We start from the raw sequence: 53808 nt of genomic DNA, 5'->3' as shown, positions 1-53808 counted from the left end.
AGCTTTCTTTCCCTGCTTTTTTCAAATACTCTTTGGTTTGTTCTTCGCCAGCCCTTAAATCGTAAGCGGAAGGCGGACCAAGCATTATTGCCTCGGAAAGATTTGCTAATCCATTTTTCTCTTCAAGCTCTATAGCAAGTTCTTCAAGACTAAACAAATCCTTAGGTACAACTATACCTTTATCAAGAGCCCAGCGAAGTATCTGTGGCCCAGTATCGCAATGCTTTGGATTTAATTTCATATCAAGGGACGGAGTTTCTAAAGGTTTTGCTTTATAGCTTCCATCCAGCGCAGGAAGAAGCCCAATACGGGCATCTGTACCCCATCCAGTTAAGAAATCCTTTTCTTTGAAATGATCATATCGTTGGGAAACCCAAACTTCAGAGTATCTGATATCAACAGAGGCTAATACTGCAAGCAAGCGAGCAGGATCATATATAGTGGCTGCATCAATAATTATTGGATTCATGAATTTCTTCTAGTTTTAAAATGCCTAACGCTTACTAGAATGCAACATGACCGCAAGTCGGAAATCATCTTGCATTCTTTCTGTATTCTGACCCATGTAAAGTTAATACCAAAACACTTCTAAATCAATAGTTTTTTCTAAAATAGAGAATGCAGTTCCTTGGCAAAATCCGGACTATCAGTTCACCAGATACTAGGAGTTTAACTCATTGATTAACTAACAAATGTTTACCAGTGACTTTTGGTGTTTTATTGTAAAGACTAAAAGCAAAACCGATCGGAATTGGTCTGTTATTGATACATAGCAAACTGTCAACCCGGGGTATTATTTACCGGGGGTGTTAAATTCCCGTGAAATAGCGCTAATCCTGACCTCGGCGCTTATACGTGTAATCACAGAAAGTTATTTTTCTTCATTCAGTGCTGAAGGCCGACCAAATCGCTTTCCAGCTGTTTTTGCCCTTGCAATACTTGAGCGCGTGCGCTCAAGCAACAGATCCCGCATAAATTCCACCACAGCAGAAATCACCGACATCATCGTGAGAAGCAACTCAATAATCGGCTCGGGCCGGTATTTTGCATTTTTGGGCTGACGGTTCACAGTAAGTGAGCAGTCAGAGCAAAATCATCACTGACTATTCAGTGTTTAATCTATTGTTTTTAAACAACTAAAATTAAAAATGAACAGTGTGACCAGTTTTTCTATAAATCTTTTTTTCTGAACAACTCCCGATTTTGTTCTATTATGCACTCATAAAAACTAATGGTAGCCTGTCTGATTATCATGCAACAACTAAAGAATGATTAAAAATAGGCTATGCAACTTGTTCAACAATTCAAATATCACAGCATGATGAATATGGAGAGATAAGTGGATAATATTCTGGGACTACAGTTCAAAGATGCTATTATGACAGGTGCTGTCATTTTAGGTCCAATTTTTGCCGTACAAGTTCAAAAATACTTAGAACAATTCAGAGAAAAGAAACAAAGACGATTAAATATTTTCAGAAGTTTAATGTCAACACGCGCCGAACGCCTCAATCGTGAGCATGTTCAAGCTTTAAACATGATTGACATTGAGTTTTATGGCCGTATGTTACCTATTATTAGAATAAGGTATCAAAATAAGTTGGAACAAGCTGTAACTCATGCATGGAAAAGTTATAACAGCCATTTAAACAAGTCAAATGAATATAATGACACTAACATTTGGATAGCAAAAGGCGATGATTTATTTACCGAACTATTATATGCATTAGCTCAAGCGATGAACTATGATTTTGATAAGGTTCAGCTACAAAGGGACTGCTATCGCCCACTAGCTCATGGAAACCTTGAAAGTACACACATGAACATTTTGACCGGTATCGAGAAAATTTTAGCCGGAGATAGCTCACTACCAATGCGTTTTACGAACATCCCGAATACTTCTAGTAAATCGGATGATATTACAGCAGGTGACAATACAGAACCGGCTGATACACCAAGCCCCCGTTAAGATCGACAAACTCCCCGATAGATTGAAACAAACTATTGGCTGCCAGATACAACACATCATTACCAAATAGGGGTCGTTACCAAAATATGTCCAATCGCATGTGCTCACTATCCTGTATTGGTATACGTTTAGCTATACCCAACAACTCTGAGTTAGATTTTTATCAATTATTACAAAAAACTAATTAAGCTATTCAGACTCCGCCAGCCAAATACGTCGCCAGTGAACCAGATAGACCCGGCGATAATAGCGAAAAAGCCCACAACTTCGGTTGCGGGCTTTTTTGTTTTTGTCGTATTCCGAAGGCTCGCCCCACGGCCCGGGCTGTTCCGGGCCAATGCGGGCTAGTGATCCAAATAGAGGTAATGCAGCCAGCTGGTCATGCGCAGCAGCACTTTGCGCATCACGGAGACGTGCTCGAAGTGCCCGGTATAGACCGCCGCCTGAGCGCTCACGCCGTCGGGTAGATGATCCAGATCCGGATTGGCCGCCAGGTCAATCATCACGTACACCCCTTCCCGGCCCGGCGTGGCGCTCAGGCCCTGCAGTGCGCCGCTGGCCTGGTAGCTGCCGTCCGGTATCGCCGGCAATACCCGGCTCACGGTGCCGCCATAAACCTGTCCCGGCAAACCGTTAAACACCACTTCAGCCTGATCCCCCTGCGCCAAGCGCAGGATGGCGTTCTGGCGGAATACCGCCACCACCTGGCGCTTTTGCTGCGGGATAAAGATCATCACCGGTTTGAACGGCAAGCGCACCGCCGCCGTGCCCGGCCGCGCCAGCACCTGCGTGACATAGCCATCGCTCGGCGCACGCACCACCGTTTGTTCCAGGTTGTAACGCGCTTCGGCTATTTGCGATTTCAGGCTGGCTATCGTGGCGTCTTCGCCGTCATAGCGCCCGGACAACCGCGCCTGTTCCTGTTGGAACTGGGCTTTCGCCGCCTGCAGCGCGGCGGATTGCGCCTGATACTGCTGCTGCGCATGGCTGACGTCCTGCTCCGAAAACGGATTGACCGGCATGGCCGCCCCTTTCGCGTAGCGCTGGTAATCTTTACGGGCGCGCTCAAACTCCACGTTCGCCCGCTGCACGTTGGCGGCGGACTCGCTAAGCGCTGCCCGACGCGTTCTGATCTCCGCCTCCACCCCGGCCAGATCCGCTTCCAGCTTGGTGAGCCGCGCGCGGTAGCGACTGTCGTCGAGCCGGAACAGCACCTCGCCTTTGCGCAGCAGCACGTTGGTTTTCTCCGTCACCTCAACGATCATGCCCGAGACCTGCGGCACCATCGGCACCGACACGGCAATTTTCTGCGCCCGATCGCTGTACGGATGGTTGTAGTTCATCGTCAGAATCAAGGCGCCGACGATAAATATTCCGCCAAGCACCGCAGTCGGCACGGTCCATTTGTTGACCGGAATGCGGAACAGTTTAAATACGCCGTAGCTCAGCGCCACGTAGCTGAGAATAATGAGCAAATCCATAGGCTACGCTCAACTTACCGTGGGGCCGGGAACCGCCGTCGGCTTTTCCTGCAGGCGTTGTAATTCCGCTTCGAGCAGTGCGATGCGCGCCTGCAGATCCGTTGAGGGTTCCGAGCTTTCACTCATGCCCCAGCCGCGTTCCGGCCGATAGAGCGTTGCCCAGATCCACAGCAGCGGCCAAATGGCGTGCAGCGTAAACAGGCTGACCCAACCGGCGACGTGAATCGCATCCTGATGCGGATGGCGGCGCTTTTTCGCCAGTAAATAAGGAATGTCATGAATAATAATGACGCCGTAGAATAATATCAGGAATACCGCGATCAGTACGCCTAAAGCAAAATAGTTAAGAAACATGTAAAGTCCTGGTTGAGAATAATGAAAATAAATAATCTCTATAGCGTGTTATATTGTCTGATGTCGTTGGCGATAGTATCGATGGCGTTCTTCACGTCGGTGACTTTCAGCTGTGCTTTCTCATTATTAAGATTTTCTCCCGAAGCCTTACGCACCACTTTAATGACCGGCTGATTGGTCGCGGCATCGATAAACTCGCCTTCCATATAGACCGCGCTCTCCATAGTACGGTGCCCGGTGACGCTTTGCGTCGCGGCGATCAGCAGCGTGATTGGCAAGACTTCATAGACCTGCAGCCCTTTCTTCTGCGTGTCGATCGCCGTGATGGCGCCGCGGAAAATCAGGGTATGCTCGCGCGGCATGTCCACCAGCGTAAAATGGGTGCCCATCGCCTGCTTAAACTGTTGGTTGGTGTAATTCAGGATATTGTCGAGCGCGCGTTGGCTCACCATCTCGCTCGGTTTCGGCCGCGGGAAATAGATCATCGGTTGATACACCAGATATTGATAACGGGAAAAATCGACGTTCTTATTCTTCCAATATAAAACGTCTTTGCCGGACGCGGATTGACCTTTATTGATATCGTTATAATTGGTCAGAAAGGTCGAGTATTTTTCTTTTTCGGTCACGGCGGAAGAGCACGCGGCCAGTAATAACAGCGCAGGTAAAATAACCACTCTTGTCACTTTCATTGACGGGTTTCTCTTTATTTTTGTGGATAGCAAATAATCAAATCGAATGATACCCACCCACCCGTGATAAGTCATATGACAATGCCGCCAAAGGTGTATATCATTTTTGATATACAAACTCATACGAGCCGGCCAGTGAAAGAGAAAGACTTCCGCATTGAAGAACTCAGGATTGTCCGCGTCATTGCCGAAACGGCGAGCGTCAGCAAAGCGGCGCAGCTGTTGGATATGCCGCAGTCTAACGTGTCGCGCGCCCTCACCGCGCTGGAGCGGCGGCTCGGACTGGAGCTGTTCCTGCGCGGCCCGCGCACTCTGTCACTGACCGAGTTCGGCGAACAATTCTTGCGGCGCGCCTCGCAGTTGCTGAACGAGCATAGCGATCTGCTCGATATGGCCGGCACCTATAAGCGCAGCCTGAACGGCATGGTCACGCTCGGCGCGCCGATCGGCATCCACGCTTTCCTGGCCAGCTATTTGCTGCCGCCGCTGCTGCACGCTGCGCCGGCGCTGACTGTCGATCTGGTAACCCGCAACCCCAACGAACGCGAGAAAAAATATGGCGCAGTATTCGACAGCGACTGCGATTTGCTGATCAGCTTTTTCCAGCCGCAAAACGAAAGCCTGATTGCCAGGCCCTTTACCCGTTTTCGCGTCGGGCTGTTCGCCGCGCCGGATTACATCGTCCGCTCGCCGCTGAATGAGCTGGATGAACTGTCGCAGCATCGCTGCATTACCTTGCGCATGCTGGGCGGCATCCGCAATACCTGGAGCGGCTACAGTGCGCAGGGGGAGTTGGTGCAGGTCGAGATCAACGGCGCCAGCGTCTGCGATAACATTCTGCCGGCGATCGAGCTGGCCAAACAGGGCCTGGGCATCGTCTACGCCCCGTATTATTCCGTCGCCGCCGAGCTCGATGCCGGCACGCTGCTGCCCTGCCTGGCGCGCGAGCGCGGCATCGATATGCAGGCCTACCTGATCTACCGCCGGCGCGGCGTGTTGCCGCACCGCGTGCAGGTGACGATGGACAGCATCATGGAAAGCGTCAAACTGCACGCACACCGGCTGATATAGCCAAGAAAAACCCCGCCGCAGCGGGGTTTAACGCATCACATCAGCGCAAAATACCTCACCGCCCCTCTTTTTCCCCCAGGAAGAAATACCACAGCGGAATGGAAAGCAGCAGGGTGAACACCAGCGTATACAGCAGCACCATCAGGCTCTGCATGATCACCATCTGTGCGCTCCAGTCACCGATCGGCAGCTGAAACTGTTCGACGGTGCCACCGAGGATCGCCCGGCCCATCACGCAGCCGACCGCCACCGCCACTGTCGCCACCGCCGCGCGGAACTTGCGCACCTCGGCGCGGCGGGCGGCCGCTTCAGGCGTTTCGTCCCGAAGGCCTTGCCGCTGGCCGCGCCAGCGCCACACGTCCACCAGCAGCAACGCCGCGAGGCTCACGCCCATTACCGGCAGGCAATAACCCAGCACCACTGCTACCAGCAGCGTGACGGCGCGGGCAGGCAGGGAAAGCGCCAGCCAGGCGGCAAACAGGGTCTGCACCGGATGCTGCACCCCCGCCGCCGGGCGGCGCATCCACCACATGCGGTAACCCAGCACGATCGCCAGGCACAGCCCGAGGCCGAACGCCGCCAGCAGTAGCTGATTCGGCAAGCCGAACAGAATGCCCATGTGGGCGTCGATGCCCCAGCGGGTCAGCTTGGCGATGAGCGGGAAGGTGTCGAACCGCACCTGGTCGACGACGGCGAAGCTTTGCGGCGCGATGGCAACCGCGTCCACCTGCGTTGGCCAGCTGCGATCCACTTCGGTCACCGTCCAGGCTTTGCCCTCGCCTTTCGGCTGGCGAAGCTCGACCTTAGCGGCGTCTATTCCGGCGGCGCGCGCGGCATGCAGCGCCCGATCCCAATCGCCGTTCAGCGCATTGCTTTGCGCGGCAGGGCCCATCTTCATGCCCGGCATCATCCCGCGGTGCTCGGCGTGCGGATCGGCCGGCGTCTGCGGCGCATCGGCCTGCAGGCTGGTTTTGACCTGCGGCGTCAGCCAGCCCAGGTTGGCCCGCAGCGCGTCGATGTTGCCGCCGGCCCACTGCGACCAGGTCAACCCGGTAGCCGAGAAGAACAGCAGCCCGGCCAGCAGCGCCACGCCCAGCGTGATATGCCAATGGCGGTTAGCGGCGAAGCCCCCTTTCACCCTTTTCAGCTTGCGCTTCGGCCGCGTCGCCAGCCACAGCGCCACGCCGCCCAGCGCGGCCACCCACAGCCAGGAGGCCGCCAGCTCGCTGTAGTTGCGCCCCAGATCGCCAAGCAGCAGGCTGCTGTGCAGCTTGTCCAGCCAGGTGCGCAGCGGCAGTACGCCGGAGGTGCCGTACACCGTCATATCGCCCTTGATCGCCAGGGTATAGGGATCGACAAACAGCGCACGTGACTCGGAAGCGCCCAGATCGGCACTCGCGAACTGTACGCGCGTGGTGTCCATTGCTCCGGGTGCCGGACGCACGGCGTAAATGCGCGCCTCGTCACCCGCCGCACGGCGGGCGGCGGCGATCTGGTCAGCCAGCGATCTCGCCTGCCCGTGCGGCTCGGTGAAAAGCGCATCGCGATACAGCGCCTCTTCAAGCTGCGGGGTCAGCACATACAGCGTGCCGGTCAGTGCAGCGACCAGAATAAAAGGTGCGACCAGCAGGCCGATATAAAAATGCAGCCGTCTGATCAGGTTCAGCATCGCGCCACGCGGCGATGCGGCAGGTGGATTTTTGGTTATTGAAGACATGGCCTTTCTCGTTTTTCAAACTGTGCGCGCTGGCAAACCGTCCGCAGCGATACGGACGGCGTTACCCATGATCAAGCAATAGGGAAAAACGGCTGGCCGGGCGGCCCGCGCGGGCTCGGCCGCAGAGTAAGGCGCCGAAGGGGCGGAGAAACGATGCGCGGCGCGCAAGGCAGGCGCGCGATGCGCGCCATCAGCCACAGCAGCGGGACGAATGCCCACAGCAGCAGCGGCACGTGGATCAGCAACTCGCAATAGCCGCAGAAAATCATCTCCGCCGGATCCATGCCGTGGTGGCCGGCATGCTCGGCGGCGGGCATCGCCATCCCGTGCATGTCGTGCGGCATGGCGGCGTCCGTTTGCATCATGCCGCCCATCATCTGATGGTGCATCAGCGATTTCGACACCACCGGCGCCACAAACAGCAACAGCACCGCCATAATGGCGATGCAGGCGGTGAAGCGTTGCGGTAGCTGGCGTGGCACTCTCATCGCGGCGGCGAATTAACCCGGTCGGTGGCGAACAAGCGGCCAGTGTAACCCGCGATGCGCGATGAGGTGAAAGAAAAGTCAGATTTGTCTTGCTCGCCCCCGGCGGCGGTGATCACAGCACCCGCGAATAGACCCGCGAGGCCTCGCCCCAGGGGTGATAGCCGAGCCCGTTATAAACGAAGCCATTACGCTCGTAGTACCCTTCCAGATCGGTGCAAAGGTGCAGTTGCGGGAAACCCAGCCGGCGGGTTTCCGCCGCTACATGCTCAATCAGTTTGGCGCCGTAGCCCCTGCCGCGCTGCGTCTCTTCTACGTAGAGCGCGCACAGCCAGGGATACAACTCCCCACGGCTGATAAAGTCGTTGGTGATGAGCCCCGCGCAGCCGAGGATTAGGTTATTTTCCATCAGCAGGTACCACTGCGGCAGCGGGTTGGAAGCGCCGAGGCTGCGGTTGATGGCGTCTTCATACATCATCAGCGTCTCTGCCGTGGCCCAGTGCCGCTGAAAATACGCAATGGCGCGCGGCGCCAGCTCGGGCGCTTGCCGCACCGAAATCATGTCCATCGTCATTCCCGTTATTCATGTTGTCAGCGTAGAATTATGCAGCAATATGCATGGTATGGCAGCGGCATTCCGCCGCCGTCATTCACCCCAAGGAGTCATCATGACGCAAAATATCTATGACAATCAGGCTTTCTTCGACGGCTATGCGCAGCTCAGCCGCTCGCAGCACGGCCTGGACGGCGCGCCGGAATGGCCAGCCATCCGCCGCATCCTGCCGGATTTGCAGGGAAAAAGTGTGGTCGATCTCGGCTGCGGCTACGGCTGGTTCTGCCGCAGCGCGCGCGAACAGGGCGCAGCCAGCGTGCTGGGGCTGGACGTTTCGGAAAAAATGCTGGCCAAGGCGCGGGAGATGACCGCCGACGCGGGTATCGAGTACCGTCGGCAGGATTTGGCGCAGCTGCAGCTGCCGCCGGAAAGTTACGATCTGGTCTACAGCTCGCTGACGCTGCACTACCTCGAGGATCTGGCCGCGCTGTTCGCCACGGTGTACGCCGCGCTGAAACCTGGCGGGCAGTTCATCTTCACCGCCGAGCACCCGATCTACACCGCCCCGGCGCAGCAGGGCTGGCTGACCGACGGCAACGGGCAGAAATCCTGGCCGGTCAACGGTTACCAGCGAGAAGGCCAGCGCGTTTCCAACTGGCTGGCGGAAGGCGTCATCAAGCAGCACCGCACGCTCGGCAGCTATATCAACCCGCTGGCGCAGCAAGGGTTTATCATCCAGCATTTGAACGAATGGGGCCCCAGCGCGCAGCAAATCGCCGCTACCCCGGCGCTGGACGAAGAGCAGGAACGCCCGATGATCTTCATTCTCGCCGCCCGCAAACCCGCCTGATTTATCCGCAGTAAACCGTTCACACCACCACAGTTGGGGAGGCCGCCTCCCCCCAACGGCTATTGTACCGGCAGCGCCGCCCCGTGCGCCGCGAAGTGCGTCAGCGCCTCGCCCTCCATGCGATAACGCACCCACTCGCCCTGCGGCTGCGCGCCGATGCTGAGGTAGAAATCGATAGCCGGCTGATTCCAGTCCAGCACGCTCCACTCCAGGCGGCCGCACTGCCGCTCGCACGCCAGTTGGGCGATGTGCCGCAGCAGCGTTTTACCGGCGCCCGCGCCGCGATGCTTTGGCGCCACGTACAGGTCTTCCAGATAGATGCCGTTTTTACCCAGCCAGGTGGAGTAACTCATAAAGAACACCGCATAACCCGCCGGCTCGCCGTTCACCGTACAAATCAGCGCTTCGGAACAGGCGCCCGGCCCAAACAGGCTGCGTTCGATGTCCTCCTCGCTGGCCCGCACCTGCTCGCGCGCCTTTTCGTACACCGCCAGCTCGATAATCATATCCAGAATCAGTTTGGCGTCGCTTTTTTGCGCCGGGTAAATCTCAATGGTCATGGCAAGTCCCGTGTGAGTTGATGGCCGTGCTTGCCAGCATACAGCGCCTCTCATGCTGCATGAACGGCATTTTCATCAACAGGCAATGAATATCATGCATCTGGATTTGAAACGCCTCGATCTCAACCTGCCGCGGGTGTTCGAAGCGGCGTTATAACGCGGGTTCGCCGATCGGCAGATACCCTTGCCACAGCGGCCGGGCCGGTTCGCCGTGCGGGTTGGCGCGCAGATGAACGTGGTAGCCCTGCAACGCCTGCAGCAGCAGGCAGTCGTCCACCTCAGCCAGATCATCTTTGTGCTGCTGCGCGCTGTCCGTCAGCAGCGCCCGTTTGGCTTTGTCTTTCGCCTCGTCGGCGGAGCGCGCCACGAACAGGCCGAACTGGTGCAGTTCCGCCAGCTCATCGCTGCGGTAACCGCCCACGTTGACGAAAAACAGCCTCTCTTCACCGGCAAACGGCGCAGGCTCCAGACTCACGTCGTAACCGTCCGCCCAGTCGATGCGCGCATAGCCGTCGACATGCACCTTGTGCTTATCGCCGAACCACTTTTCACGTAGCAGCGGATACGCTTCTTCCGGCCGATCCGCCGCCGCGAACTGCACGTCGTGCAACTCAATATTGGCGCCCGGCGCCGTACCGCCCACATAAAACATCAATAATCCCGGCATGTTAGTCTGCTCTCCCTGGTGATAATCGCTGTATAATTTAATACATAACGAAACACCTGCCAACGGCGGCGCCATTCTGTGTTATCAATAGATGAGGTTTAATCTGTTGTGGAGGAACGCATGGCATTCAATATCGGTGATTTTGTACAACGCACCACCGGCGGCCCGAAGATGACCGTGGTGGCGATCGACGGCGAAACCCTGGTTTGCAGCTGGAATGAACTGGGTAAAGAGCAGCGCACGGAAGTGCAGGCCAACGAGGTGGCGCTGTACCACGAAGACGGCGATTTCGGCGTCTGCTGAATGACCGGGGCGCGCCGCGCCCCGTTATCGCCTCAGGCGCGAATGTCCTGATAGGCTGGGGTGGTATCGAACTCATGCTTGGCGAACGGGCACAGCGGAATGATTTTACGCTGCTCCGCGCGCATTTTCTCCACCACCAACGCCACCAGCTTTTTGCCGACGCCCTGCCCCTTCAATGACTCATCCACCCAGGTGTGATCGATAATGGTCAGCTTGTCGCCGCTCGGCACGAAAGAGATCTCGGCGATCAGCTTGCCGTGCTCGTCATTGATATAAAAACGCTTCTCGTCCGCCAGTATTTTATGATCCATATTATTTCTCCCTATATTTCAGTGCGCCGCTGGGGCAAGTATCGATAACGCGTTTCACTTCGGCCGCGTCGGCATTGTCCGGCATAATCCACGGCCGGCGATTCAGGGTAAAAATAGCCGCGTTGCCACGTACACAGTTGGCGGAATGGCGGCATATCGCGCTGTTAAAATAAACGTCAATCTTGTCGCCGGAATAACGGCGGTAACCGGCGGCGGTCAATTCTTCATCCATCATGGCCTCACATTGCCCGTTTTATTGTTTTTGCTCCAGGCTCAAGTATAGGCAATGCCGCTGGCTTCACCACGCCTCTCGTCCGCCGAAAAAAGTGGCGCAACCGCCCGCCGCAGCTAGAAAAAAACGTAAATTGTTCTAATCTTTAATCAGCAAGACAACATAATTCCGACAGTGGCTAAGGAGTTCGAAATGGGTGATAGCTCAAAAGACGGCGTAATTCTGCTGTCCCGCATTCTACTGATGGTTCTGTTTATCATTTTCGGCTGGATGAAACTGGTCAACTTCGGTGCGACCGTCACGGCGATGGAAGGCTATGGCACGCCGATGCCTTATTTGGCGGCGATTGTCGCCGTGGTGGTGGAGTTTATTTTCGGCATCGCGCTTATTCTCGGCCTGTTTACTCGCCCTATCGCGGTCATTTTTGCCCTGTATGTGTTGGGCACCGCGTTTATCGGCCATCCGTTCTGGAAAATGACCGGCATGGAAATGATGGGCAACGAAATCAACTTCTTTAAAAACATCAGCATCATTGGCGGTTTGCTGCTGCTGGCGGTGACTGGCGCCGGCCGTTATTCGCTGGACTATAAAATATTTAATAAATAATTCATCGATGGCCGGCGATATGCGCCGGCCATTTTATTTCGGCTATCCTTTCACCGGCTGCGCTTGGCGTGGCGCTCAAAGTTTTCCGCCCTGGCCTGCGCCGATTTACGCAGCGTGACATAGCAGGCGCCCTCGCCGCCGTCGCGCGGTAAGGCGCGGCAAAACGCCTGCACCTGTTCAAACTGCGCCAGCCATTTGGCGACGTAACTGCGCACGATATTCGGATGGCTTTCGTTCTGCCGCCCGCGGCCGTGCACGATAAGCAGCGAACGCAGGTTTTGCGCCTCCGCCTGCATAATGAAGCGGAACAGCGCCTGCCGGCTGGCTTCAACCGGCTGACGCAGCAAATTCAGCGACGCCTGCGGCGGGTAACGCCCATTGCGCAGCTTGTCCAGCACGCCCTGCTGAATGCCTTCCCCTTTGAACTCCAGCGGCCGATCGCAGGGGATCACCTCGAGGAAATCGGTGCTGAGGAAGTTTTCCTGCCGCAGCCGCTGCGCTTCGCGCCGCGCGCTTTTGTCCACCGCCTCCTGCGGCTTGAGGTACAGAGTCTGCCGCCTGCTCGCCAGCGGCACCACGTCTGCCATCGCCTGTTCAAAAAAGTCTTTTTCCTGCTCGCTCATGTTCCACCTCTCTTGAACGGCAGCCTTTACGGCCGGGGATGGGGACGATTGTAAGACGCCTTGGCGCGGTTGCAAGCCGGGAATTGTCAGCGGCATTTGTCTCAATTGTCGTCAACGGGTGAGCTTGCGAGCAGTTTTCGCTATACTGCTAAGCCATCATTGAGTGCCGCAAAGGATCGAGCCCATGACAATGCGCGAGCTGGAAATCCAGTTTCAAAATGCGATGAATGAGTTGCAGAGCAGCTTCGAACGGCAACACCGCGAATGGCAGCGGAGCTACCAGGCGCTGCAGCAACTGCTGGAAGAAGCCAAACAGCGCGAAGCCGCGCTGCGGGCGCAGAATGAACAACTGGCGCGCAAACTGAGCACCGCCAGTTCGGTGCCGGAGCAGCATGCGCTGGTCAAGCAGATCAAAATGCTCGGCGCCCATCTGGACGCGCTGGCCAAAGACGCGGCCACCTTCAATCACCACCTGCGCCAACAGAGCGCGGTCGGTAATTTCAGCGGCGAACAGCATTGATAGCGGGCGCTGTCGCACAGCGCCTCCCGCCCCTCTTCTGGCGTACTGAGAGTGTAATAAAGCCTAAATGACCTGGATCATCCTCGCCGCCCTGATCGTCGTATTCATCATCGGTTACCGCATTTTGACGTCCGACACCCGTAAAGCCATCGATTCGCTGGCCCATCTGCTAAGGGTCAAACCGATGCTGATCGAATCGATGATCCAGGAAATGGGCGGCCGCCAAAGCCAGACCTTTATCCGCATGCTGAACAACGGCTATACCGAAGAGATGCACCAGGCCGCTTACCTGCTGTTCATCTACCTGACGTTCATCAAACAGGCGGACGACGAGCAGATTGGCCATTGGCGCGACGTGCTGCTGCGCGCCGGGCTGTCGCCGGAGCTGCACGCCGAGCACACCGAAGCGGCGCTGTTTTACTTCGCCGAGTTGGATATCGATGCGTTTGAACTGGCGCAGTTCCGCCGCGCCTACAACGAGCGTTTCAACCGCGAAGCGTTGGCCCACGGCTGATAGCGTCCCCCTGGCGGGGGACCGTTTACAGGAACATGCTGTAGAGGTAACGCGACAGCGCTTCGCGCGAGCTGAAGCCGTGTGCGATGCCGTAACGCTGATTCGGCGCGTCGCTGCTTAAATCCAGGGGAAATTCCAGATATTGCTCGCTGGTGCGCACCGGCGAGGTCGGCGTGGCGAAATGCACGCTTTTCTCTTTCAACGCCGGGTGGATCACCAACGCGGTCCTGCCCATCCGCGCTTCGCGATTCACATACACGTAGTGTGCACCCTTGCGGTAACCATAGGCCTGATCGGTGACATAATCACGCTCAAAGCCGGTATTCTCCAACACTTTAGCCACTTCATCCGGCCGTAAATACATCGATTCCTCCTCTCATTCTGGACCGCTGAGCGACCTTACCGTAATCATTCACCGAAACAATGATTTTCTGGGGAGGAATCCGGGTTTCGGACTATTCCTGAATCAGACCCGGCTGCGCTGCAGCAGGCGCAGAGTGAGCAACACCCCGAGCGCCACCAGCAGCGCCGCCGCCAGATAAATCGACGGCACGCCCGCCTGCCCGATCAGCAGCCCGGCCAGCGGGCCGGTGATGCCCAACGCCAGGTCGAGGAACGCCGAATAAGTACCGAGCGCCGTGCCCTGATTCTGCGGCGGCACCTGTTTCACCGCCTCAACGCCCAGCGCCGGGAACACCAGCGAAAAACCGGCGCCGGCCAGCAATGCGCCGGTTTGCACCATCCAGGGCTCGCCGGCCTGCCAAATCAACAGCAGCCCGACGATCTCAACCAGAAACGACGCCAGCGTCACCTTCAACCCGCCATGGCGGTTGATGACATTGCTGAAGATCAGGCGAATGCCGACGAAGGCGCAGCTGAACAGCGTCAGCGAAAACGCCGCGCCGCTCCAGCCTTTGTCGGCGTAGTAAAGGGTGATGAACGTGGCGATCACGCCGAAGCCGACGGTGCCCATCGCCAGCCCGAGACCATAGGCCCAAATGCGGCCGAACACCGCGCGAAAGGCGATGCGTTGCCCGGCGGCGATCGAGACGTCCGGCTTGCCGCTCGCCAACAGCAGCGCCACTGCGACCGCCAGCACGATCAGCGCCGCCACCCCGGCCAAGCCCCACTGCTGATTCAGATACACGCCGAGCGGCGCGCCGGCCGCCATCGCGCCGTAGGTAGCAACTCCGTTCCAGGAGATCACCCGCGCGGTGTGCATCGCCCCAACCCGGCCGATGCCCCACAGCGTGGAACCGGTGCTGGCGAAGCTTTCGCCGACGCCGAGAAACACCCGCCCCACGCACAGCAGCAGCAGGCTGAGCCACGGCCAACCGTCAACGCCGAACGCCAGCGCGTAAAACAGGCCACTGGCGCCGCAGCAGGCCAGGCCGAACAGCACCACCTTCTTCGGCCCCAACTGATCGGCGTAACGCCCGGCATGCGGGCGGCTGAACAGCGTGGCGAAGTACTGCGCGCTGATGATAAGGCCCGCCAGCACCGAGTTGTAGCCCAGGTGGTCATGCACAAACCCCGGCAACACCGCCAGCGGCAGGCCGATGGTCAGGTAGCAGACGAAGGTGAACATCACCACGGACAAAATACGTCGGTTCAGCTGGCGGTTATTTTCTGCGGTCATCGAAAGTGGCTCGCATCGGACGGGGTAGACGAAGCCCTCCAGCATACCCCGACGAGATTTGATGATAAATGAGAGAGTGATAACGAATTATTATTTCGCTAACGGTTTGCCGCCACCCGCGCACGCAGAAAATCGATAAACGCCCGCACTTTCTCCGACACATGGCGGGTGTTCGGGTAGAGCGCATAGATGCTCTGCTCGGGGAAACGGTGATCCGGCAGCAACCGTTGCAGCCTGCCGGCGTCGATGTCGGGCTGCGCCAGCCACGCCGGCAGCAGCGCCACCCCGGCGCCATGCAGGGCGAACGCCAGCAATGCGGCGGCGCTGTCGCCGGTGAGCGTCGCCGCATCCGCGACCTTGAACAGCACCGCTTCGCGCTGCGGCGTGACCACCTGCCAGCTGAGGGGCGAACTGAGCCGGCTGTGGGCGATCCACTGCGCCTGCGCCAGATCCGTCAGCGAATGAATCGGCCGCTCGGCCAGATAATTCGGCGCCGCCACCGGAAAGATGGCGAAGCTGTCGATCAGCGCCGCGCGGTGGCTGGAATCCGCCAGCTGGCCCAGGCGGATCGCCACGTCGAAGCGCTCAGAAATCAGATCGGCATGATAAGAGGAAGACACATGCTGGATGCGCAGCCGCGGATGCTGCCGCGAAAACGCCGCCAGCGCCGGCACCACCACCTGCGCACCATACTCAGGCGTGCTGGTGATACGCAGCACGCCGCTCAGCCCGTGATGATCGCGTCGCACGTCGTCGAGCACGTTCTCGGCCTCCTGCAACAGCTGCAGGCTGCGCTGGTAGAAGCGTTCGCCGGCATCGGTCAGCGACAATCGGCGGGTGCTGCGCGCCAGCAGTGACACCCCCAGTTCGTTCTCCAGCTGCTTGACGTTAAAGCTCACCACCGCCTTGGTTTGCCCCAGCGCCGCCGCCGCCGCGGTAAAGCTGCCCGCTTCCACCACCGCCGCGAAGATCGCCAGACGCTGCAAATTCAGCATTTCATCGCCCTTATTGTCAAAATTATTTTGACAGTGTAATCGCCCGCCGCCGATTTATCCGCACTTTTCCCCCCGATACACTGCTCGCCTTCAACCGGAGGCACCATGTCTTATCGCAGCAAAGTGGCAATCGTCTATCTGCTCGGCTTTTTCGTCGATCTGATCAATATGTTTATCGCCAACGTCGCCTACCCCGCCATCGGCCAGGCGATGGGGGCATCGGTCAGCCAACTGGCGTGGGTCAGCAACGGCTATATTCTCGGCCTGACGCTGGTGATCCCGCTCAGCGCCTGGCTGGCGCAGCGCATCGGCGGGCGGCGGGTGTTTCTGCTCTCGCTGGCGCTGTTCATGCTGGCCACCCTCGGCGCGGGCAACGCCGACAGCATCGGCGCGCTGATCGGCTGGCGCACCCTGCAGGGCATGGGCGGCGGTTTGCTGATCCCCATCGGCCAGACGCTGACCTATCAGCTGTACCGCAGCCATGAACGCGCCGGGCTGTCGGCCGCCATCATGTTGGTGGGGCTGCTGGCGCCGGCGCTGTCACCGGCGCTGGGCGGCTGGCTCGTCGATAGCCTGGACTGGCGCTGGGTGTTTTTCGCCAACCTGCCGCTGGCGGCCCTGGCCCTGGCGCTGGCGGCGCTGTGGCTACGTGCGGAAACGCCGACGGCGGCGTGCAAACCGCTCGACGCGACAGGATTACTGAGCGCCTGCGCGGCGCTGACGCTGCTGCTGCTCGGCCTGACCCGGCTGAGCGAAGCCGGTCATCAGGTTTCCGGCGCGGCGCTGCTGGCCGCCGGGCTGCTGGTGCTGGCCTATTATCTGCGCCATAGCCTGCGCACCCCGCAGCCGCTGCTGAACCTGCGGCTGGTCGGCGATCCGCTGCTGCGCAACGCCATGGCGGTTTATTTGTGCATTCCCGGCCTGTTCATCGGCGTCAGCCTGGTGGCGATGCTGTATTTGCAAAACCAGCTGGGGATGCCCGCCGCGCAGGTCGGCGGCCTGATGCTGCCCTGGGCGCTGGCGTCGTTCCTGGCCATCACGTTGACCGGCAAAAGCTTTAATCGCCTCGGCCCGCGGCCGCTGCTGATCGCCGGCTGCCTGTTGCAAGGCGCCGGCATGCTGACGTTGGCCCAGATCGATCAGGCCGGGCAGCACGCGTTGCAGATCGCCGCCTTCGCCCTGATGGGGTTCGGCGGCAGTCTGTGCAGCAGCACCGCGCAGAGCAGCGCGTTTCTGCAGATCCCCGACGGCCAATTGGCGGACGCCAGCGCACTGTGGAATATCAACCGCCAGCTCAGTTTTTGCCTCGGCGTGGCGCTGCTCAGCCTGCTGCTGAATCTGCTGCTGACCGTGTTGCCGCCCGCGGCGGCTTACCGAACCTGCTTCATTCTGGCGGGCGCCAGCGCACTTATCCCGCTGTTGCTGTGTCTGCGCCTCGCCAACCGCGCCATCGTGCGCCAACTCAATGCTCAACAGGATGCTTTATGAACCCGTATTTTACCGAAGTGATCGACGCCCACATCGCCATTGAACGCTGGCTGGGCAAAGGCGCCGGAGAGGAGCAAGCGCTGCTGGCGCGCTTTACGCCGGATTTCAGCATGATCGCGCTGAACGGCGCCCCGCTGGATTTCACCGCGCTGTGCGCTTTTTTCCGCGCGCATCGCGCCGCCAAACCGGGACTGGAAATCGAGATAGAAGAGATGAAGCTGGTGGCCGAATGGCCGACTGGCGCGGTAGTCAGCTACCGGGAAAAACAGAGCCTGCCGGGGCAAAGCGCCACGCTGCGCTACTCCACGGTGGTGTTTGAACGCCTGCCCGACGCGCTCGGCTGGCGGCATTTGCACGAAACCGCCGCGGCGCAATAATTACAGGAAGCTGCCGGCCAGAAACAGTTCCCAACCGACGATCACCCCGCACAGGGTTACCGCGCTGAAAATGACTTCAAACAGATAGCGATGGATCATCGTGAGTAGCCTCAAAAGAAGACACCCGGAAAGACCGGGTGTCTGGAATACGGGCTGTAGAGTGCGGAACCTTGTCGGTTCCGCAAACATCACTTAATTAAGCTTTTTTACCGGCTTTTTTGTGGTGTTTTTTAGCGGCCTGAGCTTTCTGCACTGGCGCTTTTTTGTGGTGTTTTTTAGCAGCCTGGGCTTTCTGAGCTGGCGCTTTTTTGTGGTGCTTTTTAGCGGCCTGAGCTTTCTGGGCTGGCGCTTTTTTGTGGTGCTTGGCTTTCTTGTGGTGCGTTGCTTTAGCTGGCGCTTTTTCAGCAGCAGCCGCTGGCGCAGCGGTAGTGGTGGTCGCAGCTGGCGCGGTGGTGGTAGCCGGAGCAGTAGCTGCAGTATCAGCAGCGAAAGCAACAGAAGACAGACCCATAGTGGCAGCAACGATCAGCGCTAATACTTTTTTCATCTTTAAATCCTCAGAGTGTTGTTTCGGTAAGCTCCGGTGGAGCCGTTGAAACAGATACTAGTGGAATCAAACGGCCGTTTCCGTGAGTGATTGGTTTCGCCGAGTAACCAAATGTACAAAGCCCAGGTGCCGGCAAACACCTGCGTGACGGCGGTTTTTTTCCGTGATCGGCCACACAAATCTCGGCATGGTCTACACTTAAAAGACATGTGTCGAAATGGAGAGCTGAATGTTTAAGAAAGCGGAAAGAACAGAACGCGATATCGATCAGGATGTGACTCTGTTGGCCGATACGCTGGATGAAGTGTTGCGCGAGTCCGGTGACAAGACCAAAGAGGAACTGAAAGAGCTGCACAGCAAGGCGAAAGGCGTGCTGCGCGACGCGCGAGCGCGATTCAACGGCTCCACCAGTCTGACACAACATGCGCGCGACGCGGTCGATCAAGCCGACAGCTATGTGCGTGACAAACCTTGGCAGGGCGTAGGGATCGGTGCCGCCGTCGGCATCGTGCTCGGCGTGCTGCTAGCCCGGCGTTAACACCCCTGCAGTCATAAAGATAAAACAGATGTGCGTCTGGCCCGCGGAAATCGCGGGCCGTTTAATTTTAGCGAAACAGCTGCGCCAGCCCCTGTACCGCCCGCTCCGCCTCCTCTCGCCGGCTGAAATTGGCGAACCCCAGCAGTAACCCTTGCCCCGCCGGATGGTCGATTCGCCAGTCAGACAACGCCTGCACCGCCAGCCCCTGTCGCCAGGCTTGCGCCGCCAACGGCGCATCCGCCAAGCCGTCGCGCAGCCGGGCCAACAGCTGAATGCCGCCCTGTTGCGGCACCGTCGTCAGCCACGCCCCCAGCTGCCGCTCCAACGCCAGCGTCAGCCACTCGCGCCGCTGGCGGTACAACGGCCGCATGCGTTTCAGGTGGCGATAGAAATGCCCTTGCCGGATAAAATCCGCCACGCCGGCCTGCAGCAGCGGCGGGCAACCGCAGCCGCGCAGCCGACTGCTGCGCGCAAAGGCCTCCGTGAGGCCGACGGGCACCACTAAATAAGCCATGCGCAGCGCCGGGAACAGCGTTTTGCTGAAGGTGCCGGCGTACAGCACCCGCCCCTGAACATCGAGGCTCTTCAGCGGCGGCAGCGGCCGCCCGTGATAGCGAAACTCGCTGTCGTAGTCATCCTCGAGGATCCAGGCCCCGCGCTGCTGCGCCCAGTCGAGCAGCGCCACCCGCCGCGCCAGACTGAGCGAGACGCCGAGCGGGCTTTGATGGGTCGGCGTCACCACCGCCAGCCGCGCCTCAGGCTCCGTCAGCATACCGGCGGCCACGTCCATGCCCTGTTCATCCACCGGCACGGCGACCGGTCTGACGCCGGCGGCCCGCAGCAGCGGGCGCGTGACCGGATAGCCGGGATCTTCTATCCATACCGCGTCGCCGGCGTGCAACAGCGTCTCCGTCACCCAGTCCAGCAACGCCGGATAACCGGCGCAGAGGAAAATTTGCTCCGGCCGGCAGCTGATGCCGCGCGACAAATGCAGATAATGGGCGATCGCCTCACGCAGTTCAGGCAGGCCGCCGGCCGGCGGCAGCGCCAGGGAAGCCGCCGTGGAACCGCGCAGCTGGCGGGCGACAATGCGCTGCCACAGCGCGCGGGGAAACGCATCCAGCGCCGGCACGCCCAGTTGGAAAGGCTGCAGCATGCCCTGCGGCTGCAGCGGATCGGGCGCTATCGTCGCCAACGGCGGCATAGCGGGCATTGCGCCCGGCGGCATGTGCGGCAACTGCGGCGAGACATAGGTGCCCGCCTGCCCCCGGCTCTGCAAGAAACCTTCGGCAATAAGTTGCGCGTAGGCGCTTTCCACCGTGGCACGCGCCACGCCCAGATCGCTCGCCAACCCGCGCACCGAAGGCAGCCGGCTGCCCGCCGCCAGGCTGCCCTGGGCAATGGCGTCTTTAATCCGCTGGTAAATCTGCCGGTACAGCGGCTCGGCGAGCCGGCTGTCCAGCCGCAATGAAGTCAGGAACGGTGGCATCATGGCCCGGTTAAATAATCATTTTATGGCCCTATAGCATAGACCATAAGGCCGCTAAAGTAGCGCCATGATTTCGTTACTATCGATTGAGGTTGACCATGATTAAGCAACGTTTGAACTATGCCGAGCTGGCGCCCGCCCCGTACAAAAATATGGTGAGCGCGCTGATGGCGCTGGAGAAAGGCGCCCTGGACAAAGCGACCATCGAGTTGATGTTTATGCGCGTTTCGCAAATCAACGGCTGCGCCTACTGCCTGGACATGCACGGCAAAGCGCTGCGCGAAAGCGGCTTCAGCCATGCCAAGCTGGATACGTTGGCGGGCTGGCGCGTCAGCCATGAATTCAGCGAGCGTGAACGCGCGGCGCTGGAGTGGGCCGAGTCGGTTACGCTGATCGCCGCCACCGGCGCGCCGGACAGCGCTTTCGAGGCGCTGAAGGCGCACTTCAGCGACGCCGAGATCGCCGATCTGACCTTCGCCATCAGCATCATGAACGCCTTTAACCGGCTGGCCGTCAGCATGCGTCAGTAATGCGCTCGCCTCCCCCTCTTGACTCTGAGGGGGAATTTCACACCCGCAAAAATTTTTCCCCTCGCCTTTTCCAGCCCCGGCGCGGCCTGCGCGCAAAACCCGACAAAGCACCATATATAGCGTGGTTGATAAAACAAACATCAACATATAGTATTTCATGGGTCAGCCGCAGGGAATGTTGTTCGGCTGATAACGCCGTCAGAAACGCCAGGAACAATGCTCCGTTCTCTGACTTTTCCGCCTTTCCTTCAGCCTAAAGGTAAATGCGAATCATGAGCATTATTATTTACAGTAAGCCTGACTGTGTCCAGTGCAACGCCACCTATCGCGCATTTGATAAACAGGGGATTGATTATCAGGTGATCGACCTCACCCAGGATCCGCAGGCGCTGGACCACGTTAAATCCTTAGGTTATCAGCAAGTTCCGGTGATTATCGCCGGTGACGATCACTGGGCCGGTTTCCGGCCGGACAAAATCGGCGCGCTGGCGCTCACCTGCTGAGGCCCGACGATGAATCCGCTGGTCTATTTCTCCAGCAGCTCGGAGAACACCCACCGATTCGTTGAGAAACTGGGCCTGCCGGCGATCCGCATTCCGATCGCCGGCGCCCGCAGCAAATTGCTGATGGAACAGCCCTATATCTTGATCGTGCCCAGCTATGGCGGCGGCAGCGCCGTCGGCGCGGTGCCGATCCAGGTGATCCGCTTTCTCAACGTTCCGCAAAACCGTTCATACCTGCGCGGCGTCATCGCCGCCGGGAACACCAACTTCGGCGCAGCATACGGCATCGCCGGCGACATCATCGCCAAAAAATGCCAGGTGCCTTTCTTGTACCGCTTCGAGCTGCTCGGCACTACGCAAGACGTTGAAAACGTTAGACAGGGAGTAACCGCATTTTGGCAACGACAGAACTGACCAGGCCCGAGACGGGCGCGCTGGATTACCATTCGCTCAACGCGATGCTCAATCTTTACGATGCGGAAGGCCGGATCCAGTTCGATAAAGATCGGCTGGCGGCGCGGCACTACTTCCTGCAGCACGTCAACCAAAACACCGTGTTCTTCCATAACCTGGAGGAAAAGCTGCGCTATCTGGTGGAAGAAGGCTACTACGAGCCGCAGGTGCTGGCGCAGTACGAATTCCCGTTTATCAAGCAGCTGTTCCAGCAGGCCTACGCCAAAAAATTCCGCTTCGAGACTTTCCTCGGAGCCTTCAAGTACTACACCAGCTATACACTCAAAACCTTCGACGGCAAGCGCTATCTGGAGCGTTACGAAGATCGGGTGTGCATGGTGGCGCTGACGCTGGCGGCGGGCGACACCGCACTGGCGCAGGATCTGGTGGAAGAGATGATTTCGGGCCGCTTCCAGCCGGCCACGCCGACCTTCCTCAACTGCGGCAAACGCCAGCGCGGTGAGCTGGTCTCCTGCTTCCTGCTGCGCATCGAAGACAATATGGAATCGATCGGCCGGGCGGTGAACTCCGCGCTGCAGCTGTCGAAACGCGGCGGCGGCGTGGCCTTCATGCTGAGCAATATTCGTGAGGTGGGCGCGCCGATCAAGCGCATCGAGAACCAGTCCTCCGGCGTCATTCCGATCATGAAAATGCTCGAAGACGCCTTCTCCTACGCCAACCAGCTCGGCGCGCGCCAGGGGGCCGGCGCGGTGTATCTCAACGCCCACCACCCGGATATCCTGCGTTTTCTCGACACCAAGCGGGAAAACGCCGACGAGAAGATCCGCATCAAAACGCTGTCGCTGGGGGTAGTGATCCCGGACATCACCTTCGAGCTGGCGAAGAACAACGAAGAAATGTACCTGTTCTCGCCCTACGACGTCGAACGGGTGTATGGCACGCCGCTGTCTGAAATCAGCGTCAGTGAAAAATACCGCGAGATGGTGGACGACAAGCGCATTCGCAAGTCGCGCATCAACGCGCGCGAATTCTTCCAGGTGCTGGCGGAGATCCAGTTCGAATCCGGCTACCCCTACGTCATGTTCGAGGACACGGTCAACCGAGAGAATCCGATCGCCGGGCGCATCAACATGAGCAACCTGTGTTCGGAGATCCTGCAGGTCAACCGCGCCAGCACCTATCACGAGGATCTGAGCTACGATCGCATCGGCAAGGATATCTCCTGCAACCTCGGCTCGCTGAACATCGCCAAAACCATGGACGCGCCGGACTTCGGCAAGGCGATCGAGACCGCGATCCGCGCGCTGACCGCGGTGGCCGACATGAGCGATATCCGCTCGGTGCCGTCGATCGCCGAAGGCAACCGCAGCGCCCGCGCCATCGGTCTGGGCCAGATGAACCTGCACGGTTACCTGGCGCGCGAGCGCATCTTCTACGGCTCGGAAGAAGGCATCGACTTCACCAATCTCTATTTCTATACCGTGGCCTATCACGCCATCCGTGCCTCGAACCGGCTGGCGATCGAACGCGGCGGCACGTTCGACGGCTTTGAGCACTCGCGCTATGCCAGCGGCGAGTACTTCGACAAGTACACCGAACGCGACTGGCTGCCGCAAACCGAGCGGGTGCGCGAGCTGTTCGCCGCCGCCGGCATCGCTATTCCGGGCCGCGACGAGTGGCGCGCGCTGCGCCAGTCGGTGATGATGCACGGGCTGTACAATCAGAATCTGCAGGCGGTGCCGCCGACCGGCTCCATCTCGTACATCAACAACGCCACCTCCAGCATCCATCCGATCGTCTCGCGCATCGAGATCCGCAAGGAAGGCAAGATCGGCCGCGTTTACTACCCGGCACCGTACATGACCAACGACAACCTGGCGTATTACCAGGATGCCTACGAGATTGGCCCGGAAAAAATCATCGATACCTATGCCGCCGCGACGCAGCACGTCGATCAGGGGCTGTCGCTGACGTTGTTCTTCCGCGATACCGCCACCACCCGCGACATCAACCGCGCGCAGATCTACGCCTGGCGCAAAGGCATCAAGACCATTTACTACATCCGCCTGCGCCAGATGGCGCTGGAAGGCACCGAGGTGCAGGGCTGCGTGTCCTGCGCGCTGTGAGGCAACTTATGACGACCGTAACATCGGCGCCGCTGGTGCGCGCCATCAACTGGAACATCATCGAAGACGACAAGGATCTGGAGGTGTGGAACCGCCTGACCTCCAACTTCTGGCTACCGGAGAAGGTGCCGCTGTCCAACGATATCCCCTCCTGGGCCACGCTGACGCCGAAGGAGCAGCAGTTGACCATTCGGGTGTTCACCGGGCTGACGCTGCTGGACACCATCCAGAACACCGTCGGCGCGCCGGCCCTGATCGCCGATGCGCTGACGCCGCACGAAGAGGCGGTGTACTCCAACATCAGCTTTATGGAGGCGGTGCACGCCCGCTCTTACAGCTCAATCTTCTCTACCCTGTGCCAAACGCCGGACGTGGATGACGCCTATCGCTGGAGCGAGGAAAACCGCGCGCTGCAGAAGAAAGCCGGCATCATTCTGGCGCACTACCGCAGCGACGATCCGCTGCTGAAAAAGGTCGCCAGCGTGTTCCTCGAGTCGTTCCTGTTCTATTCGGGCTTTTACCTGCCGATGTACTGGTCCAGCCGCGCCAAGCTGACCAACACCGCCGATCTGATCCGCCTGATCATTCGCGACGAGGCGGTGCACGGCTACTATATCGGCTATAAGTTCCAGAAAGGGCTGGAGAAAGTGGACGCCGCACGGCGCCAACAGGTGAAAAATTTCGCCTTCGATCTGATGCAGGATCTGTACGACAACGAGGTACGCTACACCGAGGAGCTGTACGACGGCGTCGGCTGGACGGAAGACGTGAAGACCTTCCTGCACTACAACGCCAACAAGGCGCTGATGAACCTGGGATATGAAGCGCTGTTCCCACCGGCGATGGCGGAGGTCAACCCGGCGATCCTGTCGGCGCTGTCGCCGAACGCCGACGAAAACCACGACTTCTTCTCCGGTTCAGGGTCGTCCTACGTCATCGGCAAGGCGGTCAACACCGAGGATGAGGACTGGGACTTCTGAGGACATGACAGCGATACCGGTCTTTCAGGCCGGTATCGTGCATTCAATACCTTTGTTCTTTCTGACTGCGGATCGCCAGAACAAACGCCGTATCGATATCAGGAATGTATTTGTAGAGCGCCAAATAACCGCGAGCTTGCTGCCCAATAATCAATTCACGCAGCCCTGCACCAAGGGACCGTCCGATCAATGGATTATGTTCCAATACCGCAATTGCCTGGATGATTTCCTGAATGCGCCGCCCTGAATCCGCAGCGCCATACTGAGCCAAATGAGCGAGAATACGTTCGATATCATCCCTGACCTCTGGCGCCAACTCGACGTTTGCCATCAGCGCCCCAATTTTTTAACCGGGGGTTTAACAGCGTCAGTGTTACCCGCTGCGTAATTTTCCAAATAACCGCGCATCTCTTTCCAAGAGACCGTCTCTCCCGTCGCAATTATCTTGGCATAGCGTTTTTCCGCTTCATTCTCAAAGTCGCGGCGCAACTCTTCCTGCTGCGTTTTCTCCGCTATTGCCTGCAAAATAAAGCTGTGAGACGTTACGCCAACCTGCTCGGCGACGGCAGCGACTCGGGCTTTAAGCTCATCTGGAATACGAATGGTCGTCGTCGACATAATCGCTCCTAACGTCGGTCAATCACATGTAGCTCAATTGTGCTACATGCAGTCTGGCAGCGCAATAATGCAGAGGATTATTTCACCGATTGACGCGGCTCTAGCCGCCGCCAGATAGCGCGTTTCTCCGCATCGCTGGCGGTCGGCCAGGCGGCGATCTCCGCCCGCGTGCGCCGGCATCCGCGGCACTGCTGGGTTTCGTCGTCAATCCGGCACAGGCTGACGCAGGGCGACCTGACGCCGGGATGAAACTGCTGATTGTCGCCCGTCATACGCTGCCCTTGATGTGATGAGTTCCGCCACAGGATACCCGATCCTGCGGCGGCGCGTCGTCAATCAGATGATGCCGCCGTTGGCGCGCAGGGTTTGGCCGTTGATCCAACCGCCGTCGGCCCCCGCGAGGAAGGCCACCGCCGCAGCGATATCGTCCGGCGTGCCCAGGCGCTCCAGCGGCGCCATCTTCGCCAGCCGCTCGATAAGCTCCGGGGTTTTGCCGTCGAGGAACAAACCGGTGGCGGTCGGTCCCGGCGCGACGGCGTTCACCGTGATATTGCGGCCGCGCAGCTCTTTCGCCAGCACGCTGGTCAGCGCTTCGATCGCCGCCTTACTGGCGGCATACATGCCGTACCCCGGCTGCAGCAACCCCACCACGCTGGAGGAGAAGTTGATGATGCGGCCATTGTCGCGCAGGCGCTTCGCCGCCTCGCGCATCGCATTGAAGCTGCCTTTCAGATTGATGTCGAGCAGGCGATCCACGTCTTCGTCACGCATGTCCGCCACCGGCGCCAGCGCGATCACCCCGGCGTTATTGACCAGCACGTCGACGCCGCCAAACGCCTGTTCGGCGCTGTCGAACAGGCGGGCGACCGCAGATGCATCGCTGACGTCGGCTTTGACGCTCAAGGCGCGGCCGCCGCCCTGTTCAATCTTGCGCACCAGCTCATCGGCCGGCGCCGGGTTGCCCGAATAGTTGATGATGACGGTGAAGCCATCGGCGGCCAGACGCTCGGCGATGGCCGCGCCGATACCGCGCGATGCGCCGGTGACGATGGCGACGGAGGGAGTTTTCTGATTCATCGGGAGATCCTTAAAGAAAACGACGAGGGTAACGTTAATCATGCACTCTTTATCACGGCGAATAAGCCCCGATTCTCTGGCATCATCATCCCAAATTATCGAACAATGTCCCCAAGGCGCTTACGATGGCCGCCCGTTGGGCGGCCATCTCCATTACAGCGCGCCGTAGTTCAATGGCACCCAAGTGTAACCGTCGCCCTGGCGGTTCAAATACCCCAACCCCGGGAACGACAGGTGTGCGCCCCCCACCAGCTCGCTCTGCCGCGCGCTGTCACCAAATATCCGCAGCCGCTGAGCGACCGCCGCCTTGGCGTCATTATCAAAGCTGATAGCCACCTTCGGATGCGGCATCTGCACCGCCGCCACGTGGATCAGATCCCCCAGCAGCAACAGCTTCTGGCCCTGGCTGGTCACCTGATACACGCTATGCCCCGGCGTATGGCCGTGGGCGGCAAAGGCGGCAATGCCCGGGGAAAGCTCACCGTCGCCGCTGAACGGCTTAAAGTGGCCGGCCGCCTGATACGGCTTGATCACTGCCTGAGCCCTTTCGAAGTTGCTTTTACTGCCCGCGCTAGCCTGTTTCAGTTTGTCCGCGCTTAGCCAGAAGTCCGCGTCCTGGCTGGCGGCGCGCACCACCGCATTGGGGAATACCGCCTTGCCGTCGTGCGTCAGCCCGCCGAGGTGGTCCGGGTGCATGTGGGTCAGGTAGATCTCATCCACCTGCTCCGGCTGGTAGCCCGCCGCACGCAGGTTATCCACCAGCTTGCCCAGGCCGTCGCCCAGCAGTTGGCCGGCGCCGCTGTCGATCATCACCAGCTTGTCGCCGGTATTGATCAGATAAGCATTGACCGACGTGACCACCGGCAGGCTTTGATGCTGCTCGGCTACCCCGGCGGCGATCTGCTGCGGCGTACGGCCCAGTAACAGCTTATCCGCCGGCAGGCGAATAATGCCGTCGGACAACGCGGTCACTTCAAAGCTGCCCAGCATGATGCGGTAAAATCCCGGCGTCGGGGTTTTGGCCTGCGGCGCGGCGGCGCCGGCCTGTAACGACATAACGGCCAGCGCCGCGCCCAACAGACAACGTTTCCAGAACATGATGACTCCTTGTGAGAATTGAACAGCGCTAAGTATTGACGCAAAAAGTCCGATGCGCCTGTTTAATAAATGCCTTTGATAAATATATAAATAATATATTCATTATGAATAATTTTGTTTGCCAAGCCACACAACCCCAATCCATATTTTCTCGTGCGCCGCTTCGTTATTTTTCTTACTCCCTAAACCACGAGTAAGGAAATATGATGAGCTATCAATTCGAAAACCTGGTCTTTGAAGGCGGCGGCGTAAAAGGCATCGCCTATGGCGGCGCACTGGAATTGCTGGAGGCCAAAGGCATCATGCCGCAGATCAAGCAAACTTCCGGCGCCTCAGCGGGCGCCATCGCCGCGCTGCTGGTCGGGCTGGGCTGCAGCTCGGCCGACGTGACCAAGATTCTGTCGGCGATGGATTTTAAAAAATTCCTCGATTATAACGGCGGTTTTTTCGGCACGCTCCAGGACGCCTATCGCCTGTTCAATCAATACGGCATCGCGCCCGGCGATTATTTCTATCAATGGTCACGCGATATTATCAAACAATATACCGGCAACCCGGATATTACCTTCGAACAGTTCGAAGCGATGAAGGCGGCGAAAGGGTTCAAGTCGATTTACTTTATCGGCGCCAACCTCAACAGCGGCCAGCGCGAAGTCTATTCGCATCGCACCACGCCGCGCATGAAAGTGGCGGATGGCCTGCGCATTTCGATGTCGTTCCCGTTCGCCTTCGTGGCGAAGAAAAATGCCCTGGGCGACCTGTGCATCGACGGCGGCATGATCGACAACTACCCGGTGCGGCTGTTCGACTATGACTTCTCCGCCACGCCGCCTTACATCGACAGCACCAGCCAGCGCATCAACACCCGTACGCTGGGCATTCGCCTGGACTCCGCCAGTGAAATCGCTCAGGCCGCCGGTCAGGCCGGCCCGCGCACGCCGGTCAACAACCTGTTTGATTTCACCCTGGCGGTGGCCAACGTGATGCTGGACATCCAAACCAAGGTGCATCTGGACAGCGATGACTGGAAGCGCACCGTGTATGTCGACACGCTCGACGTCGGCACGCTGGAGTTCGGCATCAGCGAGGAGAAGAAACGCGCGCTGATCGAATCCGGCCGTCGCGGCGTAGAGCGCTACTTCGCGTGGTATGACGCCGCGATGAAGCAAGCGGCGTAACCGGCAGTTCCCCGCCCGCGCGTCAGGCCGGCGCGCGGGCAAAAAAAATCCCCGCGGGGGCGGGGAAAGGCAAAGTAACGCTAAGGATTTATAGGAGTTATACGAAGAACTTGGCCAACACCAGCAGCGACAGCGAAACGTTGATAGCGCCGCCGATACGGGTTGCGATCTGGGCGAATGGCATCAACGACATGCGGTTGCCGGCGGTGAGGATCGCGACGTCGCCGGTCCCGCCCTGCCCGCTCTGGCAGCAGGAGACGATCGCCACGTCGATAGGATGCATGCCGATTTTCTTGCCGACGAAGAAACCGGTCGCTACCAGCGCGCTGACGGTGGTGACGATCACGATCAGATTCTGTACGGTGAACGCGTCCACCAGTTCCTGCCACGGCGTGATGGCTACCCCGACGGCGAACAGGATGGGATAGGTCACGGCGGTGCGGAAGAATTTGTACACCACCTGCGAGCCTTCCTGAATGCGCGGCGACACCCCGTGCGCCAACTTCACCGCCACGGCGGCGAACAGCATGCCCACCGGCGCCGGCAGGCCGATCAGACGGTGCAGCAGCATGCCCACCATATACAGCAGAATGGCCAACAGCGCGCCGCAGGCGATGGTGCTGACGTCCACCTTGCCGCTGATTTTTTCCACCGCGCTCATGTCGCTTTCACCCTGCTTGCTCGGCATCAGGCTGCCTTCGCCGGTCAGGTGCGGATAACGCTTGCCCAGCTGGTTGAGCAGGCCGGCGATGACGATAGCGGTCAGGCTGCCGAGCATCACGATAGGCAGAATGCGCCCCAGCGCCACGCCCTGCTCCATGTGCAGGATCGCGGCATAGCCCATCGACAGCGGGATCGCCCCTTCACCTACGCCGCCGGCCATGATCGGCAGGATCAGGAAGAAGAAGATCTGGAACGGTTCCAGGCCCAGCGCCATGCCGACGCCCATCCCCACCAGCATGCCGACGATCTCGCCGCACAGCATGGGGATGAAGATGCGCAGGAAGCCCTGGATCAGCACCTGGCGGTTCATGCTCATGATGCTGCCGACGATGATGCAGCAGATGTAGAGGTAAAGAATGTTGGTCGATTTGTAGAACGTGGTGGTCGACTCCACCACCACGTCCGGCAGCAGGCCATAGTGCACCAGCGCGGAAGGAATGAAGGTGGCGCAGATCGCCGCCGCGCCCATTTTGCCGATCAGCGGCAGGCGCTTGCCGAATTCGCCGCAGGCGAAACCGAAGAACGCCAGGGTGGCGACCATCACCACGATATCGCTCGGCAATTTGCCTTCCAGGCAGTCGAGCAGAATCAACACGCCGGCCAGAATAAAGAACGGTAACGGAATAATCCCTACTTTATAATTATCCAGTATCCGCCACCATTTCTCACGCAGAGGAATATCAGCGGCCTTGTCTTTGGCTACGAGGTAAGAATCATCTGTTGTGCTCATAATCTGGCCTCTTATTAGTTTGTTCAGCCATCATAGAGAAGCGCACGGATTATCTGCTGTGATTATGTTCAAAATTAAAAAGGGTTTTTAATGGTGGTTATGGTTTCTATGGGGTTAATTAAGATTATGTAAAAATCAGCGTGGTTTTAATGGTGTTAATGCCGTTTTTATTTTAAAGCTTATCAACTTTATCGCAGACGAACAATTCTCGTCCGGTTCACTCTAATCCCGTGTGAGGGATCACAAGTTGATCGGGCGCAATATTACACACCCCGTATCTCGTGATAGGGTAAGGCTTCAGGATCTCTTTACGGTGAAGCTCCGCCATGCGCCTTAAACTCTCATTTCAAATCAAGCTGTTTCTGTGCCTGGTGGCCTTCTCCTGCCTGCTGCTGAGCTGCATCGGCGCCTACACCTATTACCAGCTGGATGCGCAGCTGCACCGCGATCTCGGCGCCCGCGCCCAGGTGCAGGCGCGTGAAATCGCCCTTATCCCTTCGTTGGTGGATGCCGTAGAAAAAAACGACGCCGCCAAGATCGCTGCGTTGATGAAAAAAATCCGCGCCAGCAGCGACGCCAGCTATATCGTCATCGGTGATAATCATGCCCGTCATCTCTATCATTCAGAATATGAGGGCCGCCTGGGCACGCCGATGATCGGCGGCGATAATAAAGAAGTATTGGAAGGAAAAAGCATTATTTCCATTCGCAAGGGCGGCATCGGCGTTTCATTACGCAGCAAGGCGCCGATTCTGGATGAAAATAATCACGTCATCGGCATCGTTTCCGTCGGCTATTTGAAATCGCATATCGATAATTTAAATGCCAGGACATTAACGCAAATTATCGGTTCCATCGTGCTGCTGCTGATCGCCCTGTTCGTTTTTTCCTGGCTGCTGTCGAAAAATCTCAAACGCCAAATGTTCTGGCTGGAGCCGAAAGAGATCGCGCTGCTGGTGCGCCAGCAAAAAGCGCTGCTGGAAGCCATCTATGAGGGCGTGATCGCCATCGATCCGCAGCTGCGGATCATCACCATCAACCATGCGGCGCGTGAGCTGTTGGATCTGCATCAGCCCGCCACCGGCCTGCTGGGCCGGCCGATCGGCGACGTGATCCAGGCCCAGCCGGACTTTTTCGCCGTCGCGCACTTGGAGCACGACACCCATGACGAGGTGTGCCGCTTCAACCACGTGCGGGTGATCGCCAGCCGGGTGCGCATCATGCAGGAGCAGGAGCTGCAAGGCTGGGTGATCAGCTTCCGCGACAAGAACGATATCAATACCCTGAGCAGCCAGCTCAGCCAGGTGAAACGCTATGCCGACAACCTGCGCATCATGCGCCACGAGCAGCTGAACTGGACCGCCACGCTGGCCGGGCTGCTGCATATGCAGCGCTACGACGAGGCCATCCGCTATGTGGAAGCCCAGTCGGAGGGGGCGCAGGAGATCCTCGATTTCATCTCGCAGCGCTTCAGTTCGGCGGCGCTGTGCGGGCTGTTGCTGGGCAAATACTCCAGCGCCAGAGAGAAAGGCATCGAACTGCGTTTCGATCCGGCCTGCCAGCTGCGGCAGATCCCGGCGGCGCTGAATGAGACCGAACTGATGTCGATCGTCGGCAACCTGCTGGATAATGCGGTGGAGGCGACGCTGCACTGCCCGGCTCCGCACGACGCGATCGAACTCTATATCAGCGACGGCAGCGACGAGCTGGTGATCGAGGTGGCGGATCGCGGCACCGGCATCGCCGAGGAGATTCGTGATACGCTGTTTGAACAGGGCGTGACCACCAAAGCGGATAAAAGCGACCACGGCATCGGCCTGCATCTGGTCGCCAGCCACGTGGCGCAGGCGCACGGCAGCATAGAAGTGTCGGACAACGAGCCGCACGGCGCGATATTCTCTATATTTATCCCTAAATAAAACCCATAACCCGATTTTTTTGAGCACCCGATTATGTCACACCAAACACTGGACGTTCTGATCGTGGAAGATGAGCCGCAACTGGCGACGCTGCACGCAGAGTTCATCGAGAAAAATTTCAACCTGCGGGTGGTGGCCTACGCCGCCACGCTGGCCGAAGCGCGGGCCAAAGCCAACGAGCATCAGCCGCGGCTGATCCTGCTGGACAACTTTCTGCCGGACGGCCAGGGCATTGAGCTGATGGAAGAACCGGCGGTAAAGAATCCCGCCTGTTCGGTGATTTTCATCACCGCCGCCAGCGACATGCATACCTGCAGCCAGGCGATCCGCAACGGCGCCTTCGACTACATCATCAAGCCGGTGTCTTACAAACGGCTGCGCAACTCGCTCGAGCGCTTCATGCAGTTCGTGCAGACCCAGCGCACCTTCAAAATCATCGATCAGGACAATGTCGATGCGCTGTACAACCTGCAGTCGAAGCAGTTCTCCAGCGAACCGAGCGCCAAAGGCATAGAAACCAACACGCTGGAGCTGGTGCAGGCGCTGTTTATCGCCCAGCCGGCGGTGGCGCATGCGGTGGAAGACGTGGTCGAACAGGTCGGCATCAGCAAAACCACCGCTCGCCGTTATCTGGAATATTGCGTCGCCACCCAGTTCGTGCGGGTGGAGATGCTGTACGGCAATATCGGCCATCCGCGCAGGCTGTATCGCAAGGCCTAAGGCTGCCATCTGGCTGTCATACTAAGGCGATAACATGACGCTCGACGATATCCCCCTCGATATCGGCACCTGTCGTTAAAACTGATGAAATACTGATGACTTTTGCCCGGCCTCTGGTCGGGTTTTTTATTATCCGAACGGCAGGCGCGGCGCCCAAATATTTCTCTGCGCCACACCGTATTATTTCCCCAAAAACCAAACCATTATGGCGAATAATGGCCGTCAATTTTGAGTCACGGGCCAAATTACCATAACTAATTAAAACCTTGATGTAAACCACTAATATCCCATTTAAATGACATTGAGGGTTGTTTCAGATATTCACTGTGTTAGGGTAAAAAGCTCTTTTATTTTGCTAAGGACAGCCCATAACGCTTTAATTAAACCAGAGGAAACAGCAAATTGCATGGCAATTAAACTCGAAGTAAAGAACCTGTATAAGATATTTGGCGAGCACCCGGAACGCGCATTCAAACTGCTGGATAAAGGTCTGACAAAAGATCGGCTGTTTGAAAAAACCGGCTTATCGCTCGGCGTAAAAGACGCCACTCTGGCCATTGAAGAAGGCGAGATATTTGTCATCATGGGGCTCTCCGGTTCCGGCAAGTCCACCCTGGTACGCCTTCTCAATCGTCTGATAGAACCCACCCGCGGTCAGGTGCTGATCGACGGTGAGGACATCGCCAAAATATCCGACACCGCGCTGCGCACCGTGCGGCGAAATAAGATCAGCATGGTATTTCAGTCATTCGCGCTAATGCCGCACATGAATGTTCTGAATAATACCGCCTTTGGCATGGAATTAGCCGGAATGCCGCTGCAGGAACGCCAGGAAAAAGCGCTAGACGCCCTGCGTCAGGTCGGGCTGGAAAATTATTCGCTGTCTTATCCGGATGAATTATCCGGCGGCATGCGTCAGCGCGTGGGATTAGCCCGCGCGATGGCCAATAACCCGGATATATTATTGATGGACGAAGCCTTCTCGGCGCTCGATCCGTTAATTCGCACCGAAATGCAGGATGAGCTGGTGAAATTACAGGCTCAGCATCAGCGCACCATCGTGTTTATTTCCCACGATTTGGACGAAGCGATGCGCATTGGCGATCGCATCGCCATCATGCAGGGCGGCGAGGTGATCCAGGTCGGCACGCCGGACGAGATCCTCAATAATCCGGCCAACGACTACGTGCGCACCTTCTTCCGCGGCGTGGACATCAGTCATGTGTTCAGCGCCAAGGATATCGCCCAGCGGCGTCCGGTGACGCTGATCCGCAAAACCCCCGGTTTTGGCCCCCGCTCGGCGCTGCAGCTGCTGCGCGATGAGGACCGTGATTATGGTTATGTTGTTGAACGCGGGAAGAAATTTATCGGCGTGGTGTCGATAGAGTCGCTGAAAAAGGCGCTGTCCGCCAATCAAACGCTGGACGATGCCCTGCTTGAGGCCCCCGCCGCCGTGCCGGCCGACACGCCGCTCAGCGATCTGATCTCCCTGGTCGCCCAGGCGCCGTGCGCGGTGCCGGTGGTGGGCGAAGAACATAACTATCTCGGCATCATCTCCAAGGCCATGCTGCTGCAGGCGTTGGACAAGGAGGGCTCAGCCAATGAGTGATACCACGCAAACCCAAGATCCCTGGGCTACCGCACCGGCCGATGCCGGCGCGGCCCCCGCTCACGATGCCGCCGCCAACGCCGGCGACGCCTGGTCCAGCGCGCCGCCACCGGCCGCTCATGACGCCGCCGGGCAAGGCGCCGATTGGCTCAGCAGCGCCCCGGCGCAGCCTGAGCACTTCAGCCTGCTTGATCCGTTCCACAAAGCCTGGGTGCCGTTTGATTCCTGGGTCACGCAAGGTATCGACTGGCTGGTGCTGCACTTCCGCCCGCTGTTCCAGGGCATCCGCGTGCCGGTAGACGTGATCCTGAGCGGCTTCCAGCAATTGCTGTTGGGCATGCCGGCGCCGATCGCCATTCTGGTGTTCTCGCTGGTCGCCTGGCAGATCGCGGGCCTCGGCATGGGCGCCGCGACGCTGCTCTCTCTGGTCGCCATCGGCGCCATCGGCGCCTGGTCGCAGGCGATGGTTACGCTGGCGCTGGTGCTGACCGCGCTGTTCTTCTGCATCCTTATCGGCCTGCCGCTCGGCATCTGGCTGGCGCGCAGCAAGCATGCCGCCAAAGTGATTAGGCCGCTGCTCGACGCCATGCAAACCACCCCGGCCTTCGTCTATCTGGTGCCGATCGTCATGCTGTTCGGCATCGGCAACGTGCCGGGCGTGGTGGTGACCATTATCTTCGCGCTGCCGCCGATCGTGCGTCTGACCATTCTTGGCATCAAGCAGGTGCCGGAGGATCTGATCGAGGCCGCCGAATCCTTCGGTGCCAGCCCGCGCCAGCTGCTGTTCAAGGTGCAGCTGCCGCTGGCGATGCCGACCATCATGGCCGGCGTGAACCAGACGCTGATGTTGGCGCTGTCGATGGTCGTCATCGCCTCGATGATCGCCGTCGGCGGTCTGGGCCAGATGGTGCTGCGCGGCATCGGCCGGCTGGATATGGGCCTGGCCGCCATCGGCGGGGTCGGCATCGTGATCCTGGCGATCATTCTCGATCGCCTCACCCAATCGCTGGGGCGCGATCGCCGCAGCAAGGGCATCGGCCGCTGGTACCGTCGCGGCCCCATCGGGCTGTTTACCCGTCCATTTATCAAACAAGCCTGACGCTTTTCCCGCCGGCGGCTGCGGCCCCGGCGGGCCAGGGCACCACCACATCAAAAGAGGGGAAACACTATGCGCACCACGGGCATCTGGGCTCTCGCCCTGACGACACTGATTGGCTCACAGAGCGCCATCGCGGCGGATTTACCCGGCAAGGGAATAGCGGTACAGCCGGTGCAAAGCACCATTTCCGAAGAGACGTTCCAGACGCTGCTGGTCAGCAAGGCGCTGGAAAAACTGGGTTACGACGTGAAGGAACCGCGCGAAGTGGATTACAACGTCGCCTACACCTCCATCGCCTCCGGCGACGCCACCTTTATCGCGGTCAATTGGGATCCGCTGCACGCCGATCAGTACAAGGCCGCCGGCGGCGACGCCAAGTTCTACCGCGAAGGCGTCTACGTCAACGGCGCCGCGCAGGGCTACCTGATCGACAAGAAAACCGCCGAGCAGTACCACATCACCAACGTCGAACAGCTCAAGGATCCCAAGATCGCCAAGCTGTTCGACACCAACGGCGACGGCAAGGCCGATCTGACCGGCTGCACCCCGGGCTGGGGCTGCGAGGCGGTGATCAACCACCACATCAAGGCCTATGGCCTGAGCAATACCGTCGAACACAACCAGGGCAACTACGCGGCGATGATCGCCGACACCATCACCCGCTACAAAGAGGGCAAACCGGTACTGTATTACACCTGGACGCCGTACTGGGTCAGCGATGTGATGGTGCCGGGCCGCGACGTGGTCTGGCTGCAGGTACCGTTCTCTTCCTTGCCGGGCGAGCAGAAGAACGTCGATACCAAGCTGCCTAACGGCGCCAACTACGGCTTCCCGGTCAACACCATGCGCATCGCCGCCAACAAGCAGTGGGCCGAAGCCAACCCGGCGGCCGCCAAGCTGTTCGCCATCATGAAGCTGCCGATCGCCGACATCAACGCGCAAAACCTGCGCATGCATGAAGGCCAGGCTTCGGAAGCCGATATCCAAAACCACGTCAACGGTTGGATCAAGGCGCATCAGGCGACCTTCGACGGCTGGGTGAAAACCGCCGCCGAGGCGGCGAAACCGTAACCGATCGGGGGCGCCTCTGCCGCGCCCCTACCCCGCCAGATCGATGCCGCTGAACTGTAAAAAACGGGCGGCGGCGTTCGACAAGGGCTGCGGCCAGATGCAATACACCTGGCGCCGCGGCCCGTCTTCAATCGGAATCGACACCAGCGCGCTTAAGCGTTGCGCGGTCGAGATCGGTACGATGCCCGCCGCCAACCCGCGCCGCACCAGATTCTCCAGCCATTCGATATGATCGATTTCAAAACTGACGTGCCGGCGGATGCCCGCCGCCTGAAAGGCGCGGTCGGTTTGGCGCCGCGCGCCGGTGCCGCTGTAGAAATCCACCAGCGGCACTTCCGCCAGCGCCTGCAGGTTCACCCGCTCGCGGTTGGCCAGCGGGTGCTGCGGCGCCACCAGCGCCACCAGCGGCTCATCGGTCAACTGCCGGTGCGACATCGGCAGCAGATCGACATCGCCGGGCCAGATGCCGACGAACGCCATATCGCACTTCTGCAGACGCACATCCTCCAGCAGGACTTCGCTCATGCCAACGTACAGGCGGATGTTCACCGCCGGATAGTGGCGATGAAACTTGTCGAGCTTTTCGGTCAGATCAATCGCGTTTATGGTTGAAATCGTGCCGATGGTCAGGGTGCCGGACACCGCATCGCCGGCGGCGGTCACCTCTTCCACCAGCGCCTGCTGCGCCGCCAACAGGCGCTGCGCCGACGGAATGAAAGCCTGGCCGGCAGGGGTCAACCGCACCCGGCGCGAAGTGCGCTCAAACAGCGTACAGCCCAGCTCTTCTTCCAGTTTGGCGATCTGGTGGCTGAGCGCGGACTGCACCGTATGGCAGCGCTGCGCCGCCCGGGTGAAACTCTGTTCTTCCGCCACCGCCAGCGCATAGCGGATCTGTTTCAGGTTCATGGCATCTATCTTGAAATGAGATAAATCAAATGAAAATTATACATTGGTTTCCTCAGACGCGTTGCCGGATACTGCGCGCTATCTTCTTCCCGTGATGAAAAAAACATGAACCAACAAAACGCCCATCCGGGCCTCAGTCCGGCGCTGACCGTGCTGATTGCCATCGCAACCGGTCTGGCGGTCGCCAGCAACTATTACGCGCAACCGCTGCTGGAAACCATCGCCACCGGTTTCAACCTGTCGGTCAACCAGGCCGGCTTTATCGTCACCGCCGCGCAGCTCGGTTACGCCACCGGCCTGCTGCTGCTGGTGCCGCTCGGCGACATGTTCGAACGCCGCGGCCTGATCGTGTTCATGACGCTGCTGGCCGCCGGGGGCATGCTGATCACCGCCACTTCAGCCACGCTGCCGATGATGATCCTCGGCACCGCGCTCACCGGGCTGTTCTCGGTGGTGGCGCAGATCCTGGTGCCGCTGGCCGCCACGCTGGCCCACCCGGAAAAGCGCGGCAAGACCGTCGGCATCATCATGAGCGGTCTGCTGCTCGGCATCCTGCTGGCGCGCACCGTCGCGGGCGCCTTGGCGTCGTTCGGCGGCTGGCGCACCATCTACTGGATCGCCAGCGTGCTGATGATCCTGATGGCGCTGATCCTGTGGCGCGCGCTGCCGCGCTATAAGCAACACTCCGGGCTGAACTACCCGCAGCTGCTGGCCTCGATCTTCAGCCTGTTCTGCCGCACGCCGCTGCTGCGCACCCGCGCCATCCTCGGTGCCCTGTCGTTCGCCAACTTCAGCGTGCTCTGGACCTCAATGGCCTTTCTGCTCGCCGCGCCGCCGTTCAACTATTCCGAAGGGGTGATCGGACTGTTCGGTCTGGTGGGCGCCGCCGGAGCGCTGGCCGCTTCGCGCGCCGGGCATCTGGCGGACAAAGGCAAGGCCGGGTTGACCACCACCGTCGGCCTGGTATTGCTGCTGCTGTCCTGGATACCTATCGCGCTGGCTAAACAATCGCTGTGGGCGCTGATCGCCGGCATCCTGATCCTCGATCTGGCGGTGCAGGCGGTACACGTCACCAACCAGAGCGTGATGTATCGCATCATGCCGGAGGCGCGCAACCGCCTGACCGCCGGCTACATGACCAGCTACTTTATCGGCGGCGCCCTCGGTTCGCTGCTCTCCGCGTCCGCCTATCAGCATGCCGGCTGGTACGGCGTGGCCGCCGTCGGAGGGGTGTTATGCCTGCTCAACCTGCTGACCTGGTGGCTCGGCAAGCATCACGATCCGCAGGGGCCGGCGGCAATCTGATTATCGTGCAAATAGTCACTAAAGAAATTTATTAGCGGTGCAGGGTATAAACATTACTTACTCTCTGGTAATGTTCTGGGCATAAACTATTGACGACCTATCTACCCTGCGACCCACAACCATGCAAAGCCAAGCTGCAGACAGCCTTACTCCGCCCGCCGTCAGCGCCACCTTCGCCAACGGCGTCGTCGACAGTTTGCCGATCGTCATCGGGTACGTGCCGGTGGCGTTCGCTTTCGGCCTCAGCGCCGTCAAACTGGGCTTTTCCCCGCTGGAAAGCATTTTCTTCTCCTGCATCATCTACGCCGGCGCCAGCCAGTTCGTGATCACCGCCCTGCTGAGCGCCGGCATGTCGCTGTGGGTCTCCGCATTGACGGTGATGGCGATGGACGTGCGCCACCTGTTGTATGGCCCGGCGCTGCGTCACCGCATCGTCTCGCGCCTGTCGCCCGGCAAAACGGCGCTGTGGGCCTTTGGCCTGACCGATGAGGTCTTCGCCGCCGCCACCGCCAGGCTGATGCGCAATAACCGCAGCTGGAGCGAAAACTGGATGCTGGGCATCGCGCTCTGTTCCTGGCTCTCCTGGGTGGCCGGCACCGCGCTCGGCGCGCTGTTCGGCAACGGCCCGCTGGAACAGTTCCCAGTGATCGAGGCCTCGCTCGCCTTCATGCTGCCGGCGCTGTTTCTCAGTTTCCTGCTGGCCGCCTTCCGGCGTCCGCAGAGCCTGACCATCGCCGCCGCGCTGGCCGGCGCGCTGCTCGGCGTGGTGCTGTTCTCCATTCCGGTCGCCATTTTGGCCGGCATCGGCGCCGGCTGCGCCGCCGCCCTGTTCCAACCCCCGCACGCGGAGGCCAGCCATGAACACTGATGTGCTGGTGATCGGCCTGGTGGTGGGCTGCGCCAACTACCTGTTCCGTTATCTACCGCTGCGGCTGGCGCCGGCGCGCGCTCAGCCCGGCATCAAACGCGGCAAAGCCGCCCTGCTGCTCGACAGCATCGGCATCGCCTCCATCTGCGCCCTGCTGGTGGTCTCCAGCACGCCGGTGGTGATGCGCGAACCGGACAAGCTGCTGCCGACGTTAGCGGGGTTCGCCGCGCTGGCGCTGTGCTTCTACCGCAGTAAAAGCATCATTCTGTCGACGCTGCTCGGCGCGACGGCCTTTGGCGTCACATTAAAATTGTTAATGTTTTTCGGCCCTGGCTGACGCCGCCTCCGACCGTTTGGCTTCACACTGGCGTTTTCAGGCGTCACATCTTTACAAACACTGACAAATGACACGAATTGCTAAATTATCCGCACGGCTGAACATTTACATTATTTGTCACCGTCGTTACTATCTCGAACGAAATTAATGAGGCCCTAAATTATGGAAAGCTCGTTTGCCCCCATAGAACAAATGCTGAATTTCCGCGCCACGCGGCAGAAAGATTTCCCTTATCAGGAAATCCTGCTGACCCGTCTGTGCATGCACATGCAAGGCAAACTGCTGGAAAATCGCAATAAGATGCTGAAAGCGCAGGGGATTAACGAAACACTGTTTATGGCGCTGATTACCCTGGATGCGCAGGAAAGCCACAGCATCCAACCTTCTGAGCTAAGCTCTGCCCTGGGCTCCTCGCGCACCAATGCGACCCGCATCGCCGACGAGCTGGAGAAGCGCGGCTGGATCGAGCGCCGGGAAAGCGACAACGATCGCCGCTGCCTGCATCTGCATCTGACGCCGCAGGGGGAAGAATTTCTCAGTCAACTGCTGCCGCCGCAGCACCAATGTCTGCATTTCCTGTGGTCCACGCTGACCGACGATGAGCAAAAACAGCTGGAACAGCTGACGCGCAAATTGCTGGCACGTCTGGATCAAATGGAAATCACAGAACAGTTACCCTAATTCACAATTTCTGTTCAGGTACCTACTTATGCGATCCCCATTTCACTGGAGATTCACCCCGCTGTTCGCCGTGTTGCTGCTGGCCGGGTGTGCTTCTACCGATAATATTGCCCCGCAATCCACGCTGATGGATCCGCAGAGCCTGCAGTTGGCTCAGCCGAAAGTCAGTTCGCTGGCCGTCAGCCCGCAGTGGTGGCGCGCCCTCAAGGATCCGCAGCTGGACGCCTTGATGACGCAAACACTGCAAAGTTCGCCGACCCTGCGTCAGGCCGCCGCCCGCGTGCGCGAAGCGCAGAGCGTGGTAGGCGAAGCCAACGCCGCCAACGGGCCGAACCTGGATCTGAACGCCAGCACCCAGCGTCAGCGCGTGCCGCAGAACGTCAATATGGGGCTGGGGTATCCGCATAAGCCGATCTATTCAAGCTCCAACTCGCTGGGGTTGAACCTGGCGTACGAGTTCGACTGGTGGGGCAAATACCGCAACCAGGTGAACGCCGCCAAGGCGCAAGTGAACGCAGCGCGCGCCGAGCAGGAACAGGCGGCTCTGACGCTGACCAGCTCGGTGGCGTCCGCCTACTATCAGCTGCAGAGCAATCTCGCGCTCGAGAAGCTGCTGCAGCAGGAAGTGAACAACAACGAGCGCCTGACCGCGCTGCGCCAACAGCGCTATCAGGCCGGCCTGACCGGCGTCGACGTGCCGCAACAAACCCAGGCGCAGTCCGACGTCGCCAAACAGCAGATTCTGCAGCTGCAGTCGCAAATCGAACAGCTCAGACACCAGCTCGCCGCGCTGGCGGGCCAGGGGCCGAACGCCATGCAGCACCTGCGTCAAGTGCCGCTGCCTGCAGACAACCTGATGGCGCCGCAGGGCGAACTGACGGCGGATCTGCTGGGCAAACGCCCGGACATCGCCGCGCAACGCCAGCTGGTGGAGTCTTACAGCCAGCGCGTCAGCGCCGCGCGTAAAGAGTTTTACCCCAGCCTGACCATTTCAGCCTTCGCCGGCCTGATGACCACCAATACCAGTGGCACCAGCCCGAATCTGTTTGAAGCGGCCAGCCAGGCCTGGAACGTGATGCCGGCGATCTCGCTGCCGATCTTCCACGCCGGGGCCCTGCGCAGCAAGCTGGGCGAGGAATCCGCGCTGTATGACGAAGCGGTGGAATCCTACAACCAAACCATCCTGAATGCGGTACAGGAAACCGCCGACGCCATCACCATCCAGCAGAGCTCTGCACAACAGCAGCTGCAGGCGGCGTCCGCGGCCCAGTCGATGCAACAGGTGTATCAGGTCGCCAACGCCCGTTACCAGGCAGGGATTATCGGGCGCGACGATCTGTTGACCAGCCAGACGCAGCTATTGCAGCAGCAACAGGCGGAGTTGAATGCCAGCAGCAATTTACTGCAGGCGAAGATAGGACTGATCCGCGCGTTGGGCGGTGGCTATCAGGCCCCGGCCGCAGCGGATTCGAAAGCATAATAATATAAGGCTTGGAGAACACCATGAGCGCAAGCGCGGAAACCCAAAACCCGCAGCAGCCGAGCGGCAAAAAGAAGCAGCGCAAATTTTGGCTGCTGTTGCTGACGGTTATTTTCATTGTTATAGGGGTGGCTTATTTAGTGTATTGGTTCCTGGTGCTGCGTCATCACCAGGAAACCGACGACGCCTACGTTTCCGGCAACCAGGTGCAGATCATGGCCCAGGTGTCCGGCAGCGTGAACAGCGTCAACTTCGACAACACCGACTACGTCAAGCAGGGCGACGTGCTGCTGACGCTCGATCCGACCGATGCCGAGCAGGCGTTTGAACGCGCCAAAACCGGCCTGGCCAACAGCGTGCGTCAGACCCACCAGCTGATCATCAACAGTAAGCAGTATCAGGCCAACATCGCCTTGCGCAAGACCGATCTGAGCAAGGCCGAGAACGATCTGAAACGTCGCGTGGTGCTGGGCAGCGTTGACGCCATCGGCCGCGAAGAGCTGCAACACGCTCGCGATGCGGTCGACAGCGCCAAAGCCGCGCTGGAAGTGGCGGTGCAGCAATACAACGCCAACCAGGCGATGGTGCTGAACACCCCGCTGGAACAGCAGCCGGCGATCCAGCAAGCCGCCGCGCAGATGCGCGACGCCTGGCTGGCGCTGCAGCGTACCAAAGTGATCAGCCCGATTACCGGCTATGTCTCGCGCCGCAGCGTGCAGGTCGGCGCGCAGATCGCCGCCGGTTCGCCGCTGATGGCGGTAGTGCCGGCCGATCACATCTGGGTTGACGCCAACTTCAAGGAAACGCAAATCGCCAATATGCGCATCGGCCAGCCGGCGACGGTGGTCAGCGACGTCTACGGCGACGACGTGGTGTATCAAGGCAAAGTGGTCGGTATCGACATGGGCACCGGCAGCGCCTTCTCGCTGCTGCCGGCCCAGAACGCCACCGGCAACTGGATCAAGGTGGTGCAACGTCTGCCGGTGCGTATTGAGCTCGACGCCAAGCAGGTGGCCGATCATCCGCTGCGCATCGGTCTTTCGACGCTGGTGACCGTCGACACCGCCAACCTGGACGGCCGCGTGCTGTCTGACGTGGTGCGCGACAAACCGCTGTATCAGAGCGACGCGCTGGCGTTGAATCTGGCGCCGGTTAACCAGCTGATCGCCGACGTGATCCATGCGAACGCCGGCTAAGCGCGCGGGAGGCCATCTTGCCACAGAAACCGCTTGAAGGCGCCCAGCTTGCCTGGATGACGGTCGCGCTCGCCATGGCGACCTTCATGCAGGTGCTGGACTCCACCATCGCCAACGTGGCGATCCCCACCATTGCCGGTAACCTCGGGTCTTCCAACTCGCAGGGCACCTGGGTGATCACCTCGTTCGGCGTGGCGAACGCCATCTCGATCCCGATCACCGGCTGGCTGGCGAAGCGCATCGGCGAAGTGCGGCTGTTCCTCTGGTCCACCGCGCTGTTCGTTCTCGCCTCCTGGCTGTGCGGCATCTCCAACAGCCTCGGCATGCTGATCTTCTTCCGCGTGATCCAGGGCGTGGTGGCCGGGCCGCTGATCCCGCTGTCGCAGAGCCTGTTGCTGAACAACTACCCGCCCGCCAAGCGAGCGATGGCCCTGGCGCTCTGGTCGATGACCGTGATCGTCGCGCCGATCTTCGGGCCAATTCTCGGCGGTTACATCAGCGACAACTACCACTGGGGTTGGATCTTCTTCATCAACATCCCGATCGGCGCCTTCGTTATCCTGGCGGCGATGGCGACGCTGAAGGGGCGAGAAACCAAAACCGAGATCAAGCCGATCGACACCGTCGGCCTGGTGCTGCTGATCGTCGGCATCGGTTCGCTGCAGGTGATGCTCGATCAGGGCAAGGAGCTGGACTGGTTCAACTCGACCGAGATCATCACCCTGACCGTCGTGGCGGTCGTGGCGCTGCTGTTCCTGGTAGTCTGGGAACTGACGGACGATCATCCGGTGGTGGATTTATCGCTGTTCAAGTCGCGCAACTTTACCATCGGCTGTCTGTGCATCAGCCTGGCGTACATGCTGTATTTCGGCGCCATCGTTCTGCTGCCGCAGCTGCTGCAAGAGGTGTACGGCTATACCGCTACCTGGGCGGGGCTGGCGTCGGCGCCGGTCGGGCTGATCCCGGTGCTGCTGTCGCCGATCATCGGTAAGTTCGGCAACCGGCTCGACATGCGCAAGCTGGTGACTTTCAGCTTCATCATGTATGCCGTGTGCTTCTACTGGCGCGCCTATACGTTTGAACCGGGCATGGACTTCGGCGCTTCGGCCTGGCCGCAGTTCGTTCAAGGTTTCGCCATCGCCTGCTTCTTCATGCCGTTGACCACCATCACGCTGTCCGGCCTGCCGCCGGAACGCATGGCGGCGGCATCGAGCCTGTCGAACTTTACGCGAACCCTGGCGGGGTCGATCGGCACCTCGATCACCACCACCCTGTGGACGCAGCGCGAATCGCAGCATCACGCGCAGCTGACGGAGTTCGTCAACCCGTACAATCCGCAGTCGCAGGAGATGTACCGGCAGCTCGAGCAGCTCGGCATGAGCAAGCAGCAGGCGTCGGCCTACATCGCCAACGAGATCACGGCACAGGGGCTGATCATCTCCGCCAACGAGATTTTCTGGCTGTCGGCCGGGGTATTCCTGGTGCTGCTGGCGCTGGTGTGGGTAGCGAAACCGCCATTCAGCTCCGGCGGCGGCGGGGGCGGCGGCGCTCACTAAGCTTCAATAAACGAAACGGGCGCCCTGAGGCGCCCGTTTTTTTATTCGACGTAATGAAAATCACGCCTGATTCTGACGCCACCAGTCCGCCAGCAGAATGCCGGTCGCCACGGAAACGTTCAGGCTTTCTACCTTGCCGGTGCCGCCGATAGACACGTTCATATCGCCCTGCTGCCAGGCGCTGTCGCTGAGGCCGTCGCGCTCCTGGCCCAGCACCAGCACCATCTTGGCCGGCAGCTTGGCCTGCGCCAGCGCGGTACCTTTGTGGCTGGAGGTGGTGACGATGGTGTAACCCGCCTTGCGGAAGGTATCCAGCACCGACAGGAAATCATCGGCGTTGATCGCCTTGATGTGCTCCGCGCCGCCTTCTGCGGTACGCACCGCCGCGCCGGATTCCAGCAACGCCGGATCCTGCAGCAACACGCCGTTGACGCCGAAGTGGGCGCACGAACGGACGATGGCGCCCAGGTTATGCGGGTTGCCGACTTCTTCCAGCGCCAATACGCAGTCGGTCGCCGGCGCAGTTTTCAGGTAGGTCTGCGCATCCAGGCCCTGACGCTTTTTGATCAGGAAGCAGACGCCGCCGTGGTGCTCGGTGCCGGAAGCCTTGGCCAGCTCTTCCTCATCCACCACGTGGTAGGCTTTGCGGTTAGCCGCCATCCAGCGCAGCGCTTCACGAAAGCGCGGCGTGACCGACTGCACGAACCAGGCGCGCACGATCGCTTCCGGGCGGCTGGCGAACAGCGCCTGACAGGCATTTTCACCGTAAACGCGGGTTTCTTCCGCGCGCTGGCGGCGCAGCTGTTCCGGATCGATGAAGCTTTTGCCGCTGATGCCGCCGTGATCGAACGCCGGCTCTTCACTCGGCGCGCGCGACACGGTTCTCCACGGCGACTCGTTGCCGCCGCGATCTTCAGAGCGCGCCGGACGGCGAGGACGATCGCTTTCACTGCGGCGGGAATCGGCTCCGCGACGGTCATTGCCGCCGCGCGCCTTGTCTTGACCGGTGCGGCCCGAGCGCGCACCGTCAGCCGGACGGCCTTTGCCGGCCGGACGTTTATTCTTGTTGCGGTCGTCGCCGTTGTCGTCGTCGCTGCGGACGTACATCACTTTGACCTTACCGTTCTTGCCACTAAATGAATCGTTCATTGTCTTCTCCACCAACGCGCAGGGCGCGAAGATTACCTGATGTTGGTGCATGAAGCCACCAACTTGCGCTAAAAGCTCCCAACTATCACATCCATTGAACAAACCTCATTGTTCATGCGCCGGGTTTTGCCGATAATCGTCAGCATTAAAGAAACATCTCCGCAACCGCGTTGCGGGGACCCGGCTTTCTCAGTACCCGAGGTCAACATGAATACAGTTTGTGCAGCTTGCAATGCCACCAACCGTGTGCCGGAAGAACGTCTGGCGGACAACGCGAAATGCGGCCGCTGCGGCCATGAGCTCTTCGACGGTGAAGTGATCAACGCCACCGCCGCCACGCTGGACCAGTTGCTGCAGGACGATCTGCCGGTCGTGGTCGATTTCTGGGCGCCGTGGTGCGGCCCGTGCCGCAGCTTTGCGCCGATCTTTGAAGACGTGGCCGAAGAGCGCGCCGGCAAAGTGCGCTTCGTGAAAGTGAACACCGAAGCCGAGCCGGAACTGAGCGCCCGTTTCCGCATCCGCAGCATCCCGACCATCATGGTGTTCCGTCAGGGCAAGATGGTCGACATGCTCAACGGCGCGATGCCGAAGGCGCCGTTTGACAACTGGCTCAACGAGTTAGTGTGATTCGGCAAGTATAGGCCGTATCCCGCCATCGCGCGCGAACGCGCCCCGATCGAGCCCGCCCCTCCCGGCGGGCTTTTTTCTGCGTTACAATAGCGGTTTTTCCCCAGGATCGTTATGACCGACAACGCCGTACTTCGCCTGCGCCAATTCCGTTTAGACCGCGCCACCCGCCCCTTTCTGGCGCGCGGTTGCCGGGTGGCGCGTTGTCAGGGGTGCCTGCTGCCGCATAAGAACTGCCTGTGCGACACCATTCGCCCGCAGCAGGCCGGCAGCCGTTTCTGCCTGATCATGTTCGGCGCCGAGCCGCTCAAGCCCAGCAACACCGGGCGCCTGATCGCCGATATCCTGCCGGACACCCAGGCGTTCCTCTGGTCGCGTACCGAGGTCGATCCCGCCCTGCTGGCGGCCATCAACGATCCGACACGGCAGCCTTACGTGGTGTTCCCCGCGTCCTACGCCGACGCCGAGCGGCCGGTGTTCAGCGAACTGCCCGTCGGCGGCAAACCGCCGCTGTTCATCATGCTGGACGGCACCTGGGCGGAAGCGCGCAAAATGTTCCGTAAAAGCCCGTATCTCAATCAATTCCCGGTGTTTTCACTCAACGTCGACGCCGCATCGGCCTACCAGCTGCGCGAAGCCAGCCGCGCCGAGCAACACTGCACGGCGGAAGTGGCCGCCGCCCTGCTGCAACAGGCGGGCGATATGCCGGCCGCCGACGGATTGAATCAGCATTTCCGCTATTTCCGTCAACAGTATCTGGCGGGAAAACCGACCCGACCGGAGGCACCGGTCACAGCAATGTAGCCATAAAGCGCCTAAAATCAGGCGTAACGTTGCCAAAAGGAGCCGTGCATGAGCCAGCGAGGGTTAGAAGCGCTACTACGTCCCAAATCGATCGCCGTGCTGGGCGCTTCGCAGCAGCCGGGCCGCGCCGGCAACCTGATGATGAGCAACCTGCTGGCCGGCGGTTTCGGCGGGCCCATCTTGCCGGTGACGCCGCGCTACAAGGCGGTATGCGGCGTCATGGCCTATCCCGACGTCGCCAGCCTGCCGCTGACGCCGGATCTGGCGATCATCTGCACCCACGCCAGCCGTAATCTGGCGCTGATTGAAGCGCTGGGCCAACGTGGCTGCAAAACCGCCATCGTGCTCTCTTCGCCGCCGGAACAGTTCGCCGAGCTCAAAGCCTGCGCGCAGCGTTACGCCATGCGGCTGCTGGGCCCCAACAGTCTGGGGCTGCTGGCGCCGTGGCAAGGCATCAACGCCAGCTTCTCGCCGGTGCCGATCCAAAAGGGCAAGCTGGCGTTTATCTCGCAGTCCGCCGCCGTCGCCAACACCATTCTCGACTGGGCGCAGCAGCGCGAAGTTGGCTTCTCCTATTTCATCGCGCTGGGCGACAGCCTGGATATCGACGTCGACGACCTGCTCGACTTTTTGGCGCGCGACAGCAAGACCAGCGCCATCCTGCTGTATCTGGAAAACATCAGCGACGCACGGCGCTTTCTCTCCGCCTCGCGCAGCGCCTCGCGCAACAAGCCTATTCTGGTGATCAAAAGCGGCCGCAGCCAACAGGCGCAATTACTGCTCAACAGCCAACTGGGGCTGGACGCCGCCTATGACGCCGCCATCCAACGCGCCGGCCTGCTGCGCGTCCAGGATACCCATGAGCTGTTCTCGGCGGTGGAAACCCTCAGCCATATGCATCCGCTGCGCGGCGAAAGGCTGATGATCGTCAGCAACGGGGCGGCGCCGGCGGCGATGGCCTTGGACGAACTGCTCGGCCGCAACGGCAAGCTGGCGACGCTGAGCGAGGAGAGCCTGGCGACGCTGAGCGACGCGCTGCCGGACTTCATTCGCGCCGGCAACCCGCTCGACCTGCGCGACGACGCCACGCCGCAGCGTTATCTGGCGGCTCTCGAAGCGCTGCTCGACAGCCACGACTATGACGCGCTGCTGCTGATCCACGCGCCGAGCGCCGCTGCGCCCGGCACCGCCACGGCGCAGCGGCTGATCGACGCGCTGCATCGCCATGCGCGCGGCAAGCGCATCACGCTGCTGACCAACTGGTGCGGCGAATACTCTTCGCAAGAGGCACGCCGGCTGTTTACCGAGGCCGCCATTCCGACTTACCGCACGCCGGAAGGCGCTGTGACCGCTTTTATGCATATGGTGGAATACCGCCGCAACCAGAAGCAGCTGAAGGAGACGCCGGCGCTGCCGGTCGGCCTGACCGCCAATACCGCCGACGCTCACCGCCTGATCCATCAGGCGCTGGCCGAAGGCGCCACCCAGTTGGATACCCACGAGGTGCAATCCATTCTGCAGGCTTATGACCTGAGCACCCTGCCGACCTGGATCGCCGAAGACAGCGCCGAAGCGGTGCACATCGCCGAGCAGATCGGCTACCCGGTAGCGCTGAAGCTGCGCTCGCCGGATATCCCGCACAAGTCGGAAGTTCAGGGCGTGATGCTCTACCTGCGCACCGCGACCGAAGTGCAGCGCGCGGCGGAGGCGATCCTCGACCGCGTGAAGCGTACCTATCCTCAGGCGCGCATCCACGGCCTGTTGGTGCAGAGCATGGCCAACCGCGCCGGCGCCCAGGAGCTGCGCATCGCCGTGGAGCAGGATGCCATTTTCGGCCCGTTGATCATGCTGGGTGAAGGCGGCGTAGAGTGGCGCCAGGAAAATCAGGTCGCGGTCGCGCTGCCGCCGTTGAATATGGCGCTGGCGCGTTATCTGGTGCTGCAGGCGGTGAAAGGCGGCAAGATCCGCGGGCGCAGCGCACTGCGGCCTTTAGATATCCCCGGGCTGAGCCGCTTGCTGGTGCAGGTTTCCAACCTGATCCTTGACTGCCCTGAGATCGCCCGGCTGGATATTCACCCGGTGCTGGCTTCCGGCAGCGAGTTCACCCTGCTGGACGTTTCGATGCAGCTCGCACCGTTCAGCGGCGATCCGCAGGCGCGGCTGGCGATTCGGCCTTATCCGCATGAGCTGGAAGAGACCATCGCGCTGAAAGACGGCAGCCAATGCCTGTTCCGCCCTATCCTGCCGGAAGACGAGCCGGCGCTGAAGCATTTCATCGACCGGGTGACCAAGGAAGACCTCTATTATCGCTACTTCAGCGAGATCAACGAGTTTACCCATGACGATTTGGCCAACATGACGCAGATCGACTACGATCGGGAAATGGCCTTTGTGGCGGTGCGGGCAGACGAGATTATCGGCGTGACCCGCGCGCTGTCCGATCCGGACAACACCGACGCCGAATTCGCCGTGCTGGTACGTTCCGACCTAAAAGGCGTGGGGCTCGGCCGCCAGCTGCTGGAGAAAATGATCGCCTATGCGCGCGCGCATGGCCTGACCCGCCTGAGCGGTATCACCATGCCGAATAACCGCGGCATGATCGCGCTGGCGCAGCGGTTGGGCTTTGGCATCGAGGTGCAGCTTGAGGACGGCATCGTCAATCTGACGCTGCCGCTGCAGGCCGACGACGCGCAGTGACCTGCGTCGCAATGCGCTACGAATCCACCACTTAACGCCAAAACATACGCACAATCGAGGCAACTAATGGTATTATCGCCCGATTATTCGGTTTATTGTTTTTAAGTCTGTGGCGTTCCGGCCATCAATCATGAGAGAAGAAGCGCACTGTGATGTTGTCAAAATTTAAACGTAGCAAACATCAACAACACCTTGCACAACTGCCCAAACTCCCCCAGACGGTTGCTGATGTTCGTACTCTGTACGCGCCGTCCGACTTTCGCGCCACGCTGCTGGATTCCATCGCCAACGCCACCCAACGTATCTATCTGGTGGCTCTGTATCTGGAGCATGACGACGCCGGGCGTGAGATCCTCAACGCGCTGTATCAAGCCAAACAGCGGCGGCCCGAGCTGGAAATCTGCGTGCTGGTCGACTGGCACCGCGCACAGCGCGGGCGCATCGGCGCCGCCGCCGCCAATACCAACGCCGACTGGTACTGCGCCATGGCCAGCCAGCATCCGGAACAATCGGTGCCGATCTACGGCGTACCGGTCAATACTCGCGAAGCGCTGGGCGTATTGCATTTAAAAGGTTTTGTGGTCGACGATACCGTTATCTACAGCGGCGCCAGCATCAACGACGTCTATCTGCATCAGCATGAGAAATACCGTTACGATCGCTACCAGTTGATCACCAACGGCGTGCTGGCCGATACTCTGATCGATTACATCAAGCAGCATCTGCTCACCGCCGGCGCCGTACAACGCCTGGATCGCAGCGATCGGCCGAAAAGCCCGGAGATCAAAAACGAAACCCGTCTGTTCCGTTTCGCCCTACGCCGCGCCGGTTACCACTTCCGCGGCAAAGCCGGCAACGATGAGCTGGCGGTGACGCCGATGGTTGGGCTAGGCAAACAAAGCGTGCTGAATAAAACCATTCATCACCTGATGTCATGCACCGACCAGAAACTGACGCTGTGCACCCCCTATTTCAACCTGCCGGCGCTGCTGGTGCGCAACATCATTTACCTGCTGCGACAAGGCAAGCAGGTGGAAATCATCGTCGGCGATAAAACCGCCAACGATTTCTATATTCCGGAAGACCAGCCGTTCAAAATCATCGGCGCGCTGCCCTACCTGTATGAGATCAACCTGCGCCGCTTCCTGAGCCGGTTGCAGCGTTACATCGACACCGGCCAACTGATCGTGCGTTTGTGGAAGGATGGCGATAACAGCTATCACCTGAAAGGCATGTGGGTAGACGAAGAGTGGCAGCTGATTACCGGCAATAACCTCAACCCGCGCGCCTGGCGGCTGGATCTGGAAAACGCCATTCTGATCCACGATCCCAAGCAAGAGCTGCGCGAGCAACGGCAGAAAGAGCTGGAATGCATCCGTACTCATACCACTGTAGTCGGCCATTATCAGGAACTGCAAAGCATCCAGCAGTATCCGATCAAGGTGCGTAAGCTGATTCGGCGTCTGCGCCGTATCCGCATCGATCGGCTGATCAGCCGTATCCTGTAAGCGGTATGCTGACCCCGGCCAAGGCCGGGGTTTTTATTACAGCTGTATCTCCTTGCCTTTGCGATGCAACCGGAGCGAGACCAGCAGCGCCAGCAGGCACATGCCGGAGACATACCAGAAGAAAGCGTTCTCCACGCCAAACGATTTAAGCGACAGCGCGACATATTCCGCCGAGCCGCCGAACATGGCGTTCGCCACCGCATAAGACAAACCCACCCCTAAAGCACGTACCTCCGGCGGGAACATTTCGGCTTTAAGCAGCCCGCTGATCGCGGTGTAAAAACTGATGATGAACAGCGCCAGCACGATCAGGCCAAACGCCATATAAGGATTACTCACCTCTTTCAGAGCGAACAGGATCGGCACCGTCAACACCGTGGCAAAGGCCGAGAAGATCAACATCGAGCTGCGACGGCCGATTTTGTCCGAAAACGCGCCTACCGCAGGCTGCAGCAGCATAAAGACGAACAGCGCGACGGTCATGATGGCGCTGGCCAGCTTGGCGTCCATACCGGCGGTATTCACCAGATATTTCTGCATGTAGGTGGTGAAGGTGTAGAAGGTCAGCGAACCGGCGGCGGTAAAGCCCAGCACCATCAGGAACGCCTTGCGATTTTTCCACAGCCCCGTCAGCGAACCGGCATCTTTGTGGTTACGCGTCTTCGCATCGGAGGTTTCATTCAGCGAGCGGCGCAGGTACAGCGCGACTACCGCCAACACGGCCCCCAGGGCAAACGGAATGCGCCATCCCCAGGCTTTCAGCTCTTCGGCGGGCAATATCTGCTGCAGGATCACCAGGACCAGCAACGCCAACAGTTGCCCGCCGATCAGCGTCACGTACTGGAACGAGGCGTAAAAGCCGCGTCGCCCCTTGATCGCCACCTCGCTCATATAGGTCGCGCTGGTGCCGTATTCCCCCCCTACCGACAGCCCCTGGAACAGGCGGGCGATCAGCAGCAACGCCGGCGCCCAGCTGCCGATCGATTCATACGTCGGCAGGCAGGCGATCACCAGCGATCCGGCGCACATCATACAGACCGAAAGCAGCATGGAATTTTTTCGACCATGCTTGTCGGCAATATAACCGAATAGCCAACCGCCAATCGGCCGCATAAAGAAGCCGGCGGCGAATACCCCGGCGGTTTGCAGCAGCTGCGTGGTGCTGTTGCCCGCAGGGAAGAACGAGGCGGCAAAGTAAATGGAACAAAAGGAGTAAACGTAAAAATCAAACCACTCCACTAGATTGCCTGATGAAGCCCCGACGATAGCGAAAATGCGTTTCTTGTTATCCAGCGCCCCCTGTTCGACGCCGTGCTCATCCCCAAGAGCCGATGTTGTTTCTGTCATGATGTATTCTCCGAGCCATAACAATGATGAAATTTGGCTTCCTGCCGCCCTGGTTGTTACTTTATTGTTATTTATAAGTTAACAGCCAAACTTAATAGCGGACGAAGAATATCTGACATTCAGAGAAACAATGCGTTGGTTTTGTGATGAATATTAAACAGTACGATGAAAGCTGAAGCGGATTACAACGGGGATTTTCCATTTTACGCATAGCAAAAAGCCCTGAACGTCAGTTCAGGGCTTTTTGCTTTGTTTGATGCCTGGCAGTGTCCTACTCTCGCATGGGGAGACCCCACACTACCATCGGCGCTACGGCGTTTCACTTCTGAGTTCGGCATGGGGTCAGGTGGGACCACCGCGCTATTGCCGCC

At 59.5% G+C, this 53808-nt stretch carries 59 protein-coding genes, 1 rRNA gene and 1 pseudogene (1 of these 61 only partly in view); 32 read left to right on the top strand and 29 right to left on the bottom strand.

The window, feature by feature from the left end; genetic code table 11:
- Positions 1-469, bottom strand: partial view of a hypothetical protein gene (locus ACJ8M3_RS18335; RefSeq protein WP_145957734.1) — the 5' end (the start) only. Its footprint begins 506 nt before the window's first position; the window shows 469 of its 975 coding nt (coding positions 1-469); it begins with the start codon at positions 467-469; its stop codon lies off the left edge, out of view.
- Between the two features lie 324 nt (positions 470-793).
- Positions 794-1006 (bottom strand): annotated as a pseudogene (locus ACJ8M3_RS18330) (recombinase family protein); the annotation flags it as partial.
- Positions 1007-1339: 333 nt separating this feature from the next.
- On the opposite strand from ACJ8M3_RS18330, the gene ACJ8M3_RS18325 reads away from it, so the two are divergent.
- Positions 1340-1969 carry a DUF6680 family protein gene (locus ACJ8M3_RS18325; RefSeq protein ID WP_145957735.1) on the top strand — a complete coding sequence of 210 codons (630 nt, stop codon included), beginning with the start codon at positions 1340-1342 and terminating at the stop codon, positions 1967-1969.
- 344 nt (positions 1970-2313) lie between these two features.
- Here ACJ8M3_RS18325 and ACJ8M3_RS18320 read toward each other — a convergent pair whose 3' ends face one another.
- The 3 genes from ACJ8M3_RS18320 to ACJ8M3_RS18310 are packed head-to-tail and all read right to left on the bottom strand — an operon-like array spanning position 2314 to position 4496.
- Positions 2314-3450: an HlyD family secretion protein gene (locus ACJ8M3_RS18320; RefSeq protein ID WP_089195096.1), complete on the bottom strand. Its 1137-nt coding sequence runs from the start codon at positions 3448-3450 to the stop codon at positions 2314-2316.
- A 9-nt stretch (positions 3451-3459) separates the two neighbouring features.
- Complete coding sequence (locus ACJ8M3_RS18315) at positions 3460-3804, bottom strand: DUF3302 domain-containing protein (protein ID WP_089197360.1); 345 nt, start codon at positions 3802-3804, stop codon at positions 3460-3462.
- Positions 3805-3842: 38 nt separating this feature from the next.
- Positions 3843-4496 carry a DUF3313 domain-containing protein gene (locus ACJ8M3_RS18310; RefSeq protein WP_089197361.1) on the bottom strand — a complete coding sequence of 218 codons (654 nt, stop codon included), beginning with the start codon at positions 4494-4496 and terminating at the stop codon, positions 3843-3845.
- Positions 4497-4631: 135 nt separating this feature from the next.
- On the opposite strand from ACJ8M3_RS18310, the gene ACJ8M3_RS18305 reads away from it, so the two are divergent.
- Positions 4632-5567 (top strand): LysR family transcriptional regulator, encoded by a 936-nt coding sequence (locus tag ACJ8M3_RS18305; protein ID WP_089197711.1) that lies wholly within the window; start codon positions 4632-4634, stop codon positions 5565-5567.
- Positions 5568-5622: 55 nt separating this feature from the next.
- Here ACJ8M3_RS18305 and ACJ8M3_RS18300 read toward each other — a convergent pair whose 3' ends face one another.
- From ACJ8M3_RS18300 to ACJ8M3_RS18290, 3 genes are all read right to left on the bottom strand, one after another.
- Positions 5623-7284, bottom strand: a complete 1662-nt coding sequence (locus ACJ8M3_RS18300) for a DUF2534 family protein (RefSeq protein WP_199560471.1) — start codon at positions 7282-7284, stop codon at positions 5623-5625.
- A gap of 71 nt (positions 7285-7355) precedes the next feature.
- On the bottom strand, positions 7356-7772 hold the full coding sequence (locus ACJ8M3_RS18295) for a DUF2946 domain-containing protein (RefSeq protein ID WP_233503932.1): 417 nt from the start codon (positions 7770-7772) through the stop codon (positions 7356-7358).
- A gap of 112 nt (positions 7773-7884) precedes the next feature.
- Positions 7885-8337, bottom strand: a complete 453-nt coding sequence (locus ACJ8M3_RS18290) for a GNAT family N-acetyltransferase (RefSeq protein ID WP_089197712.1) — start codon at positions 8335-8337, stop codon at positions 7885-7887.
- Positions 8338-8437: 100 nt separating this feature from the next.
- On the opposite strand from ACJ8M3_RS18290, the gene ACJ8M3_RS18285 reads away from it, so the two are divergent.
- Positions 8438-9172 (top strand): class I SAM-dependent methyltransferase, encoded by a 735-nt coding sequence (locus ACJ8M3_RS18285; protein WP_004928990.1) that lies wholly within the window; start codon positions 8438-8440, stop codon positions 9170-9172.
- Between the two features lie 59 nt (positions 9173-9231).
- Here the strand turns inward: ACJ8M3_RS18285 and ACJ8M3_RS18280 are convergent, their stop codons facing one another.
- Complete coding sequence (locus ACJ8M3_RS18280) at positions 9232-9732, bottom strand: GNAT family N-acetyltransferase (protein WP_047573952.1); 501 nt, start codon at positions 9730-9732, stop codon at positions 9232-9234.
- Between the two features lie 151 nt (positions 9733-9883).
- The gene (locus ACJ8M3_RS18275) at positions 9884-10399 is read right to left on the bottom strand and encodes a DUF1543 domain-containing protein (RefSeq protein ID WP_033651603.1); all 516 of its coding nucleotides are present in this window, start codon (positions 10397-10399) and stop codon (positions 9884-9886) included.
- 120 nt (positions 10400-10519) lie between these two features.
- On the opposite strand from ACJ8M3_RS18275, the gene ACJ8M3_RS18270 reads away from it, so the two are divergent.
- Positions 10520-10702 carry a YodC family protein gene (locus ACJ8M3_RS18270; protein WP_016929823.1) on the top strand — a complete coding sequence of 61 codons (183 nt, stop codon included), beginning with the start codon at positions 10520-10522 and terminating at the stop codon, positions 10700-10702.
- Positions 10703-10734: 32 nt separating this feature from the next.
- Here ACJ8M3_RS18270 and ACJ8M3_RS18265 read toward each other — a convergent pair whose 3' ends face one another.
- Both ACJ8M3_RS18265 and ACJ8M3_RS18260 read right to left on the bottom strand, forming a co-directional pair.
- The gene (locus tag ACJ8M3_RS18265; protein ID WP_033644139.1) at positions 10735-11013 is read right to left on the bottom strand and encodes a GNAT family N-acetyltransferase; all 279 of its coding nucleotides are present in this window, start codon (positions 11011-11013) and stop codon (positions 10735-10737) included.
- Between the two features lies 1 nt (position 11014).
- A complete protein-coding gene (locus tag ACJ8M3_RS18260; RefSeq protein WP_016929825.1) occupies positions 11015-11245 on the bottom strand; it encodes a (4Fe-4S)-binding protein in 231 nt (76 codons plus the stop codon).
- 192 nt (positions 11246-11437) lie between these two features.
- On the opposite strand from ACJ8M3_RS18260, the gene ACJ8M3_RS18255 reads away from it, so the two are divergent.
- Complete coding sequence (locus ACJ8M3_RS18255; RefSeq protein WP_016929826.1) at positions 11438-11851, top strand: DoxX family protein; 414 nt, start codon at positions 11438-11440, stop codon at positions 11849-11851.
- 50 nt (positions 11852-11901) lie between these two features.
- Here ACJ8M3_RS18255 and smrA read toward each other — a convergent pair whose 3' ends face one another.
- Positions 11902-12474 carry a DNA endonuclease SmrA gene (gene smrA, locus ACJ8M3_RS18250; RefSeq protein WP_033651604.1) on the bottom strand — a complete coding sequence of 191 codons (573 nt, stop codon included), beginning with the start codon at positions 12472-12474 and terminating at the stop codon, positions 11902-11904.
- 184 nt (positions 12475-12658) lie between these two features.
- Here smrA and ACJ8M3_RS18245 point away from each other — a divergent pair, with 184 nt between their 5' ends.
- Positions 12659-12994 (top strand): MbeD/MobD family mobilization/exclusion protein, encoded by a 336-nt coding sequence (locus ACJ8M3_RS18245; RefSeq protein WP_033644141.1) that lies wholly within the window; start codon positions 12659-12661, stop codon positions 12992-12994.
- 67 nt (positions 12995-13061) lie between these two features.
- Positions 13062-13508 carry a DUF1198 family protein gene (locus ACJ8M3_RS18240; protein ID WP_033644142.1) on the top strand — a complete coding sequence of 149 codons (447 nt, stop codon included), beginning with the start codon at positions 13062-13064 and terminating at the stop codon, positions 13506-13508.
- A 25-nt stretch (positions 13509-13533) separates the two neighbouring features.
- Here ACJ8M3_RS18240 and ACJ8M3_RS18235 read toward each other — a convergent pair whose 3' ends face one another.
- From ACJ8M3_RS18235 to ACJ8M3_RS18225, 3 genes are all read right to left on the bottom strand, one after another.
- The gene (locus tag ACJ8M3_RS18235; protein ID WP_033644143.1) at positions 13534-13872 is read right to left on the bottom strand and encodes a DUF2002 family protein; all 339 of its coding nucleotides are present in this window, start codon (positions 13870-13872) and stop codon (positions 13534-13536) included.
- A gap of 102 nt (positions 13873-13974) precedes the next feature.
- On the bottom strand, positions 13975-15147 hold the full coding sequence (locus ACJ8M3_RS18230; protein WP_074446864.1) for an MFS transporter: 1173 nt from the start codon (positions 15145-15147) through the stop codon (positions 13975-13977).
- 98 nt (positions 15148-15245) lie between these two features.
- On the bottom strand, positions 15246-16142 hold the full coding sequence (locus tag ACJ8M3_RS18225) for a LysR family transcriptional regulator (RefSeq protein ID WP_047573942.1): 897 nt from the start codon (positions 16140-16142) through the stop codon (positions 15246-15248).
- Between the two features lie 105 nt (positions 16143-16247).
- On the opposite strand from ACJ8M3_RS18225, the gene ACJ8M3_RS18220 reads away from it, so the two are divergent.
- Positions 16248-17630 carry an MFS transporter gene (locus ACJ8M3_RS18220; protein ID WP_046687699.1) on the top strand — a complete coding sequence of 461 codons (1383 nt, stop codon included), beginning with the start codon at positions 16248-16250 and terminating at the stop codon, positions 17628-17630.
- On the top strand, positions 17627-18007 hold the full coding sequence (locus ACJ8M3_RS18215; RefSeq protein WP_004928958.1) for a DUF4440 domain-containing protein: 381 nt from the start codon (positions 17627-17629) through the stop codon (positions 18005-18007). Before ACJ8M3_RS18220 ends, ACJ8M3_RS18215 begins: the two co-directional genes overlap by 4 nt.
- A 196-nt stretch (positions 18008-18203) precedes the next feature.
- Here ACJ8M3_RS18215 and asr read toward each other — a convergent pair whose 3' ends face one another.
- Positions 18204-18554 carry an acid resistance repetitive basic protein Asr gene (gene asr, locus ACJ8M3_RS18210; protein ID WP_004928953.1) on the bottom strand — a complete coding sequence of 117 codons (351 nt, stop codon included), beginning with the start codon at positions 18552-18554 and terminating at the stop codon, positions 18204-18206.
- 229 nt (positions 18555-18783) lie between these two features.
- Between asr and ACJ8M3_RS18205 the strand changes: the two genes are divergently transcribed.
- On the top strand, positions 18784-19092 hold the full coding sequence (locus ACJ8M3_RS18205; RefSeq protein WP_004928950.1) for a DUF883 family protein: 309 nt from the start codon (positions 18784-18786) through the stop codon (positions 19090-19092).
- Between the two features lie 67 nt (positions 19093-19159).
- Here ACJ8M3_RS18205 and pdxR read toward each other — a convergent pair whose 3' ends face one another.
- Positions 19160-20584, bottom strand: coding sequence for a MocR-like pyridoxine biosynthesis transcription factor PdxR (gene pdxR / locus ACJ8M3_RS18200; protein WP_089197364.1), 1425 nt, complete (start codon positions 20582-20584; stop codon positions 19160-19162).
- Positions 20585-20679: 95 nt separating this feature from the next.
- On the opposite strand from pdxR, the gene ACJ8M3_RS18195 reads away from it, so the two are divergent.
- The 5 genes from ACJ8M3_RS18195 to nrdF all read left to right on the top strand — a co-directional run bounded on the left by ACJ8M3_RS18195 (position 20680) and on the right by nrdF (position 25134).
- A complete protein-coding gene (locus ACJ8M3_RS18195) occupies positions 20680-21111 on the top strand; it encodes a carboxymuconolactone decarboxylase family protein (protein WP_060660327.1) in 432 nt (143 codons plus the stop codon).
- Between the two features lie 272 nt (positions 21112-21383).
- Positions 21384-21614, top strand: a complete 231-nt coding sequence (locus ACJ8M3_RS18190) for a redoxin NrdH (protein WP_033644148.1) — start codon at positions 21384-21386, stop codon at positions 21612-21614.
- A gap of 9 nt (positions 21615-21623) precedes the next feature.
- The gene (gene nrdI, locus ACJ8M3_RS18185; protein WP_004928930.1) at positions 21624-22028 is read left to right on the top strand and encodes a class Ib ribonucleoside-diphosphate reductase assembly flavoprotein NrdI; all 405 of its coding nucleotides are present in this window, start codon (positions 21624-21626) and stop codon (positions 22026-22028) included.
- Positions 22010-24154, top strand: coding sequence for a class 1b ribonucleoside-diphosphate reductase subunit alpha (gene nrdE / locus ACJ8M3_RS18180; RefSeq protein ID WP_071991659.1), 2145 nt, complete (start codon positions 22010-22012; stop codon positions 24152-24154). Before nrdI ends, nrdE begins: the two co-directional genes overlap by 19 nt.
- A gap of 8 nt (positions 24155-24162) precedes the next feature.
- Positions 24163-25134 (top strand): class 1b ribonucleoside-diphosphate reductase subunit beta, encoded by a 972-nt coding sequence (gene nrdF / locus ACJ8M3_RS18175; RefSeq protein WP_033639549.1) that lies wholly within the window; start codon positions 24163-24165, stop codon positions 25132-25134.
- 43 nt (positions 25135-25177) lie between these two features.
- Here nrdF and ACJ8M3_RS18170 read toward each other — a convergent pair whose 3' ends face one another.
- The 5 genes from ACJ8M3_RS18170 to ACJ8M3_RS18150 form a co-directional block, all read right to left on the bottom strand.
- A complete protein-coding gene (locus tag ACJ8M3_RS18170; protein WP_089195100.1) occupies positions 25178-25465 on the bottom strand; it encodes a type II toxin-antitoxin system RelE/ParE family toxin in 288 nt (95 codons plus the stop codon).
- Positions 25465-25752, bottom strand: coding sequence for a CopG family ribbon-helix-helix protein (locus tag ACJ8M3_RS18165; RefSeq protein WP_025303989.1), 288 nt, complete (start codon positions 25750-25752; stop codon positions 25465-25467). The genes ACJ8M3_RS18170 and ACJ8M3_RS18165 overlap by 1 nt, the downstream gene beginning before the upstream one ends.
- A gap of 77 nt (positions 25753-25829) precedes the next feature.
- Complete coding sequence (locus ACJ8M3_RS18160; protein ID WP_046687704.1) at positions 25830-26024, bottom strand: DUF1289 domain-containing protein; 195 nt, start codon at positions 26022-26024, stop codon at positions 25830-25832.
- Between the two features lie 64 nt (positions 26025-26088).
- Entirely contained in the window at positions 26089-26829 is a 741-nt protein-coding gene (locus ACJ8M3_RS18155) for an SDR family oxidoreductase (protein ID WP_042785246.1), read from the bottom strand.
- A 153-nt stretch (positions 26830-26982) separates the two neighbouring features.
- Positions 26983-27927, bottom strand: a complete 945-nt coding sequence (locus ACJ8M3_RS18150) for an MBL fold metallo-hydrolase (RefSeq protein WP_033644153.1) — start codon at positions 27925-27927, stop codon at positions 26983-26985.
- Positions 27928-28133: 206 nt separating this feature from the next.
- Between ACJ8M3_RS18150 and ACJ8M3_RS18145 the strand changes: the two genes are divergently transcribed.
- Entirely contained in the window at positions 28134-29105 is a 972-nt protein-coding gene (locus ACJ8M3_RS18145) for a patatin-like phospholipase family protein (RefSeq protein ID WP_033644154.1), read from the top strand.
- A 97-nt stretch (positions 29106-29202) separates the two neighbouring features.
- Here the strand turns inward: ACJ8M3_RS18145 and ACJ8M3_RS18140 are convergent, their stop codons facing one another.
- Complete coding sequence (locus ACJ8M3_RS18140; protein WP_089197365.1) at positions 29203-30558, bottom strand: 2-hydroxycarboxylate transporter family protein; 1356 nt, start codon at positions 30556-30558, stop codon at positions 29203-29205.
- Between the two features lie 326 nt (positions 30559-30884).
- On the opposite strand from ACJ8M3_RS18140, the gene ACJ8M3_RS18135 reads away from it, so the two are divergent.
- Both ACJ8M3_RS18135 and ACJ8M3_RS18130 read left to right on the top strand, forming a co-directional pair.
- The gene (locus ACJ8M3_RS18135) at positions 30885-32477 is read left to right on the top strand and encodes an ATP-binding protein (RefSeq protein ID WP_033651616.1); all 1593 of its coding nucleotides are present in this window, start codon (positions 30885-30887) and stop codon (positions 32475-32477) included.
- Positions 32478-32510: 33 nt separating this feature from the next.
- Complete coding sequence (locus ACJ8M3_RS18130) at positions 32511-33197, top strand: response regulator (RefSeq protein WP_033644157.1); 687 nt, start codon at positions 32511-32513, stop codon at positions 33195-33197.
- Between the two features lie 16 nt (positions 33198-33213).
- Here ACJ8M3_RS18130 and ACJ8M3_RS18125 read toward each other — a convergent pair whose 3' ends face one another.
- Complete coding sequence (locus tag ACJ8M3_RS18125) at positions 33214-33477, bottom strand: hypothetical protein (protein WP_145957278.1); 264 nt, start codon at positions 33475-33477, stop codon at positions 33214-33216.
- Between the two features lie 126 nt (positions 33478-33603).
- Between ACJ8M3_RS18125 and proV the strand changes: the two genes are divergently transcribed.
- The 3 genes from proV to proX all read left to right on the top strand — a co-directional run bounded on the left by proV (position 33604) and on the right by proX (position 36976).
- Positions 33604-34806 (top strand): glycine betaine/L-proline ABC transporter ATP-binding protein ProV, encoded by a 1203-nt coding sequence (proV, locus tag ACJ8M3_RS18120; RefSeq protein WP_033651617.1) that lies wholly within the window; start codon positions 33604-33606, stop codon positions 34804-34806.
- Positions 34799-35905 carry a glycine betaine/L-proline ABC transporter permease ProW gene (gene proW / locus ACJ8M3_RS18115; RefSeq protein ID WP_033644159.1) on the top strand — a complete coding sequence of 369 codons (1107 nt, stop codon included), beginning with the start codon at positions 34799-34801 and terminating at the stop codon, positions 35903-35905. Before proV ends, proW begins: the two co-directional genes overlap by 8 nt.
- Positions 35906-35974: 69 nt before the next feature.
- Positions 35975-36976: a glycine betaine/L-proline ABC transporter substrate-binding protein ProX gene (gene proX, locus ACJ8M3_RS18110; RefSeq protein WP_033644160.1), complete on the top strand. Its 1002-nt coding sequence runs from the start codon at positions 35975-35977 to the stop codon at positions 36974-36976.
- Between the two features lie 27 nt (positions 36977-37003).
- Here proX and ACJ8M3_RS18105 read toward each other — a convergent pair whose 3' ends face one another.
- Positions 37004-37882: a LysR family transcriptional regulator gene (locus ACJ8M3_RS18105; RefSeq protein ID WP_033644161.1), complete on the bottom strand. Its 879-nt coding sequence runs from the start codon at positions 37880-37882 to the stop codon at positions 37004-37006.
- Positions 37883-37987: 105 nt separating this feature from the next.
- On the opposite strand from ACJ8M3_RS18105, the gene ACJ8M3_RS18100 reads away from it, so the two are divergent.
- From ACJ8M3_RS18100 to emrB, 7 genes are all read left to right on the top strand, one after another.
- On the top strand, positions 37988-39187 hold the full coding sequence (locus ACJ8M3_RS18100; protein WP_089197366.1) for an MFS transporter: 1200 nt from the start codon (positions 37988-37990) through the stop codon (positions 39185-39187).
- 121 nt (positions 39188-39308) lie between these two features.
- Positions 39309-40055: an AzlC family ABC transporter permease gene (locus tag ACJ8M3_RS18095; RefSeq protein WP_033644163.1), complete on the top strand. Its 747-nt coding sequence runs from the start codon at positions 39309-39311 to the stop codon at positions 40053-40055.
- Positions 40045-40392, top strand: coding sequence for an L-valine transporter subunit YgaH (ygaH, locus tag ACJ8M3_RS18090; RefSeq protein WP_033644164.1), 348 nt, complete (start codon positions 40045-40047; stop codon positions 40390-40392). The genes ACJ8M3_RS18095 and ygaH overlap by 11 nt, the downstream gene beginning before the upstream one ends.
- Positions 40393-40554: 162 nt before the next feature.
- On the top strand, positions 40555-41073 hold the full coding sequence (gene mprA / locus ACJ8M3_RS18085; protein ID WP_004928879.1) for a transcriptional repressor MprA: 519 nt from the start codon (positions 40555-40557) through the stop codon (positions 41071-41073).
- A gap of 28 nt (positions 41074-41101) precedes the next feature.
- Complete coding sequence (locus ACJ8M3_RS18080; protein ID WP_033644165.1) at positions 41102-42553, top strand: efflux transporter outer membrane subunit; 1452 nt, start codon at positions 41102-41104, stop codon at positions 42551-42553.
- A 23-nt stretch (positions 42554-42576) separates the two neighbouring features.
- Positions 42577-43749, top strand: coding sequence for a multidrug efflux MFS transporter periplasmic adaptor subunit EmrA (gene emrA / locus ACJ8M3_RS18075; protein WP_016929855.1), 1173 nt, complete (start codon positions 42577-42579; stop codon positions 43747-43749).
- Between the two features lie 17 nt (positions 43750-43766).
- Positions 43767-45305 carry a multidrug efflux MFS transporter permease subunit EmrB gene (gene emrB / locus ACJ8M3_RS18070; RefSeq protein ID WP_033644166.1) on the top strand — a complete coding sequence of 513 codons (1539 nt, stop codon included), beginning with the start codon at positions 43767-43769 and terminating at the stop codon, positions 45303-45305.
- A gap of 60 nt (positions 45306-45365) precedes the next feature.
- On the opposite strand, the gene ACJ8M3_RS18065 is transcribed toward emrB, so the two are convergent.
- Positions 45366-46454: a tRNA/rRNA methyltransferase gene (locus ACJ8M3_RS18065; protein WP_033644167.1), complete on the bottom strand. Its 1089-nt coding sequence runs from the start codon at positions 46452-46454 to the stop codon at positions 45366-45368.
- 207 nt (positions 46455-46661) lie between these two features.
- On the opposite strand from ACJ8M3_RS18065, the gene trxC reads away from it, so the two are divergent.
- The 4 genes from trxC (at position 46662) to pssA (ending at position 52090) form a co-directional block, all read left to right on the top strand.
- Complete coding sequence (gene trxC / locus ACJ8M3_RS18060; RefSeq protein ID WP_004928868.1) at positions 46662-47081, top strand: thioredoxin TrxC; 420 nt, start codon at positions 46662-46664, stop codon at positions 47079-47081.
- Positions 47082-47195: 114 nt separating this feature from the next.
- A complete protein-coding gene (locus tag ACJ8M3_RS18055) occupies positions 47196-47885 on the top strand; it encodes a tRNA-uridine aminocarboxypropyltransferase (RefSeq protein ID WP_047573925.1) in 690 nt (229 codons plus the stop codon).
- 48 nt (positions 47886-47933) lie between these two features.
- Entirely contained in the window at positions 47934-50582 is a 2649-nt protein-coding gene (locus ACJ8M3_RS18050; protein WP_033644169.1) for a bifunctional acetate--CoA ligase family protein/GNAT family N-acetyltransferase, read from the top strand.
- Between the two features lie 152 nt (positions 50583-50734).
- The gene (pssA, locus tag ACJ8M3_RS18045) at positions 50735-52090 is read left to right on the top strand and encodes a CDP-diacylglycerol--serine O-phosphatidyltransferase (protein WP_033644170.1); all 1356 of its coding nucleotides are present in this window, start codon (positions 50735-50737) and stop codon (positions 52088-52090) included.
- A gap of 36 nt (positions 52091-52126) precedes the next feature.
- Here pssA and ACJ8M3_RS18040 read toward each other — a convergent pair whose 3' ends face one another.
- A complete protein-coding gene (locus ACJ8M3_RS18040; protein WP_033644171.1) occupies positions 52127-53437 on the bottom strand; it encodes an MFS family transporter in 1311 nt (436 codons plus the stop codon).
- A gap of 258 nt (positions 53438-53695) precedes the next feature.
- Positions 53696-53808: ribosomal RNA gene (gene rrf, locus ACJ8M3_RS18035) — 5S ribosomal RNA — on the bottom strand; the annotation flags it as partial.

Source organism: Serratia sp. CY55921 (genome assembly GCF_052167655.1).
Classification (GTDB): Bacteria; Pseudomonadota; Gammaproteobacteria; order Enterobacterales; family Enterobacteriaceae; genus Serratia; species Serratia ureilytica.
The sequence above is the reverse complement of the archived record's forward strand: the minus strand, read 5'-3'. Positions and strand labels throughout refer to the sequence as shown.

What these genes read in the sequence shown, in the direction of transcription:
- ACJ8M3_RS18105 (WP_033644161.1), bottom strand. Translation starts at nt 37,882, where the DNA reads ATGAACCTGAAACAGATCCGCTATGCGCTGGCGGTGGCGGAAGAACAG.
- emrA (WP_016929855.1), top strand. Translation starts at nt 42,577, where the DNA reads ATGAGCGCAAGCGCGGAAACCCAAAACCCGCAGCAGCCGAGCGGCAAA.
- asr (WP_004928953.1), bottom strand. Translation starts at nt 18,554, where the DNA reads ATGAAAAAAGTATTAGCGCTGATCGTTGCTGCCACTATGGGTCTGTCT.
- pdxR (WP_089197364.1), bottom strand. Translation starts at nt 20,584, where the DNA reads ATGATGCCACCGTTCCTGACTTCATTGCGGCTGGACAGCCGGCTCGCC.
- proV (WP_033651617.1), top strand. Translation starts at nt 33,604, where the DNA reads ATGGCAATTAAACTCGAAGTAAAGAACCTGTATAAGATATTTGGCGAG.
- ACJ8M3_RS18280 (WP_047573952.1), bottom strand. Translation starts at nt 9,732, where the DNA reads ATGACCATTGAGATTTACCCGGCGCAAAAAAGCGACGCCAAACTGATT.
- ACJ8M3_RS18295 (WP_233503932.1), bottom strand. Translation starts at nt 7,772, where the DNA reads ATGAGAGTGCCACGCCAGCTACCGCAACGCTTCACCGCCTGCATCGCC.
- ACJ8M3_RS18285 (WP_004928990.1), top strand. Translation starts at nt 8,438, where the DNA reads ATGACGCAAAATATCTATGACAATCAGGCTTTCTTCGACGGCTATGCG.
- ACJ8M3_RS18140 (WP_089197365.1), bottom strand. Translation starts at nt 30,558, where the DNA reads ATGAGCACAACAGATGATTCTTACCTCGTAGCCAAAGACAAGGCCGCT.
- ACJ8M3_RS18245 (WP_033644141.1), top strand. Translation starts at nt 12,659, where the DNA reads ATGACAATGCGCGAGCTGGAAATCCAGTTTCAAAATGCGATGAATGAG.
- ACJ8M3_RS18265 (WP_033644139.1), bottom strand. Translation starts at nt 11,013, where the DNA reads ATGGATCATAAAATACTGGCGGACGAGAAGCGTTTTTATATCAATGAC.
- ACJ8M3_RS18300 (WP_199560471.1), bottom strand. Translation starts at nt 7,284, where the DNA reads ATGTCTTCAATAACCAAAAATCCACCTGCCGCATCGCCGCGTGGCGCG.
- ACJ8M3_RS18195 (WP_060660327.1), top strand. Translation starts at nt 20,680, where the DNA reads ATGATTAAGCAACGTTTGAACTATGCCGAGCTGGCGCCCGCCCCGTAC.
- ACJ8M3_RS18130 (WP_033644157.1), top strand. Translation starts at nt 32,511, where the DNA reads ATGTCACACCAAACACTGGACGTTCTGATCGTGGAAGATGAGCCGCAA.
- ACJ8M3_RS18215 (WP_004928958.1), top strand. Translation starts at nt 17,627, where the DNA reads ATGAACCCGTATTTTACCGAAGTGATCGACGCCCACATCGCCATTGAA.
- ACJ8M3_RS18100 (WP_089197366.1), top strand. Translation starts at nt 37,988, where the DNA reads ATGAACCAACAAAACGCCCATCCGGGCCTCAGTCCGGCGCTGACCGTG.
- ACJ8M3_RS18145 (WP_033644154.1), top strand. Translation starts at nt 28,134, where the DNA reads ATGAGCTATCAATTCGAAAACCTGGTCTTTGAAGGCGGCGGCGTAAAA.
- ACJ8M3_RS18290 (WP_089197712.1), bottom strand. Translation starts at nt 8,337, where the DNA reads ATGGACATGATTTCGGTGCGGCAAGCGCCCGAGCTGGCGCCGCGCGCC.
- ACJ8M3_RS18165 (WP_025303989.1), bottom strand. Translation starts at nt 25,752, where the DNA reads ATGTCGACGACGACCATTCGTATTCCAGATGAGCTTAAAGCCCGAGTC.
- proX (WP_033644160.1), top strand. Translation starts at nt 35,975, where the DNA reads ATGCGCACCACGGGCATCTGGGCTCTCGCCCTGACGACACTGATTGGC.
- smrA (WP_033651604.1), bottom strand. Translation starts at nt 12,474, where the DNA reads ATGAGCGAGCAGGAAAAAGACTTTTTTGAACAGGCGATGGCAGACGTG.
- ACJ8M3_RS18205 (WP_004928950.1), top strand. Translation starts at nt 18,784, where the DNA reads ATGTTTAAGAAAGCGGAAAGAACAGAACGCGATATCGATCAGGATGTG.
- ACJ8M3_RS18160 (WP_046687704.1), bottom strand. Translation starts at nt 26,024, where the DNA reads ATGACGGGCGACAATCAGCAGTTTCATCCCGGCGTCAGGTCGCCCTGC.
- ACJ8M3_RS18150 (WP_033644153.1), bottom strand. Translation starts at nt 27,927, where the DNA reads ATGTTCTGGAAACGTTGTCTGTTGGGCGCGGCGCTGGCCGTTATGTCG.
- proW (WP_033644159.1), top strand. Translation starts at nt 34,799, where the DNA reads ATGAGTGATACCACGCAAACCCAAGATCCCTGGGCTACCGCACCGGCC.
- ACJ8M3_RS18155 (WP_042785246.1), bottom strand. Translation starts at nt 26,829, where the DNA reads ATGAATCAGAAAACTCCCTCCGTCGCCATCGTCACCGGCGCATCGCGC.
- ygaH (WP_033644164.1), top strand. Translation starts at nt 40,045, where the DNA reads ATGAACACTGATGTGCTGGTGATCGGCCTGGTGGTGGGCTGCGCCAAC.
- ACJ8M3_RS18315 (WP_089197360.1), bottom strand. Translation starts at nt 3,804, where the DNA reads ATGTTTCTTAACTATTTTGCTTTAGGCGTACTGATCGCGGTATTCCTG.
- nrdF (WP_033639549.1), top strand. Translation starts at nt 24,163, where the DNA reads ATGACGACCGTAACATCGGCGCCGCTGGTGCGCGCCATCAACTGGAAC.
- ACJ8M3_RS18310 (WP_089197361.1), bottom strand. Translation starts at nt 4,496, where the DNA reads ATGAAAGTGACAAGAGTGGTTATTTTACCTGCGCTGTTATTACTGGCC.
- trxC (WP_004928868.1), top strand. Translation starts at nt 46,662, where the DNA reads ATGAATACAGTTTGTGCAGCTTGCAATGCCACCAACCGTGTGCCGGAA.
- ACJ8M3_RS18240 (WP_033644142.1), top strand. Translation starts at nt 13,062, where the DNA reads ATGACCTGGATCATCCTCGCCGCCCTGATCGTCGTATTCATCATCGGT.
- mprA (WP_004928879.1), top strand. Translation starts at nt 40,555, where the DNA reads ATGGAAAGCTCGTTTGCCCCCATAGAACAAATGCTGAATTTCCGCGCC.
- ACJ8M3_RS18190 (WP_033644148.1), top strand. Translation starts at nt 21,384, where the DNA reads ATGAGCATTATTATTTACAGTAAGCCTGACTGTGTCCAGTGCAACGCC.
- ACJ8M3_RS18270 (WP_016929823.1), top strand. Translation starts at nt 10,520, where the DNA reads ATGGCATTCAATATCGGTGATTTTGTACAACGCACCACCGGCGGCCCG.
- ACJ8M3_RS18065 (WP_033644167.1), bottom strand. Translation starts at nt 46,454, where the DNA reads ATGAACGATTCATTTAGTGGCAAGAACGGTAAGGTCAAAGTGATGTAC.
- ACJ8M3_RS18260 (WP_016929825.1), bottom strand. Translation starts at nt 11,245, where the DNA reads ATGGATGAAGAATTGACCGCCGCCGGTTACCGCCGTTATTCCGGCGAC.
- ACJ8M3_RS18320 (WP_089195096.1), bottom strand. Translation starts at nt 3,450, where the DNA reads ATGGATTTGCTCATTATTCTCAGCTACGTGGCGCTGAGCTACGGCGTA.
- ACJ8M3_RS18225 (WP_047573942.1), bottom strand. Translation starts at nt 16,142, where the DNA reads ATGCTGAATTTGCAGCGTCTGGCGATCTTCGCGGCGGTGGTGGAAGCG.
- ACJ8M3_RS18230 (WP_074446864.1), bottom strand. Translation starts at nt 15,147, where the DNA reads ATGACCGCAGAAAATAACCGCCAGCTGAACCGACGTATTTTGTCCGTG.
- ACJ8M3_RS18055 (WP_047573925.1), top strand. Translation starts at nt 47,196, where the DNA reads ATGACCGACAACGCCGTACTTCGCCTGCGCCAATTCCGTTTAGACCGC.
- ACJ8M3_RS18080 (WP_033644165.1), top strand. Translation starts at nt 41,102, where the DNA reads ATGCGATCCCCATTTCACTGGAGATTCACCCCGCTGTTCGCCGTGTTG.
- nrdI (WP_004928930.1), top strand. Translation starts at nt 21,624, where the DNA reads ATGAATCCGCTGGTCTATTTCTCCAGCAGCTCGGAGAACACCCACCGA.
- ACJ8M3_RS18135 (WP_033651616.1), top strand. Translation starts at nt 30,885, where the DNA reads ATGCGCCTTAAACTCTCATTTCAAATCAAGCTGTTTCTGTGCCTGGTG.
- ACJ8M3_RS18275 (WP_033651603.1), bottom strand. Translation starts at nt 10,399, where the DNA reads ATGCCGGGATTATTGATGTTTTATGTGGGCGGTACGGCGCCGGGCGCC.
- ACJ8M3_RS18040 (WP_033644171.1), bottom strand. Translation starts at nt 53,437, where the DNA reads ATGACAGAAACAACATCGGCTCTTGGGGATGAGCACGGCGTCGAACAG.
- pssA (WP_033644170.1), top strand. Translation starts at nt 50,735, where the DNA reads ATGTTGTCAAAATTTAAACGTAGCAAACATCAACAACACCTTGCACAA.
- ACJ8M3_RS18255 (WP_016929826.1), top strand. Translation starts at nt 11,438, where the DNA reads ATGGGTGATAGCTCAAAAGACGGCGTAATTCTGCTGTCCCGCATTCTA.
- ACJ8M3_RS18095 (WP_033644163.1), top strand. Translation starts at nt 39,309, where the DNA reads ATGCAAAGCCAAGCTGCAGACAGCCTTACTCCGCCCGCCGTCAGCGCC.
- ACJ8M3_RS18235 (WP_033644143.1), bottom strand. Translation starts at nt 13,872, where the DNA reads ATGTATTTACGGCCGGATGAAGTGGCTAAAGTGTTGGAGAATACCGGC.
- ACJ8M3_RS18220 (WP_046687699.1), top strand. Translation starts at nt 16,248, where the DNA reads ATGTCTTATCGCAGCAAAGTGGCAATCGTCTATCTGCTCGGCTTTTTC.
- ACJ8M3_RS18170 (WP_089195100.1), bottom strand. Translation starts at nt 25,465, where the DNA reads ATGGCAAACGTCGAGTTGGCGCCAGAGGTCAGGGATGATATCGAACGT.
- ACJ8M3_RS18050 (WP_033644169.1), top strand. Translation starts at nt 47,934, where the DNA reads ATGAGCCAGCGAGGGTTAGAAGCGCTACTACGTCCCAAATCGATCGCC.